This is a genomic window from Clostridium sp. AM54-37XD (genome assembly GCF_003478225.1).
Classification (GTDB): domain Bacteria; phylum Bacillota; class Clostridia; order Lachnospirales; family Lachnospiraceae; genus Coprococcus; species Coprococcus ammoniilyticus.
On the sequence record NZ_QUEV01000002.1, the window covers coordinates 231,282 to 288,952 of the forward strand.

Genomic DNA, 57,671 nt, shown 5'->3' on the forward strand with positions numbered 1-57,671 from the left:
GAAGAAGCCAATCCTGCGAATCAGACAGCATATATTGATATTATCCAGGTACCGGAGAAACTGGCAGAAAATAAATATGAAGGATATTACCTTGTAACAACGGCAGAGGAAAGCTATATTGTAGGGATGCAACCGGAACAGTTTGCAGATTTGAAGCAGAGAGTTGAAGAGAATGGTACGGCAAGAGTGGAAGGCATGACGAAAGTTGTGACTGACGAGAACGTAAAAAAAATAATAAGTGAGTATATCAATTACAAATTTATTTATATATGTATGACGAAGCTTACCTATGGAAAAATACTCAAGGAAGGATATTTTGTGAATCTGGATATCGGAGGCATCTTAATATTGATTGGAATTTCGATGGTATTAACCCAGGTGCGTGCGATTAAAAAATACAGACATCCATTGGCAGAGCAGATTGACGAAGAATGTAATCAGCCGGAAGCTCTCTGGTTTAATGATTTTAGGATATATTTGACAAAGAACTTTCTTGTATCTGTATATGGTGGAAAGCTGACTGCACTGGATCTGGCAAAGGTACGATTGACAAGACTGTTTGAAACAGTGAAGGGAAGCATGAACGTTATCACTTTGGAGGTAACGACAACAGAACAGGAGAAAATAACTGTCAGCGAGAATGAATGGTCATTTTTTACAATGAATGAAGAAGAGATTACTTATCTGACAGATGTATTCGGTAAAAGAAATATTGAATTTGTTTGTGAGATTCAACCAGATGAAGAAATCGATGAAGACGAAGAGTTTTGAAACGGAAATATTCAAAGGATGGAATTGGGATATTGCATACAATATAATAAAAAAGGTACAGATTTGAGTGAAGAAGATGTGGCTTTACATTTAAATGGGATGATTATAAAGAATTTAAGAAACTTTTAGATAAAGAATATAAAGATTATTTAAGTGTATAACCAGTATTATGAGCAAATTATATGAAGGGACAGATTTGATATATGGGTTTATTTAATAAAATGAAAAATTTTTTTTTCGGGCTTTAAGTATAAGCTGGACAGAGAGATTTTAAGGGAATATCTCCAGCATACAATTGATTTTGCTGTCGAGAATAAGTTGCCATTTTGTGATGAATTTTATATTGCCGACAGTCTTGATGCAAAGGATAGATTACATGTCACTATCCTAAATTATGATGTACCGGGAGATGCTGTTTATGAGATTGAGAAGAGTTTTGAGGGAATAGTTATTTTTGCAAATCATGAGAAATGTTATGATCCGGAAAATGATCATAAGTATATTGATGCGGAAGATTTTATAAGCCAAGAGCTTTGCACGTTGCCAGAAGAGTTTTTTGTAGCCATGGATATCGCACCGACTATGCTTGAACAGTATATGATAAAATGAGCATTAGAAGACCGATGGTGTGGAGATTGTTTTGTTCACATAAAATGGAAAAGGTAGGATGGATTGTCGTGATTGTTATCGTGACTATCTTATATTAATTGGAGTAAAAAAGAAATTGAGGGGATATAAGTATCATACGGAAAAATAACTATATTATTTTGAAGAAAAGTACATAGTTTATCCCATTTCTAATATGATTTAATTATGTTACACGTTGATAAATCGGAATTTTAAGAATTGTCTAGGAGATATGATTTATGAAAAAAACACATTTAATAATTGTAAATATAATTCTTTTACTGTGGTATTTTCTTTCAATGATAGGATTGAAGATTGGAGACAAATACTTGGTAACAGGTGCATTTGAGGAAGAATGGCTATTTATGCTTATTCCGACAATTACATTCGTTTTAATGTTAGTTACAAAAAATGTTGGAAGGAATATACATTTGATATGGTTGGCAGGGTGGTTTGTCACTCAGTTCTTAAGTCATGAATGGTATACTTTATTTGGAAGAGGATTTATGGGAGAAATGGACAAGAAGATTGCCTATTTTTCAGAATGCATTCAATTAATAAATGTGGATGGAAGATATGTTCCTGATGTATATCATATTGTATTACATATTTTGATAATTATTGCATTTGTTGTGACCTTGCTTTATAGAGAAGAAAAAACATTAGTTGACGAAGTGTGAAAATTCCAGTTTTTGAAACTGAGAAATCGGAATTTGTGAGGGAAAGAAATGAAGAAAAATACTCCAAGCGATGATGAAATAAAGAATTATAGCCATAAGAAGATGACATTGCCATTGATGGAACATGCTTCTGAAGAAATGAAGGAACCTGTATGGAAGCTTGTTAAAAAGTTAGCGTCTTATGCTCGTGTACCGGGCGCTATGTCAGATTTTAAGAAAATGGCGGTGTTCGCTGAGGATGATGCAATTGTCGATGTAGTTCTGGATACATTACAGGATATGAAATATCCTTTTAAAAACACAGATTTTATACCGGATATCATGGGCTATTATTACTCGATTGCATTGATTTCGCAAAGCATGCATAGAAGGGAAGAAACGATTAAGCTGTTCAATGAGCTTGTTGATTATGCAATCAGTATTAAATCTAACAGCGCATTGCCACTTGCGAGAAATATGGATGTTTTGTCAAAGGAATATCCCGATCTGTCAGATTTATTTGAAAAAGCAAAGACTATCTATAGATTTGATGCAATAGATAGTATAAAAGAAAGGGTGCCTATACAGGTCAATAAGCTTTATCACGATTATACAAATGCAGATAAAATAGAAGCAGAATACATTAATGTTGAAAATCCTGAGGATGGTAAGGTTTTTGTCGAAGTGGATGAAAATGGATATGTCGTAAGAATAGTAGAAAAGGGGAAAAACATTTATACAAAGATATTTAAACATTATAGCTATGACATGATTAATTATGCGATAGTCAGAGATGTTTTGCTGAGAAAACACATGGAAGAAATGCGAATCAATGATATTGCGGATGCAAGAGTTGTCGAAGCTACGAGAACGGATCTTAAGAAACTGTATAGTGATATTGAGATATCTGTAAATAATAAGGAGTTTGCATATATATTAGATGGGCATGAAAAATTCAATAATACTGATTTACCGAAGGATGTCCAAGACTTTCTGGAAGAAATATATAATGATGAAGACTTGAAAGATGCATTTTTCGATTGTGATATTGAAATCTATGATGAGGCATGGGTTAAGGATCTTGAGGAGGATGATTCGTGGTTTGAAGATCTTATGGGATCGGGAGAATCCAGTTATAAGAATATTAAACCGTTTGCACGTGACGGCTTAGGTGGATTATGGGTAGTGTTAGATGATGAAATGATCGGATATATCGGTACAGAGGGCGAATGTGGAATCATAGCCCGCAATATAAATGAGTTCATGAATATTGTTGCGGTACAGAGAGGATATATAGATGATTTCTGTAATGCTGATATATTAAAATCTGTGGATGCATTTATAGAGGAATATGAAGAACCTCGTGATTCAGATTATAATAGGGAATTTAATAGATTTATAAAGAAGCATGGTTTTACTAAAGATTTAAAGAAAATATATGAATATATTATAAAAGGAGTCACAATAAAACCGTTTTTCCAAGTTGTCGCTACAGATGATGAATATGAAGATTCCTACTCAATACTTGGAAGCGATGATGGACAAGAAGCATTGGAGTCTCTTATAGAGATGCTTGAATAAGTTTGGATTATTTCCTGTTTTAGGTGGAAAGTTGTAAAAGAACTCGATAACTTCCAGTTTATGAGGATAAAAGGAGGAGAAAAATGAGATATCCGAAATTTTTAGAAAAAGGTGGAACGATTGGTTTTGTTGCGCCATCTTTTGGTTGTAATATAGAACCATATCGGACAGCATTTGGTCATGCACTTGATACATTCCATGCTAAGGGCTATCAGACGGAGCTTGGTCCGAATTGTTATGAAGGCTGTGGTATCGGTATCAGTAACACGCCGGAGAAATGCGGTCAGGAGATTAATGAAATGTACACATCAAAGAAAAATGATGTTCTGATATCCTGCGGCGGTGGAGAGCTGATGTGTGAGACTCTTGATCATATTGATTTTGAACGCTTAAAGAAAGCAGATCCGAAATGGTTTGTGGGATATTCGGATAATACGAATCTAACCTATCTGCTGACAACGATCTGTGATACAGCTTCTGTTTATGGCCCATGTGCGGCAGCGTTTGGCATGGAGCCGTGGCATGCATCGATAGAAGATACATTTGCGCTGCTTTGTGGTGAGAAGAAAAGCCTGCAGGGATATCGTGGATATGAGAAGGAATCCCTGAAGGATGAAGAACATCCGCTTGCACCGTATAATATCACTGAACAGAAGGAACTTCACCTGTATGAAACAGATGCGACGCATGGATCGACTGCTGTCGATGAAGTATTCATGGCAGGCAGACTGATCGGCGGATGTATGGATTGTCTGGTGAATCTGCTTGGAACGAAATTTGATAAAACAACAGATTTTCTGGAACACTATAAAGAGGATGGCTTCATCTGGTTCTTAGAAGCCTGTGATCTGAATGTGATGGCGATCCGCCGTGCTATGTGGCAGATGGAGCATGCGGGATGGTTCCGATATGTGAAGGGATTCCTGATCGGACGCCCGCTGGTGCATGGACAGGAGATGATGGGGCTTGACCAGTATCATGCGGTACTGGATATTATCGCCCACCACAATGTGCCGGTTATCATGGATGCCGATCTTGGACATATCGCACCGATGCTGCCATTGATCTCCGGCAGCTATGCAAGCATTACCGCCTCCGGAAACAACCTTGTGGTTGACATGAAACTGAAGTAGAATGCCCCCTTTGGGATAACGTTGTGTTGAGATTATCTGTTTGAATGTATTTTAGTCGATTGTCAGTCTGTACTGGACTGGCTCAGAATCAATAATAGAAAAACTCGTATAGCATTCTATTCCATGCATATGCCTGATTCGCTCATGCTTATGTGCAAACTCGCCTTACGGGCTCAGACATGCACTCGCATTCGCTGGCAATATGCATGTCATAACGAATTCTATACGAATGTTTTTGTCTATTATCGATCTGATCCAGACCAATGAAGACTGACAACCAGCTATACTGTTCCAAACAGATAATCTCAATTCAGTTTAGTACCCCAAGGGGGATTTTTTAAGTTTGTTTCATTCTAGTGATAAGGCTGATCACGCGTTTATTGGTTTAGATGATAGGCAACAGTAATCCCATTCGGGGAAGTATTTTTATTGATAAGAATATCTTTTAAGCGCACGACAGCCCATCGTTTAAAAATCGATAGTGCAGTCGGCTGAGTTTCCTATGATATTACAAAACGGCTGAATTGGTTATACTCTGGCACTAACAAAACAATAGCATAGATTTCGTTATATAATGCATATTGCCAGCGAATGCGGGTGCATGTCTGAGCCCGTAGGGCGAGTTTGCACAGGAGCATGAGCGGATAAGGCATATGCATTAAATAGAAATCTATGCTAGTTTTTTATGTGTCAGAGTATAAGCAATCCAGCCACTTGGAAAATCAAGGCTAAATGCAGTATTCGTCGCCGGCTTCAGGTCGGCTGTTGCAGAGGTCTGCGATGGTGGTTGTGTCAACAACGCTGCAGATCGCACTGTAGAGCTGCTTCCACAGATTGTAAGTGGAGCAGATGGATTCACGCTCACATTCAGGCGCATCCTCTTCGACACAGGCAACAGGGGCAAGCGTTCCTTCTGTCAGACGAAGAACTGCACCGACTGTAATGTCTTCCGGTGCTTTTCGTAACAGGTAGCCACCCTGTGGACCGCGGACGCTTCGGACAAGTCCGCCGGAATTTAATATAGAAATGATCTGTTCCAGATATTTATCAGAGATATCCTCGTTTTTTGCTACATCCTTTATGCTGACCGGCTTACCATTAGAGTTGGCTGCTATATAGATCATAAGCCGTAATGCATATCTTCCTTTTGTTGATATTTTCAATGTAATACACCTCCAAATTACACTATCATAATTCATACTAATTATCTATGAATTGATTATACACCAGTTTAAAAGAAAAAGCTACAGAAATATTTCTATTTTCCTATTGATAAAGTAGGAATATAAAAGTAAGAAATAAAAATTGAGTTTTCATCAATAATTGGTATATTGATTTTGTAAAAGGTGGTATATGGGGAATTGGTACTGACTGTTTCTATAAGAAATAGGATAGGATATAGTCAGACCAAACGACAATATAACGAGGGTATGGCAATCAGACAATTTATTGTCAAAGAGCACGTTTTTCAATGGGGTATTAGGAAAATCGTTCAGGATACAGGCAATAGAATACTGCCGTCATCTTGATATTGACGTTTCACATCCAACCGGTCAAGGTCTTCGACCGGATTCAATCCATTCTTTTCTCGGTGTGTCCGCTGCCGTAGGGAAGCATAAGCGGATAATATAAAAACGATATGGAGGAATAAGGAATGAAGAAAAAATTTCTAAGCCTTCTGTTAGTGTTGTGCTTTGTTATGGCATTTGGTTCAATAACAGCACTGGCAGCAGAGGGACAAACAACAGACATATGGGATGGTACAGCAGATACAAGCTGGTACACGGGTCATGAGACAGAGAGTGAGTACCATATAACGACGGCAGAACAGCTTGCCGGACTTGCGCAGCTTATTAACACAGGTACTATAACCTTTGAGGGAAAGACTGTTTATTTGGATAATGATCTTGATCTGGATAAACGTGAATGGATATCCATTGGCAAAGGTAAAGGTGGAAGTCAGGCAGCATATAGTTTTTGTGGTATATTTGACGGACAGGGACATGTAATTTCTAATTTGTATTCCCGTGATTCGCTGATGCCAAAAACGAATGTGGGGGATGATGAGGAAAATTGTTATAGACAGGGCTTATTTGGAAATGTCTATGATGGTGAGGTCAAGAATCTTGGTATTGAAAATGCTGATATTATAGTTGATCTCAATGATGCATCTACATATGGAAAAGGTATATTAGTAGACTGGCTTTGTAATTCCAAAATTACAAATTGCTGGACATCCGGTTCTATTTCGGGTGGTGCATATCTGGAGCATTATGTTGGAGGCATTGCAGGATGTACCTTGAGAAATAGTACTCTTACAGGATGTTATTCAACTGCAACTATTACAGGAAATTATAAGGGAACTTGTTATAAAGAAGAAGATGTAATGACGTATTTTGACTGTCTGGGTGGTATTGCAGGAGGAATGCTAGACGGAAGCCTTACAGTCGAAGATTGTTGGTTTTCTGGAAAAATCAATGTTAATTCTGTACAGGCAACAGTTGGTGGAATGGTTGGATATTCAGACAATGCAAGTGTTACTAATTGTATGGTAACTTCTGCAGACCTTGCTGCAGATGAAGGTGGCAATACCTGCTGGGTTGTCTATAGTGGACTTAGTCTTGGTACGGCAGAAAACAATTACTGGCCGGCAGATGACCGGTATCAGGCAACGCTTCTTAAAGAGCAGGATGGAACCGCTGTGTCAGATTTCACATCTGCGGATGTGCTTTCCGGACTTCAGGCAAAGCAGGGAGCAGGCATTGAATGGGTAGCAGGAATCGATCATCCTACATTTGCATGGGATGACAGAAATATTCCGGCAGATTATACAGCAGTTGATGCGGCTATTGCAAAAGCGGACAAGATAGATGGAACACTGTATTCTAATTATGAAGATGTAAAGGCTGCCATTAATGCTGTTGACCGTAAAAAGAGCAAGTATGAGCAGAAGATAGTAGATGCAATGGCAAAATCTATTGAGGATGCTGTTGCAGGTCTGAAAGAGAAAGACAACGGTAAAGACAACAATAAAGATAATAATACCCCGGTTACCCCACAGATAAAGACATATACAGTAACATTTAAAGCAGCAGGTGGAAGTGCAGTTAAGGCGCAGAAGGTAGTAGAAGGTAAGTTAGTAAGTAAGCCGAAAAATCCAACAAGAAAAGGTTATAAATTTGCAGGCTGGTATACAGGAAAAACTGCATATAAGTTTGATACTCCGGTTAAGAAAAATCTGACTCTGACAGCAAAATGGACTAAAATCAAGGTGAAGAAGATCAAGATCACAGGAATGTCCAAGCAGATTGCAGCAGGTAAGAAGATTAAGCTGAAAGTAACCGTAACTCCAAAGACTGCAGCAAATCGTACAGTAAAATGGAAGAGCAGCAATAAGAAATATGCAACTGTAAATTCCAAGGGTGTTGTAACTGTAAAGAAAGCAGGAATAGGCAAGAAGGTAACGATAACAGCAACCGCAAAGGATGGAAGCGGAAAGAAAGCAACCTATCGTATAAAGATCATGAAGAAAGCTGTTAAGAAAATTACCTTAAAAGCATCAAAAACAAAAGTAACTGCCGGTAAAAAGGTAACAATAAAAGCAACTGTCACTCCTGGAAAGGATGTAAACAAAAAGCTGACATATAAGAGCAGTAACAAGAAGTATGCAACTGTAAATTCCAAGGGCGTTGTTACTACCAGGAAAGCAGGAAAAGGGAAGACTGTAAAGATCATAGCAACTGCAACAGATGGAAGCGGTAAGAAAGCTACTATTAAGATCAAAATTAAATAATGCCTAAAGCAGTTAGATGTAACAAATAAATATAAACCGATAAATTAAAATAAAGGATGCTGAGCCACGGGATAAAACCTGTGGTTTAGCATTTTTTCTATTTTCTGAAAAATATTTCTATTATCCTATTGACAAAGTAGGAATAGAGGTGTAATATACATGCATAAGATAAATCATAGTTTGTTGATAGGAATAAGCGGAAACGAGGTAAAAGGTATGTTGAACAAGTATTATCAACCACAATATTTGAATGAAGACAATCGAATGTGTACTACCAGACAAACGTTATCAGCAGGCGGAATTTACAGATGTTGTCGCTAGAGTAAGTCCGGATAAGAATATCCATGAATGACGAAATGATAAGCTCCGGCATAGGGAGCAAATAACGAATACAGAATAAAATGACAGATAATAAAACGGCAGTACATAATGATAGAAGAAACGGATACGTACATCAGCTGGGAGAAAAGAACAGGAGATTAAAAATTATGGCAAAGAAATCATACAGCGAAAGAAATTTAAAATTTGAAACATTACAGTTACACGTAGGACAGGAAACACCGGATCCTGTAACAGATGCAAGAGCAGTTCCGATCTATCTTACATCATCATATGTATTCCATAACAGCCAGCATGCGGCAGACAGATTTGGTCTCAGAGATGCAGGTAACATTTACGGAAGACTTACAAATCCTACAGAAGACATTTTCGAAAAGAGAATCGCAGCATTAGAGGGTGGCGTAGCAGCACTTGCAGTTGGTTCGGGAGCAGCAGCTCTGACATATGCACTTCAGGCAGTTGCACATAAGGGTGACCACATCGTAGCAGCAAAGAACATCTACGGTGGAACATATAACCTTCTTGCACATACACTTCCGGATTTTGGAATCGAGACAACATTCGTTGATCCATTTGACTATGATGCAATTGAAGCTGCTATTCAGGACAATACAACCGGTATCGAGATCGAGACACTCGGAAATCCTAACTCAGAGGTTGTAGATATCGAGAGAATCGCAAAGATCGCACATGCACATAATATTCCATTGATCGTAGATAATACATTTGCAACACCTTATCTCGTTCGCCCGATCGAGTACGGCGCAGATATTGTTGTACATTCCGCTACCAAGTTCATCGGTGGACACGGAACAACGATCGGTGGTGTCATCATCGACAGTGGTAACTTCGACTGGACATCCAGTGACAAATACCCATGGTTAACAGAGCCGAACGTATCTTACCATGGAGTAAGCTTTGCAAAGGATACAGCACCTGCTGCATTTGTTACTTACATCAGAGCGATCCTGTTAAGAGATATGGGCGCAACTATCTCACCGGTACATTCATTCATCTTCCTTCAGGGACTTGAGACATTATCCTTACGTGTAGAACGTCATGTTGAAAATGCACTTAAGGTTGTACAGTATCTGAAAAATCAGCCACTGGTTGAGAAGGTAAATCATCCATCCATCTCAGAGGATCCTGAACAGCAGGCATTATATAAGAAATATTTCCCAAATGGCGGCGGATCAATCTTTACATTTGAGATCAAGGGCGGAGCAAAAGAGGCACAGGCATTTATCGATCAGCTTGAGTTATTCTCACTCCTTGCAAATGTTGCAGATGTAAAATCCCTTGCTATCCATCCGGCATCAACCACTCATTCAGAGTGCAACGAGGCTGAGCTATTAGATCAGGGTATCAAGCCGAATACAATTCGTCTGTCCATCGGAACAGAGAACATCGACGATATTATCGAAGATCTGGATGAAGCATTTAAGGCAATCGCAGAATAATCAATAATAAAAACAGTAGATAATTGAACATAAAAATAATAAAAAAATATGGGTGATCGAAGATCATCGGTCACCTGCAAAACGAAAAAATAGAATCAGAATAGGAGATTAAAGTTATGAGTAAAATTTATAAAGATGCAACAGAGTTAATCGGAAATACACCATTAGTAGAGTTCAATCACATTGAGAAAAAGGAAGGCTTAAATGCAAAGATCCTTGCAAAGTTAGAGTATTTTAATCCGGCAGGAAGCGTAAAAGACAGAATCGCAAAAGAGATGATCGAAGATGCTGAGAGAAAGGGAACATTAAAGCCGGGCGCTACGATCATTGAGCCTACATCCGGAAATACAGGTATCGGTCTTGCATCTATCGCTACAGCAAAGGGGTATAAGGCAATCATCGTTATGCCGGAGACCATGAGCGTTGAAAGAAGAAATATCATCAAAGCATACGGCGCAGAGATCGTTCTGACTGAAGGTGCAAAGGGTATGAAGGGTGCGATCGCAAAGGCTGAGGAGCTTTCTAAGGAGATCCCTGACAGCTTCGTTGCAGGTCAGTTCGTAAACCCTGCAAATCCGGAAGCACACAGAAAGACAACAGGACCGGAGATTTGGAATGATACAGACGGAAAGGTTGATATCTTTGTAGCAGGTGTTGGTACAGGCGGAACTGTAACAGGTGTCGGTGAATATCTGAAGCAGCAGAATCCGGATGTTAAGGTTGTAGCAGTAGAGCCGGCTACATCACCGGTTCTTTCAAAGGGAACTGCAGGAGCACATAAGATTCAGGGTATCGGTGCAGGATTTGTACCGGATACATTAAATACAAAAATTTACGATGAGATCATCACAATCGACAATGATGCAGCATTTGAAGGCGGCAAAGAGATCGCAAGTATAGAAGGTATTCTCGTTGGTATCTCATCCGGTGCAGCTTTCGTAGCAGCAAAGGAACTTGCAAAGCGTCCTGAAAATGCAGGAAAGACAATCGTAGTTCTCCTTCCGGACAGTGGTGACAGATATTACTCAACTCCGCTCTTTGGATAAAACCAATAAGATTTACATGTGAATATAATATCTTTTCAAAATAATCATTTATCTCAAAACAGACACGCTTCACCATACAGCAATGTGGTGGGGCGTGTTTGTTGTTGTCGGTGAGCGTGTGGATATGGTATAGTGTAATTGTGCGGAAAGTAACGGTTTAGAATAAAGCAGAAAAGAGGAAATATGAAATTTATTTACAATGCTTTTGTTTTAAACCATATTGAATATGCGAAGATTTATAGTGAAATAAATACGAATTACAGTAAATATAAAAATAAACCTTTTGCAGTTCATGCATCATATGGAATTGATAACAGACCATATTGGTATTATTTTGAGAACCATGGCTATAATGAATACAATATTTATATGCGTATTGAGATGTAAGGAGGATGAATATGGAGGAATTAACAGCTTTATTAAATGCTATTGATGATTCTTATTATGATTTTGTTTCAGCAATGATAAATTATGCAGCGAAAAAACCAACAAGACAAAAATTATTAGTTGATTATATTAAAAATACTCCAAATTTAAAATCTTCTGATGTCGTAAGATTCGTTTCGGAGCAAAATGATTTTTTTGAGGATGCTGCATATATGGAAGTTGAGTAACAATAGATAAAAGATACGGAGTAATAAGTTGAGTATGAAGAAATTAACAGAAACACAGAAAAGTATTATAAAATGGGCATTTGTGCTGGTGCTTCTCGGCTTGATCGTATATGTGTTCCGGGATATGGCAGGACCGATCGCAAAGCAGCTTGTGAAGACAAGCCCTTGGATCGTCGTGCTGATCCTTGTGGCGACATTGCTGTATGGTGTGTTTGAGAGTACGATCACGATGTTATTTGCCAGACAGTATAATCCGACGTTTACATTCAGACAGGCGTTTGGAATGACATATTTTGTGTCATTTTACAGAACGGCGACGCTTGGAAGCGGAGCGGGTGTGTCGGCTCTGGTTTACCTGAATGAGTATGGAGTGAAGACATCAGAAGCATTTGGTATGTATATGATTGAATATGCAGTGCACAAATTAGGCATCGGAATCATGGCGGTGATCCTGTATCTGCTGCATTTCCATTATATGAATGAAACCTTTGCGGAATATGAAGCATATATTGGAATTGGATTTGTGGCTACAGTTATTATTACGATATGTTTACTGTTGTTTGTATGTGCCGGATGGTTCCATCAGATCTTAAAGAAGCTGATGAATCTGGTGAATTACAGAGGACGATTTACAGAAAAGTTTGATAAAATCAAAGAACAGTGTGATATCATGGAAACGGAATCAAAGGAATTGCTGCGCCATTGGAAGCTGCTGCTTGGCGTTCTGCTGATCAACATTTGTAAATTTTCCTGCTGGTTTATGATTCCGTATATTGTACTGTACAAGAGCGGTGCATTTTCGCCGGATGTGGCACTGGCGATCACGACGGTATCAGTCATGCTGGCGGCAGTTATTCCTACGCCTGCAGGAATCGGTTCCAGTGAGTTTGTAATGATCGCAATGTTTGGTGCGATCGTGGGAAGTGCGAAAGCAGGAGCTATGGCACTGCTATACCGTTTTGCAACATTTGTATTTCCATGTGCACTGGGCGCGGCCTATGCAGCGAAGTTTGCAGTTATAAAACAGAGAAAGAATAAGAAGAAGGAAGTCTGACCCGTATGAAATGTGGGATGGATGGAAAAATATCCATCAGCTATATGCTCGATATGATATATGATGGACAGAAACAGGGTAAATACAGATATGAAAAAGTTGGTGGTGGGTATTCTTGCCCATGTTGATTCGGGAAAAACTACATTATCGGAAGCCATGTTATATACGGCAGGCAAGATCCGTAAGCTTGGACGGGTGGATCATAAGGATGCTTACCTGGATACGGATGCACAGGAGCGGGAGCGTGGGATCACGATATTTTCCAAGCAGGCGGTATTTACATATGATGGCATGGAGATTACACTGCTTGATACGCCGGGGCATGTTGATTTCTCGGCGGAAATGGAACGAACCTTACAGGTGCTTGACTATGCGATTCTTGTCATTAATGGTGTGGACGGGGTACAGAGCCATACCGATACATTATGGAAGCTGTTGAAGCGGTACGAGATCCCGACATTTATATTTGTAAATAAGATGGACATGGATGGGGCAGATAAAGATGCTGTTTTCCAAAATATACGAAAAAAGCTGGATGGGGATTGCGTTGATTTCTCATCCGGGGACAGAGATGAACAGATCGCGATGGCAGACGAGAGACTGTTAGATACCTATCTGGATAGTGGTATGGTTGAGGTAGAGGATATCATCGAAGCAATTCTTGACAGAAAGATATTTCCTTGTTTCTGGGGATCGGCACTCAAACTCTCCGGTGTGCAGGAATTGTTGGATGCGATGAATACCTATATGGTGATGCCTGCATATAATGCAGAATTTGGCGGACGGATCTTCAAGATATCGAGAGATGCAAAAGGGGAACGTCTTACCTATATGAAGGTGACCGGAGGAAGCTTAAAGTGCAGAGAGCAGATCGAGGGAACCGAAGGAAAAGTCAACCAGATACGGATTTATTCCGGTGCGCGTTACGAGCCGGTAGAGGAGGCTTCTGCCGGAACGGTATGTGCGGTCACCGGGCTTGGTGAGACATCCGCAGGTCAGGGCGTTGGATGTGAACAGGAAAATGTATTTGCCGGACTGGAACCTGTGTTATCTTATAAAGTCAGCTATCCGGAGGACAAGGATGCAGTTGTCGTGCTCCGGGATATCAGGCAGTTAGAGGAAGAAGAACCTGAGTTACATGTGGAGTTTGCACAGGAGACCGGAGAGATCTTTGTGAAGGTTATGGGACAGGTGCAGCTTCAGGTGCTGACGCAGATCGTAAAAGACAGATTTGGCTATCTCATATCATTTGGTATGGGAAGGATCATATATAAAGAGACACTTGCAGAACCGGTAATGGGAGTCGGACATTTTGAGCCGCTTCGTCACTATGCCGAAGTGCATTTGCTGATGGAACCGTTGGAGCCGGGAAGTGGCATGCAGTTTGATACGATATGCAGTGAGGATGTACTCGATAAGAACTGGCAGAGACTGATCCTGACACATCTGGAAGAAAAGGAATACCGAGGCGTGCTGACAGGCGCACCGATCACGGATATGAAGATCACAGTGACCGCAGGACGGGCACATCAGAAGCACACAGAGGGCGGTGATTTCCGTCAGGCGACATATCGTGCAGTAAGGCAGGGGCTTATGATGGGAGAATGCAGGCTGTTAGAACCCGTGTATGCGTTCCGACTGGAGATCCCTACAGAGATGACCGGTCGGGCAATGAACGATATCACACGGATGCATGGACGATTCGCACAGCCGGAGATCGAGGGTGAAATGAGTATCCTGACAGGAACTGCACCGGTTGCTACGATGCAGGAGTACCAGCAGGATGTAACGGCATATACCAGAGGACAGGGTAAGTTATCCTGTACCTTGCAGGGATATGAGCCATGCCACAATGAAGATGAAGTGCTGGCGGCAAGTACCTATGATCCGGAGCTTGATATGGCAAATCCGGCATCATCGGTATTCTGTGCACATGGAGCCGGATATATCGTGGACTGGTACGATGTGTATGATATGATGCATGTAAAAGAAGATCCGGGATTTGCACTTGCAGGAATGGAAGATGTCCTGCGGAATATAACGTCAGAGCCTACTGAGGCAGACGAGGATAACCGAAAACGGATGGCGCGCGAGCGGCAGGACGCAGGTGCTCCGGTGTATGATGAGAAAGAGTTAGAGGATATATTTGTCCGCACCTATGGTTCAAACAGCCGGGAAAATGCAGCTTATAATAAAGCAGGTTTCAATCGGCATAATAAGAGTGTATCGGAAGCGGACTGGTATGTGAAAAAGGCGGCAGAACATGGTAAAAGCAAAACTACCGGTGCGCAGACACTGTCTGCCGGATCAAAGACGGCGGATACCGGAATTGCCAGACCTGGGGCATACAGGAAGCAAAAGGGCGAGAAAGAATATCTGTTAGTTGATGGGTATAACGTGATATTTGCATGGGATGATCTGAAAGCACTGGCGGCGGTGAACATTGACAGTGCCAGAGATAAGCTGATCGATATTATGTCGAATTATCAGGGGTATGTCGGCTGTGAATTGATCCTTGTATTTGATGCTTATAAGGTGAAGCAGAATCCGGGCAGCATCACAAAGCATGGAAATATCCATGTGGTCTATACGAAGGAAGCAGAGACTGCTGATATGTATATAGAAAAGACGACACATGAGCTTGGCAGAAAATATAAGGTGACGGTTGCCTCATCAGATGGACTGGAACAGTTGATCATCATGGGGCAGGGCGCACTTCGGATGTCCTCCAGTGGGCTTCGGGAAGAAGTAGAACGTGTGAACCAGATTTTGAGAAATGATTATCTCAAATAAAACGGACATGTTTCTGGTATGATCCTGAAAAGATATTAGAGGGAATCGATTCCAAAACAGCTATATGTATGAAATTTGTTAAAAATAGAATGTAAAAGTGAGTATTCTTTTCACAAAATTATATTATATAGATAAAAATATTTGGAATGTTTAAATAAATTTGGAAAAAATAACCAAAGAAAACCATATATTCCTTGAAGTTAATAACAAAATCTGCTAAAGTGAATAGTATGAGCGTACGAATTCAGATGAGATATGGAGGAGGAAGTATGGGAAATAAATTATTTGTAAGACAGATGAAGAGAACCGTTGCCTGCGTTGCGGCAGCAGCTACTGTTTTCTCAATGAATCCGGCAGGACTTCCGTATGCAGGGGGACAGGCTGGGGCATTTGTTGTAGATGCAGCGACTGAGAGTACGGCAGTGGAGATCAGTACATATGAACAGTTTGCAGCTTTGCAAAAGCGGTAAATGCAGGTACGGCAGAGTCATATGCAAGTGTAAAGCTGACAGCGGATATTACGATACCGGCAGGAACCACATGGACACCAATCGGTAGTGCTGCTAATCCATATACGGGAGTATTTGACGGGGCGGGACATACAGTGTCAGGACTTACGGCAAGTATAACGGCTGCAGAATATAGTCCTGAAGCTCCGTTTGGTTTATTTGGAAAGACACAGGGAGCAACGATCAAGAATCTGAAGATGAGCAATGTAGTACTTTCCGGAGAATCGAGTTCGGGCAGTGGTATTTTATGCGGTCTGGCTGAGAAGACCGAGATCAGCGGATGTACGATTGATAGCAGTTGTTCAATCGTAAGTGATGGTGCATTGATCGGTGGTCTGGCATGTATGCTTACAGGAAGTACGGTTAAGGATTGTGTGGTTGCTGCGGACATTCAGTTGAATGGACAGGCACCGTCTGGTGGTTATGTTTATCAGGCAAATGGTTCCCAAATTATTAACAGTGTATTTAAGGGAACGATCAAGGGCACTGGTGCAATTGTATATACGGGTGGATTTGTTGGAATTAATAATGGTCTGATTGCAAACTGTATCTATTCAGGTTCAATGACTGCGGTTGCTTTTACAACCTGTAGTGCTTTTGCAGGAGAGGCATCGACTTCAGGAACGATAGTTAACTGCTTTGCAAATGGTAAGTTTTCATTAACAGATGGTTCAACAGGTACTACAACAGGTATTTTCAGAGGAAATGGTAACGGTAATAAAGTTGCAAACTGTATTGCAAATACTGCTATGGAACCGATGAATCTGATAGCTGTAGCAGGCAATGTTACCGATTGTGCATTCATGGAGTCGTCAGAGATCGCAGCCGGTAATGCTTCTTACAAATTGAATGGATATGCAGCTTCTTTGACAGATGCTGAGAAGAAAGAATACCATACATCCGAATGGAAATCTTTTGTAGAAACAGACAATGGTTCACTGACATTCAGTTCAGAAACCAAGGTTACAAGAAAAGTAACATTTTATGATACAGACAATAATGTGATCAGCGGCGGTTCAAACTTCATGGAGGAGGGCGCAAAACTCGTATATCCGGAGGCAGCAGATCCTTCCTATATTGCATGGGTAGACAGCAAGGGAAGAATATATGATAAGAATTCAGTTGTTGGTTCTGAGGATCTGGAGCTGTATCCATTGACAGAAGGTTATGTGGATTCACTGTTGAATATAAAACAGGTATCGATCACACTGGATAGTGATATTTCTCTGGTATATCTGGTAGATCCGGCTGTTCTGGAACGTTATCAGAATGCGACAATTGTGTACCGGGATGCATCCGGAACAGTACAGGGAGCATCGGGCTTGTCAAAAGAACTTACAAAGACTGTAAATGGCAAGACATATCTGTATGGAGAGTTTACAGGAATTGCAGCAAAGGAAATGACGAAAGATATAACAGCAACGCTTGAAGGTACCAGTGATGGTGGAATGACAAATTGCTACAGCAAGGCTTATACAACCAGTGTTGCTGATTATGCAAAACGGCTGATCGCAATGGATGGCACAAGTAAAGTATTAAAGACACTGTTGGTTGATCTGGTAAACTATGGTGCATCCGCTCAGACCTATTTTGGATATAACACTTCAGATCTGGCAAATGCAGATTTTGATGATTATCAGACCTATGCGAGTGCAAAGCATTCATTAACAGGATTTACGAATTCCGGAAGCTCAGTTACAAATTCCGGTGTTGTAAAGATCAGTGGACGAACATTGGTGCTTGAGAACCGTGTTGGTATTGCAGTGATCATTGATACATCTGAATATGAAGGGAATATTGCTGATATTACGATCAATGTCAACGGAACAGGAGTTTCAGATGTTATAGCAGGTCAGAATCTAAAGCCATATGGCACAAACAAATATTATGGTGTTACATATGAGATCCTTCCGACAAAGATGGATGAAACTTATACATTTACAGTTCAGGTAAATGGTGAAGCGTCAGCACGTATGACCTATGGTATATCTGCTTATGCCTATAATATGAGAAACAACAGCAATACAAAGCTGGTTGCATTACTGCAGGATATCATGGAATACGGTAATTCCGCATTAAACTACTGGCTTGCGAATTAAGAACGATAAGATATTAATATAAAGATATTGAAAATATAAGGAGGGTTTAAAAAATGAAAAAACAGTATGAATCCCCAGTTATGGAGATCGTAGAATTTGAGGCAGAGGATATTATTACAACTTCAAGTAATATGCTTCCAACAGATCCAGCAAGCCAGATGTTGGAATAAAAAAAGCTAAATGTATAAAACACAAAATATAGTCACAATATGAAATTGTTTATTATAATATAACAGTTAACACAATAAAATACGGGGGCAGGGAAGTCTTGTACCAAAACCTGCCTCCGTATTTTGTTCATTTGTTATGGTAACGAGGAAAACGCAGCATAAGACAGGCAGAAGTTAGATCAGCCTGAAAAATTGTTATTTATAAAGAGGATATACAATGCAGAAATACATAATGGCGCTGGATCAGGGTACGACCAGTTCAAGAGCAATTTTATTTGGAAAAAATGGAGAGATGGCTGCTGTATCACAGAAGGAATTTACACAGTATTTTCCGGAAAATGGCTGGGTAGAGCAGGATCCGAAGGAAATATGGGCATCTCAGATGAGCGTAATGATGGAAGCAAGAGAGACACTTGGTATTCCAGTAGAAGAGATTGCAGCGATCGGAATTACGAATCAGAGAGAGACAACGATTGTCTGGAATAAAGAAACAGGAGAACCGATTTATCCGGCTATTGTATGGCAGTGCAGAAGAACCGCTGACCGGATCGATGCATTAAAGGCAGAAGGGTATGATACTGTGATCCGGCAAAAGACCGGACTAATCGCAGATCCGTATTTTTCCGCTACGAAGATCGAGTGGATCCTCGATCATGTTGACGGAGCAAGAGAGATGGCAGAGCAGGGCAAGCTGTATTTCGGTACAGTGGATACCTGGCTGATCTATAAGCTTACCGGCGGCAGGGTTCATGCAACGGATTATACAAATGCATCCAGAACGATGCTGTTTAATATTCACACATTAGAGTGGGATAAGGAATTGCTGGAGAAATTCCGGATACCGGAAAGTATGCTGCCGGAGGTGCATAATTCCAGTGAGATCTATGGATACACGGATGAACGGTTATTCGGCGGTTCGATACCGGTTGCAGGTGTTGCCGGAGATCAGCAGGCAGCTTTATTTGGACAGTGCTGTTTTGAACCGGGAGATACGAAGAACACATATGGTACCGGCTGTTTCCTGTTGATGAATACGGGAGACAGGGCTGTTTATTCCGAACATGGACTGCTTACTACGATAGCGATCGGACTGAACGGCAAGGTACAGTATGCACTGGAGGGCAGCGTATTTGTTGCAGGAGCGGCGATCAAATGGCTGCGCGATGAAATGAAGCTGATCGAGAAAGCCGGTGATACAGAGAGAATAGCATTATCCGTTAAGGACAGCAATGGTGTCTATGTGGTTCCGGCATTTACAGGACTTGGCGCACCATATTGGGATGCATATGCCAGGAGGTGCCGATCCTGGGACTGACCAGAGGCACCACAAGGGAACATATTGTCCGGGCGACCGTGGAATCACTGGCATATGAAACCTATGATGTGTTAAAGGCAATGGAGAATGATTCCGGCATGGAGCTGAAACGGCTGCGTGTAGATGGCGGTGCGAGTGCAAATAATTTCCTGATGCAGTTTCAGGCTGACCTGTTAGCAGGGGAAATTGTGCGTCCGGTCGTAACAGAAACGACAGCACTTGGTGCGGCATATCTGGCAGGACTGGCTGTTGGATATTATGACAGTATAGAAGAGATAAAGCAGAACTGGCAGGTGGAGCGGATATTTGAGCCGCAGATTGATGAAGAGATGCGGAGGATGCTGCTTTCCGGCTGGGAAACCGCAGTAAAGCGGGTGCTTTTATAAAATCAGAATTTAGTAGATAGAATTTGTAAGCTGTTTTCAGATGAATAGAAAATAGCTGCAAATAGCAGGAGATAAAAATATGACAGATAAGATCAAGAAAATACTGGAACAAATGACAATAGAAGAAAAGGCTGACATGGTATGCGGTGCAAGTAATTTCTGCACAGCAGATGCTTCCAGATATGGGGTGCCTGCGATCCGTATGCTGGATGGCGGAACCGGGATCAATTATGAACAGTTGATCGCAGATCTGATCCTTTCCTGGCGTACAAATCCACGCGATGAGGAAGAAGCATGGCTGATGAAGAATTTTAGTGCAACAGAAGAAAGAAATGTTATATTTGATTATTTCCGTCCGGACAAGCTGACAGAAAAGGAGACAAAGGTCTGGAAAAAAGTCCGGGAATATCTGAAGGAACAATTTATAAAGCATACAACCAATAATGATACGACGCTTGCATTTGTTGAAATGGCAGGCGATGCGGCGGCTGATATTATGTCCCCGGCATGCTTTCCGTGTGGCATGATGCTGGGAGCAACCTTTAATCCCGATGTTGTCAATCAGACAGGACATGCACTTGGAAGAGAAGCAAGAGCGTATGGCGTGAGTATGCTTCTTGGAACACCGAATATCAATATCCACAGAGATCCACTGGGCGGAAGACTGTTTGAGGGATTTTCTGAGGATCCGTGTCTGGTAGCAAAACTTGCCCCGGAATATGTAAAGGGTGTGCAGGAGGAAGGTGTTGCAGCAAATATCAAGCATTTTGCTGCCAATAATCAGGAGAAGAACCGTCAGGGAATTAATGAAACGATATCAGAACGGGCATTGCAGGAGATTTATTTTCCTGGTTTCCGTGCCTGTGTAGAGCAGGCGCAGCCTGCGACAGTTATGGCAGCCTATAATAAGATCAATGGAACAGCCTGTACGGCAAATGAATGGCTGTTAGACGGTATTCTGCGTAAATACTGGGGCTTTGAAGGTATGGTCGTATCAGACTGGGGGGCAGTATATGATCCGATCGCAGCGTTAAAGGCAGGCAATGATCTGAATATGCCGGGAATCACAGCAGATCCGGAGAAGGTTGTTCAGGCAGTAGAAGCCGGGGAACTGACAGAAGAGGAGCTTGACCGGAATGTGGCGAGAGTGCTGGAGCTGATGGACACCTATGGTTCACCGGAATGCTATGATATGTCAGCACAGTATATTATGGATATGTCGAAGCAGGCAGCATATAAGGCAGCCTGTGAGGGAATTGTATTATTGAAAAATGAAAATGGAATCTTCCCGATCCGGTCGAAAGGAAAGGCGGGCAATGATTCTGTATTTGAAACTGTATCAGACGAGGAGGTAATGTCCGGGGTTGTCCTATGTGGAAGCGGAGCTATCCGTTTATATGACTGTGGTACCGGAAGTGCAGGTATTACGACAGATAAGGACAGCAGCATCTACGAGGGGCTGATCCAGAATGGTGTCGAGGTGAGTATCGGAATACCGGCAGCAGGGAAGCGTGCAGGCATTTCCACCTATATCTGCGTTGCCAGAATACCGGGCATGGAAGGAAATGACCGGAAGAATATGAAGCTGTCCGCGGAGGATGCACAGATTTTGAATCAGATGTTAGATCTGAAACGGGAAAATCCTATGGTCAAATTAGGATTGATCTTAAATGTAAGCGGCCCGGTTGATTTGGCACTCTGGGAGCATGAGCTGGATGGTATTTTCTGTATGTTCCTTCCGGGAATGGAGGGCGGACATGCGATGGCAGATATTTTAACCGGACGTGTTAATCCATCCGGAAAGCTGCCGCTGACCTTCCCGAAGAAGCATAAGGATACACCGACGTATCTGAATTTCCCCGGGGATGGATATCAGGTCAATTATGGAGAAGGGATTTACGTCGGATACAGATATTATGATAAGAAAATGGTAGAGCCGTTGTATCCATTTGGACATGGCTTATCCTATAGTCATTTTGAGATCAGCAATGAGCGTGCAATCGCAGATTCTGTTCCGGTGGAACTGGTTTATCCGGATGGCAAAGTGGATAATAAGAAGATGCCGGTGCTGACGGATTCTCTTCGGATTGCTGTGGATGTGATCAATCAGGGACCGGAAGAGTTTTCAGAGGGTATGGAAGTTGTTCAGCTTTATATCAGTGATCCGTATGCGACGATATCAAAGCCTGTAAAGGAACTGAAAGCTTTTAAGAAGATCCGGCTGGCATATGGTGAGCGTGAAAAGGTGACATTTACATTGACGAAGGAGGATTTTGCATCCTTTGACAGTGACCTGCATCAGTGGGTAGCAGAGGAAGGCGTCTATAATATTCTGATCGGCAACAGCTCCCGAAATATCGTGTGCAGTATGCCTGTTTATCTGGATGCGAAGACAGAGTACAGCTACAGTCTGCAGACACCGATCAAGGTGCTGTATGAGAATTCTGTGACGAAAGCGCATATGAATCATCTGTGGTTCAGACTGGGACTTGATCCGGCGGACATTGATAATAAATACGAATATGAACCACATACCAGACTGATCAATCTGGTTCATCTGAAATGTGAGAATCCGGAGCAGGAAGCATTGGATGAATTCGAGCTTCGGGTTGGTAGCCTGAAGCGGGCGTAATGATATATTATTATTAAAAGCTTCCGGGCACTCCATCCCTGCTGCATACTGCCTATACGAAATAACTTGCTGCGATTTCTGCTCATTGCACATGTCTGATTCGTAAATGCTCCTGCGCAAACTCACCTTCGGTGAGAACCTGCGCCCGCATTTACTGACAATGTGCAGTGAACAACGAAATTCTCGCAATGTTATTTCGTATAGGCAGTATGCAGCAGGGGTGGGATGTCCGGGAGCTTTTTCTATGATAGGACAGTCATCGCGGAACTTTAAAGTGAAAAAGTTTATTGCGTTGAAGTAAAAAAGTGCTTGCATTATTTCAAAAAGCTGTTATACTATACTCACGCCAACGCGTTAAAGTGAGAAAATAAATAGAAAGAGCGTTGGATACCCCTGAGAGTTTGAGCGGCTCATCAGGTGATAAAAAAGATTTAGGAGGAAACAGCGATGATAGGCGGAGATATGATCACGTACAGACCTGATATTCAGGTGCTTGATGCTACAATTCGAGATGGAGGACTTGTCAACGATTTTTATTTTACAGATGAATTTGTAAAAGCACTTTATGAAGCAAATTTGAAGGCTGGTGTTGATTATATGGAATTCGGCTACAAGGCTTCCAAGGAGATGTTCGATGTAGAGAAGTTCGGAAAGTGGAAGTTCTGTGACGAAGAAGCCATTCGCAGTATAGTCGGAGAGAATAATACAGAGATGAAGATATCTGTTATGGCGGATGTCGGAAGATGCGATTACAAGACAGATATTATTGACAGAGCAGACAGTGTTATTGACATGATACGTGTGGCTACATACATCAACACCATGCCTGCTGCGATCGAGATGATAGAGGATGCACATGCAAAGGGATATGAGACGACCTGTAACATTATGGCGATCTCAAAGGATCAGGAGTCAGAGATCGATATCGCCCTTGAGATGTTAGGCAAATCAAATGTAGACGGAATCTACATTGTAGACAGCTACGGCTCTTTATACCCGGAGCAGATCCAGAGACTGACACAGAAATATGTGGCAGTTGGAGAGAAATACGGTAAGAAGATTGGTATTCATGCACATGACAACATGAAGATGGCATATGCAAATACTGTTGAAGCAATGAGACATGGAGCAAGCATGTTAGATGGAACGGTAAGCTCTATGGGACGAGGTGCAGGAAATTGCGCGATGGAATTGCTGCTTGGCTTCCTTCGTAATCCAAAGTACAATCTGTACCATATCCTGAAGTTCATTGAGCGTTACATGGTTCCGTTAAAGGAAAAGGGTGATGCTGTATGGGGCTATGATGTACCTTACATGCTGACCGGTATGCTGAACCAGCATCCAAGAGATGCCATTGATTTCATCAAACAGGGCAAACACGAATACGCTGACATGTACAGCTACTTACTTTATCGTGAGTAAGAAATAAGTCGAAAAGAGATCCGGGAAAAATCCCGGGTCTTTTTTGTCCACCTGAGTGCAAACGGGAGAAAAGACCTGTACAAAGCCGGGGGTTTGTGGTATTTTTTACTATATGTGTTTTGACAGTCGATTAGGTGCTGTCAGGCGGTAAGAAACGAAAAATAGATTTGATATAAGAGGTGGCAGATAAGATGGATTATAACAAATTAGCAGAATTAATATTCCCGGATATAACAGGAACGGTAGACGATCTCGAAGCAAGATTTCCAAAGAGAGACTTGCCGGAGGGTGCGAAGGTAACGAGATTTGCGCCAAGCCCAACCGGATATATGCATATCGGTGGTTTATATGCTGCTATGATATCAAGAAAACTTGCAAAGCAGAGCGGTGGTGTGTTCTATCTTAGAATAGAAGATACAGATAGAAAGAGAGAGCTTGAAAATGGCGTGGAGGAGATCATCAATTCCTTAAACAAGTTTGATCTTGGATTTGACGAGGGACCATTTGAAGGAAGCCCTGTCACATATGCACCATATAAGCAGAGCGAGAGAAAAGAGATCTATCAGATCTGCGTTAAGAAGCTGATGCAGGAGGGATATGCATATCCTGATTTTACAACTGCGGAAGAACTGGATGCGATAAGAGCAAAGCAGGAGGCTGCAAAGGTAGATATCGGATATTATGGAGAGTATGCAGTTGGCAGAAATCTGACATACGAGCAGATCGAGGAGAAACTAGCAGCCGGAGAACCTTATGTTGTCAGACTTAAGAGCCCGGGCGAAGCAGGAAAGACGGTTGTTTACAGTGACCCGATCCGTGGTAAGATCGAGATGCCTGAGAATATGATGGATGTTGTACTGTTAAAATCTGACGGAATTCCAACCTATCATTTTGCACATGCAGTAGACGATCATTTCATGAGAACAAATATGGTCATCCGTGGTGATGAATGGCTTGCATCCTATCCGCTTCATAAGCAGTTATTTGAACTGTGCGGATTTGAACTTCCTGAGTATGCACATATTTCACCAATTATGAAGATGGAAATATCCGTGGATGAGGATGGAAATGAACATCAGCATAAGAGAAAGCTTAGTAAGAGAAAAGACCCGGAGGCAGCCGTTGGCTTCTATCAGGAGCAGGGCTATCCATCCGAGAGTGTACTGGAATATCTGATGACGATCGCCAATTCCAATTATGAGGAATGGCATGCAGCAAATCCTGATAAGACGATCGATGATTTCACATTGTCACTTGCGAAGATGCCGGCATCCGGTGCATTATTTGACATGGTGAAGTTAAATGATGTCAGCAAAGAGATGATCTCCACATTTTCAGAAGAAAAGTGCTATGAGAAGATCATGGCATGGGCAAAAGAATTTGATGAGAAGCTGTATGAATTTGGCACAAATGATAAAGAGAGCTTCTTAAAGACGATTAGCCTTTGGAAGATGTCAGGAAATAAAGTCCGTAAGGATGTTGGTAAGTGGTCGGATCTGGCAGAGATGTTCGGCTATCTCTATGTGCCGGAGGATGAACTGAAGCTTTCCTACGAGATCGACGAGAAGTATAATGCAGATCAGATGGCAGAGATCATCAATGAATATAAGAAGGATCTGTTCTTAGATGCAGAGAACTGGTTTGCCGAGATGAAGGTAATGGGTGATAAGCTTGGCTATTGCCCGAATGTCAAGGAATATAAGAAGAATCCGGATGCTTATAAGGGATCGATCACAGATGTCTGCACGATCGTTCGTGTGGCAGTAACCGGTAAGAAGAATTCACCGGATCTTGCTACGATCATGAACGTAATCGGCAAGGATCGTACGATCGGAAGACTGGACAAGTTCCTGACAGCGATCGGCAAGTAAGATAATAGAAATACAGGCAGAGTTTTATATATCTTAAAAAGGAGGCAGTGGCGAATCGCTGATCGGCAGCAGCGGAATGAAACGTGGAAGTTGACAGGATTTGGCTACGGATAATTATGAAGAAGAAAACATACGAAGGATACACATATGTAGACGGTGGTGTCTGTGCGGCAAAGGGATTTGTGGCAAATGGTATAAACTGCGGACTGAATTCCGATAAGAATAAGAACGATCTGGGTATGGTTTACAGCAGTACAGTATGTAATGCAGCAGCTGTATATACACAGAACAAGGTAAAAGGTGCGCCAATCCTTGTAACTAAGGAGCATCTGAAGGCAACAGGCGGCAAAGCCATGGCAGTTGTCGTTAATTCAAAGAATGCAAATACCTGTAATGCGGATGGCGTGGAAAAGGCAGAGCGGATCTGTGAGCTGGCAGCAGATGCACTGGGAATCGATGCAGATATGATCATCAATGCATCGACCGGTGTGATTGGTCAGATCATTCCGATCGAACCATTTGAAGAGCACATGAAAGAGCTTGCTGGCGGTTTAAGTGCCGATGGCAATGATAAGGCTGCAAATGCGATCATGACGACAGATACAGTTGATAAGCAGGTTGCAGTAGAATTCACACTTGGTGGCAAGACCTGTCGTCTTGGTGGAATGGCAAAGGGAAGCGGTATGATCCATCCGAATATGGCAACCACGCTGAACTTTATCACAACGGATGTTGCAATCTCAGCCGATATGATCCAGAAGGCTCTGAGTGAGATCGTAAAGGTAACCTATAATTGTCTGTCTATAGATGGTGATACATCGACAAATGATACTTTAAGTGTCATGGCAAACGGACTTGCAGGAAATGAAGAGATCGTAACAGAAAATGACGACTATGCAATTTTCAAGAAAGCACTGTACATCGTTATGGAGTGTATGACGATGATGCTCGCAAGTGATGGAGAGGGCGCAAGCAAGATGCTGGAATGTACAGTATCTGGAGCGCCGGATCAGGATACAGCGATCATCGTTGCAAAGAGCATTATCCGTTCCCCACTGACCAAATGTGCGATGTTTGGTGAAGACGCAAACTGGGGACGTATTCTCTGTGCGATCGGATATGCAGAAGCGGATTTCGATATCGATAAAGTAGATGTAGATCTTGAATCTGAGAAGGGTATCGTAGAGGTATGCAGAAACGGTTCCGGTATTCCATTTTCTGAGGAAAAAGCCTCTGAGGTATTATCTGAGGATGATATCTATATCAACGTCAATCTGAATCAGGGCGAAGCATCCGCCAAGGCGTGGGGCTGTGACCTGACTTATGATTACGTTAAGATCAACGGTGATTATCGTTCATAAATAAAGAGTGCCACCGATAGACGGTTAGCCTTGATATGATTGGTTAAAAATAACCGCTCGCAGTTTGCAGGCTGGGCGGTTATTTTTTATACTTATAGTGCGCTGATTAGCGTGTTCCAAATGAATCTGTCCAGAGTGGCATATAGCCGCTTCGGATGGCTACTGCTTGGGAAGCCAGATTTGTAACAGACGCACTATAAAATGGAATCATATTTCGTTCCAGAATTTCGACTGTCAGATTTCTAACCAGCAAACGGGCTAGACCATATCCTCTCCATTTCTTTTTTACATCAATTCCAACTTCCATCAGTTTACCGGTGGGAGCAGCACCCGCAATTGCTATTATTTCGTTATCTTTTATTGCACATAAAACGATGGTTGTATTTGTATTTCCTTCTGCATCAAAAGCCAGTGAATTTTCAAAGCCCTCGATATCACATAATGTTTTAATGTTGTTACCTTCATATAATTTGAACGAAAAGGTATCTGAAAGAGGTAATTTAACCATTTGTTTCAGGTCAGGAATGTAATGAATAGTCTGACCAAAAATCAAGGTACTTTCATATAATTCGTCTCGAGTTTTACCTGATAACAGTTGTTTTCCAAGTTCATATTTTTCTTCAGACAGAGAAATGATATTTGTATCTCTGATGCTGAGAATTTTAACATAATTATTAGCAGCCTTTTCGTTCTTTACGAAATGTGTGCCTTCTTCTTTTAATTGATCTGTTGAACAATTTATGTAGCCGGCAATGTAGTCATATATTTTATTATTTATCTCATCTTTATAAGAATTATTCATAATTTTCTCCCTAAGTATAGTCAAACAGAGAGATAAAAACTTATCTCCCTGAAATGAATGATTTGCATTTGAACTGTGCTTAATACCGTGTATCTACTGAAAAGCCTGTTTGCTGCAGGGAAGATTTCGTTATGGTTCGGAACCAGTGAATGGAGGAGTTGTAGTTTCCCTCTACTACTGTTACCGTTCCCTTTACATTTTTTGTTTTTAACTGGTAAGTTTTGCCCTTCTTCAGCTTTAAAGATGTTTTATTCAGCGCGGCTTTCTTGGCCGTGGTCTTGTTTGCGGTAAGGGTGGCATCATTTGTGGTTGTATTTGTAGTAGAAGTGGCAGTGTTTATAGCTGCGGTCTTACTTGTGGCAAGGGCAGCATTGGTGCCTGTGTATGTACTGACAGCGGAAACTGTGCGCTCATTTAAAGTTGCTGCCTGAACTGCTGCCTGTGCTGGCAATGCAGTTACGATAACCATACCGAGCAGGCTGCATCCGATGATTGTACGTTTCCAGAAAGAATTGGAATGTTTCATAGAAATTACCTCCGAATTATGTAATGAAAATATTTGATCTGTTAACTTAATAAGTCCCCCCATATCAGCTAATGCAGATATTTATATTATATATGTAATTTTAGACAGGAACAACCGGAAATATATGGTGACGTCCCATTTTATATTTTAGAATTTCGTATGCAAAAAAGAACTCTATAATGAGATCCTTTTTGGAAGAGACGCAGCTATGACCCTTTGGCTGATGTCATATATCAATCAGCAGGAAGAAGGTGTTCCGATGCCAGGAAAACTTGCGCTTAGTTCTCCGGGATCGGCATTGACAGCAGAAGAAAGAAAACCGGCAGGTGGTCTTATAACGAGACTGCCTGCTTTCTTTAATTCCGTTTCTTTCATATCTGTTCAAAAAACTTCAAAAAAATGCAAATTAATGATTGATTCTGAACGAAATGTGTGTTAATATAAATCCAAGTTGAACGAATATGATTGATTTTGAATGAAAAATTGGTTATAATGCATATATATGAATTGAATTGCAAATAATAAAATGATTTGTTAATAAGGAGACCTATATATATGCTTACGGAAGAAAGATATAACAAGATACTGGAAGCTTTGAAGAACAAAGGAACGATCACAGTTGCAGAAATGACAGAGTGCACAGGAGCATCAGAATCAACCATACGGCGGGATCTTATCGCTCTCGATGAAATGGGAAAACTGAATAAGGTACACGGAGGAGCTACAGCAGTTGCACACCAGTTTATTGCAGATGAGATTGCGGTCAGTGTAAAAGAGCAGCTCTGTGTGGAAGAAAAGAAAGCAATTGCGCGGTATGCGGTGAATATGATCAATGATGACGATTTTATTTTCATAGATGCAGGAACAAGTACCGGATGGATGATCGAGTATCTGGAATCAACCAGAGCGACATTTGTCACAAATGGAATTGCACATATCAAACGGCTGATGAACAAAGGACTTCGGGCATACATGATCGGAGGACTTGGAAAGCCGGTCACAGAATCTACGGTAGGTGCAGATGCTGTAAATAATATGAAGATGTTCAATTTCTCAAAATGCTTCCTTGGAACCAACGGTGTACATACAGATTACGGTTTCACGACAGTCGATGTAGAAGAAGCACTTGTAAAGATGGAAGCGGTCAACCGATCTTATGCGAGTGTTGTCCTTGCCGATCACACGAAGTTTGACAAGGTTACAGCGGTTACATTTGCAGGAATCAAGAAGGCGTGTATTATCACCGACCGACTTGTAAATGATAAGTATGCAGATGCAACAGTCATAAAGGAGGTAATGAAGGAATGATCTACACAGTAACTTTCAATCCGGCAATCGATTATGTTGTCAGAATGGAAAAACTGGAAATCGGTTCGGTAAACAGAAGCAGAGAAGAAGCCCTGTTCTACGGTGGAAAGGGAATCAATGTTTCAACAGTCCTTAAGAATCTGGGCGTAGATTCTGTAGCACTTGGATTTGTTGCAGGCTTTACCGGAAAAGCGATTGAAGAAGGAGTCGCTGCCCTTGGTGTAAAAGCTGATTTCATCACGGTTTCAGATGGCGTTAGCAGAATCAATGTTAAGCTGAAAGCCGGAGAAGAAACAGAGATCAATGGAAAAGGCCCCAATATCAGCGATGCAGAACTGGAAGAACTTTATAAGAAATTAGATGGTTTAACAGACGGTGACTGTCTGGTTCTGGCAGGAGCGATCCCACCATCTTTACCATCTGATGTGTACGAGAAGATCATGGCAAGACTTGCAGGCAAGAAGGTTGATATCGTAGTCGATGCTACGAAGGATCTCCTGTTAAATGTTCTCAAGTATCATCCGTTTCTTATCAAGCCGAATAACTTCGAGCTTGGAGAAATGTTTGGCGTAACACTTCATTCCGATGAGGAGATTGAAGAATATGCAAAGAGATTACAGGCACTTGGAGCAAGAAACGTAGCGATCTCCATGGCAGGAGACGGATCTATGCTGATCACAGAGACCGGAGAGACATACAGAATGGGCGTTCCAAAAGGAAAAGTTGTTAATTCTGTAGGAGCCGGAGATTCCATGGTGGCAGGATTTATCGCAAGCTATTTTGCAGAGCATGATTACAAGAAAGCATTAAAGTACGGCGCAGCAACAGGCAGTGCAACTGCATTTTCAGAAGGACTTGCAACAAAAGACCAGGTTGAGAAACTTTTAGGACAATTTTAACAGTTGGGGAAAAGGGAGAAGAACCGACTGAACTGACCAGATCCTGATAAACCGGTATTTGAGTAAAGGAGAATGAGTATGAGAATAAGGGAGTTATTAAAAAAAGAAGGAATTGCCCTTGGTGTAAAAGTAGATTCTAAAGACGCAGCGATTGATTATCTGATCGATCTTCATGCAAAATCGGGCAATATAACAGATAAGGCAGAATTCAAGAAAGGAATTCTTGCAAGAGAAGAATCCGGTTCGACCGGAGTTGGAGAGGGAATCGCGATTCCTCATTCCAAGAATGCAGCAGTTAAGCAGCCGGGACTTGCAGCTATGACAGTACCGGACGGTGTAGATTATGATTCATTAGACGGACAGCCTGCAAACCTGTTCTTCATGATCGCAGCACCGGAAAAGGGCGCAGATGTACATCTGGAAGTATTATCAAGACTCAGTATGTTGCTGATGGATGAGAACTTCAGAGCAGAACTTCTTGCAGCAAAGAATGCAGATCAGTTCTTAGATATCTGCAGCAAATATGAGATGGAAAAGTTCGCGGATGAACTTGGAGAAGCAACAGAAGATAAGAAGGAAAACGCACCGGAAAAGACAGGATACAGAGTCCTTGCAGTTACAGCATGTCCGACCGGTATCGCACATACATTTATGGCAGCGGAAGCCCTTGAGAAAAAAGGAAATGAAATGGGCATTTCGATCAAGGTTGAAACAAATGGATCCGGCGGTGTTAAGAACCGTCTGACAGCAAAGGAGATTGAAGAATGTGACGGTATTATCGTAGCAGCCGATAAGAATGTGGAGACTGCAAGATTTGACGGCAAGCCAGTTCTTTTTACAAAGGTAGCAGATGGTATCCACAAACCGGAAGAGCTTATCAATAAAGTAATCGATGGCAAGGTTTCGGTGCATCATGAGAGTGGAAAGAAAGCAGAGGAAGAAAGCGCAGGCGGTGTTGGAAGTCAGATCTACAAGCATCTGATGAGCGGTGTATCCCATATGCTTCCATTCGTTATCGGTGGCGGTATCATGATCGCACTGGCATTCCTGATCGATACAATCTGTGGATATGGTTCAACCGGTGGTTCAAACTTCGGTACCTGTACACCACTTTCCGCATTCTTTAAATATGTCGGAGATCTGTCCATGGGACTGATGGTTCCGGTACTTGCAGGTTATATCGCATATTCGATCGCAGATCGTCCGGGTCTTGCAGTTGGATTTACCGGCGGACTTCTTGCTTCATCCGGTAATGCAGCGATCGCAAAATATGTATGGGCAGGTGCAAGCCTTTCCCCATTCCAGAATTTTATCTCAAAATTCGGTTTTGTAGGCGAAGGCTCCGGTAATACAGTATCCGGTTTCTTAGGTGGTATTCTTGCAGGTTTCCTTGCAGGTTATATCGTACTTTTATTAAAGAAGATGTGTTCAAAGTTCCCTCAGTCATTAGAGGGTATCAAGCCAACATTGATCTATCCGTTAGTTGGTATTTTCCTTGTAGGCGTATTGATGGTATTTATCTTTAATCCATTGATCGGCCTTGTAAATACAGGACTTTCCAATATGCTTACATCACTTGCAGATAAGAATCTGTTAGCTCTCCTTGGTCTGATCCTCGGAGCAATGATGGCGATCGACATGGGCGGTCCTATCAACAAGGCAGCTTATGTATTCGGCTCGGGAATGCTTTCTACAGCAGCAGACCTTGTATCAGCCGGTGCATCCCAGAGTGATGCAGCCGTTCAGGCATGCTACATTTCCATGGCAGCCGTAATGATCGGCGGTATGGTTCCACCAATGGGAATTGCACTTGCATGTAAGCTGTTCCCTAAGAAATTCACAAAGGCAGAAAGAGGATCAGCCGTTTCTAACTTTGTAATGGGTTGTTCCTTCATCACAGAGGGTGCGATTCCATTTGCAGCAGCAGATCCGCTTCATGTTATCCCATGTACCCTGGTTGGTGCAGGTGTAGCAGGAGCATTATCAGCAGCATTCAAATGTACACTGATGGCGCCACACGGAGGAATCTTCGTATTTGCAACAGTAGGACATCCGTTATTCTACATTCTTTCATGGGTGATCGGTTCTGTAGTAACCTGTTTACTGCTCGGTCTGATCAAGAAAAATGTAGCAGAAGAATAAAAACAAAAACCCTATCCTTTTTAACAACGGTGGGAACAGAAAGAATCTGTTCCTGCCGGATATAAATAAAACAGGGATATTTCAAATATTAAATCAAAAGTAACAATGTTGATCATGCGTTTGTCCGAATCGGACAAATGATAAAAGAGATATAAAAAGGAGAAGATAATTATGGTATCACAGACAGTTAAAGTTATTAATGAGCAGGGATTACACATGAGACCGGCAGGAGTATTTGCAAAGGAAATGACAAAGTTCAAATGTAACGTAACAATCGATATTGCCGGTAAGAGAATCAACGCAAAGAGCGTTATGCTGATCATTGCAGCATGTATTAAGTGTGGAACAGAGATGACAATTGAGTGTGACGGTGAAGACGAGCAGGCAGCTCTCGCAAAGGCAGTAGAGTTGGTTGAATCCGGTCTTGGCGAATAGTCAGACAGCATTCTTTCATCTGGAAAGCGGGGTAGAAGATATGTTAAAAGGAATAGGCGGCTCAGCCGGTTATGGCATCGGAAAGGTTGTCATCATCAGTGATGGCAAACCGGAATATAAGCAGCATACAGTAACAGATACAGATGCTGAACTTCAGAGATTTGAGAATGCTATGGAAGTTTTTGTTGAAAAGACTCAGAAAATGGCAGATGCAATGAAAGAAAAGGTTGGAGAACATAATGCAGAGATCCTGGAAGGACATATCGTTTTGATAAGTGATCCATTTATGCAGGATCAGGTCAAGGAGTTGATCGGTAATGGCGAATGTGCAGAAGCAGCCGTTGACAGTGTATGTGATATGTTCGTATCCATGTTCTCCCAGGTAGATGATGAACTGACCAGACAGAGAGCAACTGACGTAGGAGATATCCGTGTCCGTATGCTTAAGATCCTTACCGGTACGCCGGATATTAATATCGGAGATGTTCCGGCAGGTACAGTGATCGTCGCAAAGGATCTGACACCATCCATGACAGCAGGGATCGTAAAGGAAAATGTAGCAGGTATTATCACCGAGATTGGCGGTAAGACTTCTCATTCAGCTATTCTTGCAAGAGCACTTGAGATCCCTGCTGTACTTAGTGTAGATGGTATCGTAGATCAGGTGTCCGATGGTATGATGGCAGTTGTAGACGGATGCGAAGGCGTTTGCATCTTAGAACCTGCGATGGATGAGATCGCAGAATATGAGACAAAGCGTGCAGATTACCTGAAAGAGAAGGAACTGCTTCAGATCTACAGAGGAAAAGATACAGTAACTGCTGATGGAACAAAGGTAGCTTTATATGGCAATATCGGCAATCCGGAGGATGCCAAGGGTGTTGTAGTTGCTGATGGTGAAGGCGTAGGCTTATTCCGTACTGAGTTCCTGTTCATGGGAACAGACAGCCTGCCAACAGAGGACGAGCAGTTTGAAGCTTATAAGGCAGCAGCTGAGACGATGCAGGGTAAAGAAGTTATTATCCGTACACTGGATGTCGGCGGAGACAAGGATATCCCATATCTGGGACTGGAGAAAGAAGACAATCCATTTCTCGGTTTCCGTGCAGTCAGATATTGTCTGAAAAATGAGGACAGCTACAAGGTACAGCTTCGTGCATTGCTTCGTGCGAGTGCATTTGGCGATATTAAGATCATGGTTCCGCTTGTTACCTGTGTGGATGAGATTCGACGGGTAAAAGAACTGGTAGCGGAACTTAAGAAGGAGTTAGATTCAGAGGGAATCGCATATAACAAGGATATTCAGGTCGGCGTTATGATCGAGACTCCTGCAGCCAGCCTGATCGCAGATCTTCTGGCAAAGGAAGCTGATTTCTTCAGTATCGGTACAAATGATCTGACCCAGTACACAATGGCAGTTGACAGAGGAAATGCCAAGGTTGCATATCTGTATTCCGCATACAATCCTGCTGTTCTTCGTTCCATGAAGAATGTTATTGAAGCAGGAAATGCAGCAGGCATCATGGTAGGTATGTGTGGTGAAGCAGCAGCTGATCCATTACTGATCCCACTTCTGATCTCCTTTGGACTGGGAGAGTTCAGTGTATCGGCAACTTCTGTTTTAAGAACCAGAGGCACGATCGCCAAATGGTCAAAGGCAGATGCAGATGCGCTTGCAGCAAAAGCATTGTCCTTATCCACAGAAGCTGAGGTGGCTGAACTGTTAAAAGCCTCCGCAAGATAAGCGAAAATTCCATATTTGTTTTGTTTGGAACAGAATGAAAGATATTAAAAGCAACTAGTACTATAATTACACCTATTATTCCGCAAGTCGTTTGCACTCTATTTCAACGCAGCGGTACTAAGCCCCTTGCCTATGGCAACTCGCTAAGGACCGGCGTTGAAAAAGGCTTGCTACATAATAGTGTAATATATAGTAACTGTTGCTTTTGTAATATATCGGATAGTTCCAAACAAAACAGATATGAAAGTTTCTGCAATTAGCGCAGGCGAGGCTTAAAAAGTGCATTGTTTTCTGAGACGGTTTTCTGCATATTTGAATAGCCGGGTAAATGTCAAGAATAAATTTTTTACAAAATTTGAAAGATTGAGTGTGGGTTTTCACGAATTTCTTACGAAAATTAATTTGCACTGGAATTTTATGGAAAATATTTGGTAATATTAATATAGAAACTTGAAATAAAAAGTTATTTTTTAGCCGTAGCGGCAAGACGAAACAGGGCACATATTGGCAGTTGGAGATGTTTTCAATAGGTAGAGAGGAAGATAGGTTATGTTTGAAAACGAAAAAGTGAAACATGTAAAATTTGGTGAGGGAAACGTAGTTGAATGTGATGGTACACACATCCGTATTTTATTTCAGTGTGAGAATATAGAAAAGACTTTCACTTATCCGACCGTATTTGAGAAATTTGTAAGATTTGACAGTCAGGATGCACAGGACAAGGTCACAGATGATCTGAATACCGCAAAAGAGGAAGCCGCAAAGCTGGAAAATCTCAGAAAATTATTCATGGCTGAGCAGGCAAAGAAACGGAAGCAGGAGAAAGCAGCCAAGGCGGCAAAGAAAAGATAAAGCAAGAGCACCCGGTCGGGTGCTCTTTTTTAAGGTATTATTTCCACTATGTATGGCTTTTTTTACATTTGTTTATAGGCGTTACCCCATTCGACCATAGAGTCAAGGATTGGCTTTAAGGTCTGTCCGAGGTCGCTTAACGCATATTCTACGCGTGGCGGAACTTCCGGGTATACGGTTCGGGTGATCAGCCCGTCTTCTTCCATTGAGCGAAGGCTGTCGGTCAGAACCTTCTGGCTGATGCCGGTCAGATCGCGTTTGAGTTCGTTGAATCGCCATGGACGCTGTAACAGATTTCTTATAATAAGCAGCTTCCATTTACTTCCGATCAGAGCAACGGTCGTTGCAACCGGACATTCTGGTAATTCTTCTTTTGTTAACATAACATTACCTCCATGTATTTGTTTTATATCTAACATTTATTTTGCACCCAATATTCTTTTTTCTTGTTACATCCAATTATAATCTAACATCCCATGTGTGGTCAATTAGTTACAAAAAGGTAACCGGGGTTACTTTTTGTGACCAGGTAATAAAAAAGTGCGTACTTTTTTCGAAAATCAGAATTTGTTATGTTGATAATGCAAGAGGGCAACAGCCCAAAAATAAAATTATCAGGAGGTAACAGAAGATGGCATTATCAAATATTGCAGATTGGGAAGACGATAAGGACAAGCAGGCAGGTGCAGCATGTGGAACAGCATGCGGAGCATCCGACAAACCGGCAGCGTGTGGAACAGCATGTGGAGCATCCGACAAGCCGGAGCAGAAATAAGATGAAGAAATAAGGAGGCATGGACAGGATGAGTCAGTATTTTGCATTTCAATGGCATATCACAGATGAGTGTGATCAGCGGTGTAAGCACTGTTATATATTTTCAGGGACAGGATGTAAGGAATTAAAGAGCATGACCTGGGAGCAGATGCAGGAGGTTGTGGCGAACTGTGAAGATTTCTGTAAGGTCTATCACAGAGTACCGTACTTCTATATTACTGGCGGCGATCCTATCCTGCATCCTGATTTCTGGAAATTGATGGTTCTGTTAAAGAGCAAAAATATTCCATTTACAATCATGGGAAATCCATTCTATCTGAACGATGAGATCTGTAAAATGTTAGCCGTTTGTGGCTGTGAAAAATACCAGATGTCGTTAGATGGAATGAGAGAGACCCATGACTGGTTTCGGAAACCGGGCAGCTTCGATCTGACGCTGGAAAAAGTCGGCTGTCTGAATCGGGCAGGAATCCGGAGCATTATCATGAGTACGGTTTCAAAGACAAATATGCATGAGATACCGGATATTATCGATGCAGTTGTTCAGACTGGCGTGGATGTGTATGCATTTTCAAGATATGTACCGACCGGTGGAGAGGTCGATACCAGCATGACACCGGAGGAGTACCGGGAGCTTTTGTCTGTCTGTGATGCGAAGTATAAGGCATATGAAGCGGCAGGCTGCAAGACGTATTTTAATAAAAAGGATCATCTGTGGACGTTATATGAGTATGAAACAGGAGCGTTTACGCTGCCGGAAAATGCACAGGTAGGCATGATCTATGCGGGTTGTAATTGTGGTAACTGCCATATCACGATCTCATCAAATGGTGACGTGATGGCATGCAGGCGTGTTATGGACAGCAAGGTGGCAAATGTATTTGAGGACCGGCTGGCAGATGTGTGGATCTGTCAGATGGAGAAATACAGAGATTATGAGAAATTCAGCAAATGCAGCAAGTGTGAATTAAAGGCATGGTGTAGAGGGTGTCCGGCTGTTGCAAATGGAACGACCGGGAGCTTTTACGGAGCAGATCCTCAGTGCTGGAAGACAAGAAATGAGATTACTGGGGAGGTGCTTCCATGTTAACAAGAAAACAGGGAAGAATTAAAATTGTAGAGTAAACAAACGCGAACAGGAATGCGGATGTCTGGTTATTTTGTATTGGAGGAACGATAGATGGATTTAAAAACATGCTTAAAGAAGATGCAATTGGTAGGAGTTCTTGCATTTGCAACAGTGGATAAGGATGGTGCGCCGCAGATACGGAATATCAGTGCGATCCATTATGAATCGGATGCCCTGTATTTTTATACGGCAAGGGGGAAGAATTTCTGTCAGGAACTTCTGGAAGATGGACGGGTTCAGATCCTTTGCTATACAAAATATAAAGAGATGATACGACTGTCGGGAAAGGCATATGCGGTGCGCGAGGAAGAACAGGAGAAATGGCGTGATACCATCTTTGAGGAGCAGCCTTATCTGGCAAATGTCTACCCGGGTAATACCAGAAGTATAGGTATTATATTCTGTATTGATCAGGGTGAGGTAGAATATTTTAATCTGGGCGTGAATCCGATATTTCGTGAGACATACAGCCTTGGAAATGCTATAATCCGGGAAAAGGGGTATGTGATAACAGATGCCTGTATCGGCTGTGGTAAATGTGAGAAACTCTGTCCCCAGAGGTGTATCGAGAGAGGAACACCATATAAGATCAATCAGCAGCATTGTCTGCATTGTGGAAATTGTTATGAGAACTGTCCTGTTCAGGCAATCATACGAAAGTGACAGGCGATAATATAAAAGAAGAAAAAACGGATAGTAATAACCAACTGATAGAAATAATGAAATGGATATACAGACAGAAACAGAGCGACAGATTATGAAAAAGATTAAGTATAGAAATGATAAAATAACATTTGACACATTTTTGTCCGGGACACCTGCCAGAGATTATGTGTTCCAGAAGATGCCATATGTGGAACAGATCCGGTTGGCTTCCCGGATGCTGCAGGATGCAGAGTATGTTCTGGTTGGAGCAGGTGCGGGAATGAGTGCAGCCGCAGGTGCACAGTATGGTGGAAGTTTTTTTGAGGAGAATTTTGGAGAGTTCCAGAAGAAATATGGAAAAGGTCCATATATGCAGGATATGTATTCCGCAGGCTTTTACCCGTATCCGGATGAAGAAAGCTACTGGGGCTACTGGTCGAAACAGGCGATCCTTGGCGGTATTGATCTGGATGTGACACCGCTTCATAAAACGTTTTTAAGTATGCTTTCCGGTAAGAAGATATTTGTCTTAAGCACAAATGCAGATGGTCAGTTTGTCAAAGCAGGGTTGCCGGAAGATCAGATCTTCTGCACACAGGGAGATTATTTTCATATTCAGTGCGGAAAGGGCTGCCATGATAAGCTTTATGATGCGGTAGATCTGTTCCGACAGATGGATCAGGCAAGGCAGGATTGCAGGATACCGACCTATATGGTTCCGAAATGTCCGGTGTGCGGCGGGGCTATGGACATGAATCTGCGAAAAGATCAGCATTTCGTTCAGGATGCAGCATGGTATGATGCGGAGCAGAGATTTGGAGATTTCCTGTCTGAGGCAGAGAAAGGCAGATTGGTGCTGCTGGAACTGGGCGTTGGATTTAACACACCAATGATAATTAGATTTCCATTTGAAAAACTGGTCAGAGAGAATAAAAATATCTCGATGATCCGTCTGAATCTGAATGAAGCAGTTGTGCCGGAGAGTCTTGGTGACCGCGCGGTCGGAATTAATGCAGATATGAAAGAAAGCATTATGGATATGGAAGGAAGCAGAAATTGATGAATCACGAGGAACAGAGAAAATGGCTGATCCGGAATTTGCTGGATGAAGATGCATATTATAAGAATTACAGAATTCCGGAAGATGAACAGGAACAGAAGGATCTTCTGCGCTCTCTGATGAATGTACGGATGCCGAAGAAGATCAGTCAGGAATTTTTATGGATTCAGGACGAATATCTGACAGAGGAAAATAAAAAGGCAGGAGTCATAGATTTTACAGAGCTGTCTCCGACAAAATCAGATGACCGGATCTATCTCTGGCAGGGAGATATAACAGTACTAAAGGTGGACGCAATCGTGAATGCCGCAAACAGTCAGATGTGCGGTTGCTTTCGTCCAATGCATAATTGTGTGGACAATATCATTCACTCAAAGGCAGGAATAGAGCTCAGGCTGCGCTGTAATGATATCATGCAGGCGCAGGGACATGAGGAGCCGACCGGACAGGCAAAGATCACACCGGCATTTAACCTTCCATGTAAATATGTACTTCATACAGTAGGTCCGATCGTGCAGGAACGGCTGCGGAAGGAACACGAAGAATTGCTGGCATCCTGTTATCGTTCCTGTCTGGAGCTTGCAGAAGAAAATGGAGTATCAAGTATTGCCTTTTGCTGCATTTCGACAGGCGTATTCATGTTCCCGAATAAACGGGCAGCGGAGATCGCAGTAGAAACCGTGCAGAAGTATCTGGAAGAAACAGGAAGCCGGATGCAGGTGGTATTTAACGTGTTCAAGGATGAGGATTTACATATATACAAAAGGTTACTTGAATACTGAGAATACTTACTTCATAAAAACTTCATACAAAAAAGTTCTTGACTTGGAGTAAAGTTCAAAGAGTATGATAGGAGTGTACGAAAAAGGTATACTCCTTTTTAGTATATAAATACGGAAAGCATCAGAGCATAGGCGCATAAGCGCTGAAACAAGTTTAAGTAAGATGGAGAGTGATAGTATGAAGACTACAAACAGAGAAGAATTTGAGAAGCAGAACGTATTTGGAACAGGAAATGCAAATACAGCATTTGCACAATATTTTATTGGGGATTCCTTTTTGAATCCGCTGACAGACACGAAAACAGGATTGTTTCTTGCAAATGTAACCTTTGAGCCGGGATGCCGGAATAACTGGCATATCCATCACGCAACAAAGGGCGGCGGACAGCTCCTGATCTGCACAGCCGGAGAGGGCTGGTATCAGGAAGAAGGAAAAGAGGCAGTCAGTCTTGTACCGGGAACTGTAATCACGATTCCGGCAGAGGTAAAGCACTGGCATGGTGCAAAGAAGGATAGCTGGTTTTCCCATATCGCAGTAGAAGTACCGGGTGAGAACTGCAGTAATGAATGGTGCGAACCGGTCACGGATGAAGAATATAATAAGTTAGCATAGGAAAGGTGGATCTATCATGGCAGTAAAACAGACAGCAGGAAGAACACAGCTTGGAGAATTTGCTCCAAAATTTGCAGAATTAAATGATGATGTATTATTTGGCGAGGTATGGAGCAGAGAGGATAAGCTGTCCCTCAGAGACCGGTCACTGGTAACTGTAGTTGCATTAATGGCACAGGGGCTTACCGATGAATCCTTCCGTTATCATCTGATGAGTGCAAAGGCAAACGGAATCACACAGGAGGAAATTGCAGAGATCGTTACACATGCAGCATTTTACTGTGGATGGCCGAAGGCATGGGCAGTATTTCGTATGGCAAAAGAAGTCTGGGCAGAAGAAGATAAGTAGTATAGAGTCTCTTGCATTTCTTCTAATCCTGTGGTAGTGTGAAACGAGATATACAGACAGGAGACAGCATGGAAAAGTTAATATTAATACATGTAACAGACAGCGAATACCGTAAAATACAGAATATTGCAAGCCGGATGAAGATCACCGTAGATCGGATACCGGATGAGATAGTGACAACGAATTATAAGTTGGGTGAGCTTGTAAATGGAACCTATAAAAAAGTAGCAGAAATGGCAGATGCAACGGATCAGACTGGGAAAAACGCAGCTAAACATTCTTCGAGTGCAGTGACTGCGGGTATGCAGACAAAGAGCCGGGCAGACAGCCTGATTCTTTTATGTAATTTGAAGGAAAAACGTCTGGACAAGATGCTATTCGAGCTTCGGCATGGTGATGTGAAAGTGGATTACAAGGCGATCCTGACACCGAGCAATCAGAACTGGACAGTGAAGCTTCTTATGCAGGAGCTTCGCAAGGAGCGGTTTGTAATGATGCGAAAGTAGAAAATGGAGCGTACAGAGAGAACTCTGTATGCTCCATTTTTTGTAGTGAATTTCGGTGATGCAATAGCAGATTTGCTATGATAAAGATGGCAGACATCATGTCAGGCTTTCGGCTGCTGCTGGGTGATACAGTGGATATTGCCGCCGCCGTAAGCAATTTCTTCGGTACGGACACCGACAACCTTACGTTCCGGGAACATGGACTGTACCTGACGGATTGCAAGAGCGTCATTTTCATCACCGTACTGTGGCAGGATGATGCCGCCATTTACGATCAGAAAATTCAGATAAGAGGCGATCGCAAGGTCACCGTTTTTTCTTGGAGTGCTTCCGGGAACTGCATCGACTGTTTCCATGCCCTTCAGATAAACCGGAGCTTTGGTTGTACAGAGCTTATGGACGATCAGTTTCCTGCCTTTGGCATCTACAGCATTTGACAGGGTGTGGTAAGCGGCCTGTGCTTCTTTATAGAATGGGTCAGTCGGATCATCCGTATAGATGCAGGCAACTTCACCGGGACGGACGAAGCAGGCGACATCATCGATATGTCCATTTGTCTCGTCGGGATCGATGCCGTCCTTGATCCAGATGATCGTATCGACATTCAGATAATCTTTTAATTTCTGCTCGATCTGAGCTTTTGTGAGATGAGGATTTCTTCCCTTTGACAGCAGGCACATCTCGGTGGTGATCAGTGTACCTTCCCCATCGACATGAAAAGAGCCGCCCTCTAATACGAAATCATCAGTTCGGTAAGAATCAATCTGTTCCAGTTCGCAGATCTTGGATGCGATCTGATCATCCTTATCCCATGGAAAATACAATCCGTCGACCAGTCCGCCCCAGGCATTAAAGGTCCAGTCACAGGCACGGGTTTTGCCTTTATCATTTATCAGAAAAGTTGGTCCCATATCTCTGCACCATGCATCGTTACTGCTCATTTCAACGATCCGTACGCCGGCAGGCAGCATGGTTTTTGCATGTTCATATTGTGCGGCAGATACGCACATTGTAACAGGTTCGAATTCTGAGATCGCAGCAGCTACATTTGCAAATGTTTTTTGTGCCGGTTTCGCACCGGCTCTCCAGTTGTCGGTTCGTTCCGGCCAGATCATAAAGATCTGCTTTTGTTCTTCAAATTCTCCCGGCATACGGAAACCGTCAGCCTTTGGGGTCGAGTTTGTAATAAGTTTCGCCATTCCTGTATCCTCCTTGTATCGCAAATAAAATATCCATATCGTGTTTGAAAAATCATCTCTTGCAGGCAGGAGATTTTTCAGTCTTATATTTGATAAAACAAAAAAAGGAGCAACTCATTTTCTGAATTGCTCCGTTGCATGTGTCTGTATTTATTTCTTATTACGATAGCACAGAGATTATTGAAAATCAATATGGAATTGGATCTTACAGATCATTTACCCGTCCCATGAACAGGATCATTCCGGTATCCTGATCTTCAATGACATAGACAAATGGCTGGTCAACGATGAAGTTATAGGTTTCTTCCGGTGGCATCATAGCAGTTTCCTTTATTATGATATCCGTCTCCGCGGCAGCCTTTGTTCCGTTTTCATCAACGATCACTTTTGCTTTGTGAGAAACGGAAGATACCGCGATGCCATCTGCGATCTTTGAGAAATCAGCAGAAGCATATGCAGACCGGATTCCAAGTCTGTTCAGGATATCATCCAGACCGTTGATACTCTGTTCATCTGTGAATTTTGGAAGCTGAATGGTCTCTATCTCAGGAGAATCAGCATTATCCAGAGAGTCGATAAGTGCCTGTTTCTCATCACTGCTTAAAGCATCGAACAGGTTGGTGATCGTATCGCCTTCTTTAGATGGAAGGAATACTTTCATTACAACAGAATCACCATCGTAAGGAAGTACGATTCCTTTTATCGATCCGCTATCCGCATAAGAGAATCGTTCATCGTACAGATGCATCATTGGTACGGTAGAATCTCCGTTTGTTCCGTGAAAAGTATCATCGTATGTGTTACCCTCTGTAAATGGTGTCTGCCATTTTCCTTCAAAGTAAACCGCATTAATGAGCATCATAACAGTATTTGTCGAAAGTTCATTCATGATGGATGGGATCATCTGATTTGTATGTTCATTTACCCAGTTGTTTACATCCTTCACAACCTGATCGGCATGATCCGTAAAATCGGCTTCATATATCTCACCATGGTAATAGGTCTTGGCCGGAAGCAGAAAATCATCTGAGATATTAGCCGCCCAGTCTTTTCCGGTGGTCATCCAGATGGAATTTGCAGTATTTACATATGTCTGCTTGGACCAGTCTTTGTTCAGATAGCTTTGCATTTCCGTATTCCAGGTTGAAAGATCTTTGATGCCAAGTGTTGATTCCAGTTCCGTTTTCGTTTCGCCCCCGGCACCCTGATCGAGCATGGACAGTGCACTGGAAATACTGTAAGGGGAATAAAAACAGTTGCTGTCTTTTGGAAGTGCATCATACAGGTCAAATGCAAAATTGTTGACACCGTTTTTAAGTTCCTCATAGGAATCGACGGGCGCCGGTTTTGCTCCGACTGCGATGTCACTTCCGAGTTCCTTTGATGCTAAAAGTTTTTGTTTGGTGACGCTGCCGCCATTATTATCTGCGTTTCTGCATCCTGCAAGACTTGTGCACAGACATGCACCAAGTAATAAGCTGATTATCTTTTTATTCATAAATAATCCTCCATTTCTTTCGTGGTCAGATATGAATAATACTAACATATATCAGTGAATAAGAATATTCAAAAAAATATATAGTCTTATCAATGTCCGGTTTATTTGCTTCTTTAATTTACATACGAAAGAAAATGGAGGATTTATGGAATTATTTTAAAAATTTTTATTCTTCGGTCACGGAATAGGTGGCAGCTTCATCCGATAAGGATTCCGCATCTACACCGAGATCTTTTTCCGCATTTACAAACCATGCCGGAGTATCGGAAGATACATTCATGTTGTTGAAGATATAAGTACCATCTGCATCAAACAGATATTCGGCATAGCCATAATCATCGGCAGTTCCGCCTATGACGATCACATGTGTGATATGATCGGCATCCGTGTAATCATATCGGAAGTAGGTATCTGTACTGCATTTGTCTGTGATATCGGTCTGCTGTCCGTTCAGGGTGAAATACAGTCTTCCGGCTTTCGCGGTGACATAGGTTTGATCGGTTGATTCGATACGGAAAGACATGGTAGCGTCTTCTGCATCGTATTCGACCTTCGTACCATTTGCAGTAGAGAATACCTTATGCACCCAGGTGCTTCCGGTTGCTGCCAGACAGATGCCATTTGACAGACAGAAGATGGCTGCCAGTCCGGCAACTGCGTAGGAAAGTCTGCGTGTGATCGTGTGGATCCGCAGCTTCTTTGAGCGTTCCGTGGTGATGTTGATGACTGCATCTGAGTGGATCATGTCAAATGTTTTCTTATAGCGTTCTTTATTCTGATTGTTCATAGTCCCAAGCCTCCTTTAGGGTGTCACGAAGCACGGTACGTCCGCGGTTTAACCGGACCTTTACGTTGCTTTCGCTGATCTTTAGAATGTCTGCAATTTCCTTAATGGAATAGTCTTCATAATAAAACAGATGGATCACTGTCCGGTATTTTTCCGGCAGCTTCATGACTGTTTCAAATAATTCCTGGCTTTCAGTATCAGAAAAATTCAGTTGTTCCATATAATCTTCCAATGATGTCCGGTTCCTGTGCCAGAAGGTGCGAAGCATATTTTTTGACTGATTGATCGTAACCCGGATCAGCCATGCCCGGATATGCATTTCATCGTTAAAATCCACGGCACCTGAATGATAGCGTAGAAATGTTTCCTGAACAACATCTTCGGCATCCTCCCGGTTCTGACAAATGGAAAATGCAATGCGGAACAGATTGTCCTGATACATTTGTATAACAGTTTGTGTTGGTAATCGCATAGTCACATCCTCTTTTCTTGTGTTAAAAGGCCTTTCAATAATAACACAATTCATCCGGTTTAAAGGTTACAAAAATACAAATTATACTTGCATAAAATTTGTATTGTTTTATCATTTGATAGTGTAGGTATGAAATGACAGAAAGAGAGAAAAGATAAAATGGTAAAATGTTTGTTAGTTGGCGTTGGAGGCGGCATAGGTGCAATTCTTCGATATTTGATTGGTTTAATACCGGTGGGAGCACAAAACAACTTTCCGATAAAAACATTATTGATTAATGTAATAGGAGCATTTGTTATTGGCTTAATTTCTGTGTCGGCAGAAAAGTATCAGGTATCACCACTTCTGGTTTTGACATTAAAGACGGGAGTGTGTGGTGGATTTACGACGTTTTCTACATTTGCGTTGGAAACAGATCAATTAATACAGAGCGGGAATTACGGATTTGCGATACTTTATATAGGATTAAGTGTGATATTAAGTGTTGCTGCGGTGTTTGCTGCACAAATACTTATGAAGTAACGATGAAACGATGAAGATTTATGGGAATAGAGGGCTGACGATATGGATAAGAGAGAGCAATATATAGATAAACAGATTATAGAGCAAATAATGGAACTGCGAAAGCAGCTCCACCGGATCCCGGAGCATTCCATGCAGGAAGTAAAGACAAAACAGTTGCTGATGGATTTCTTAAAATCGCATACAGCATTAGAGATCGTAGATTGTGGGGCGTGGTTTTATGCGGTGAAAAGAGCAGATGATCGGGTAACCACAGAAAATGATAAAACATTCCATGTGAGTGAAGTGGCTGCGGAAATACCAGAGCAAATGGAGGAGTATAAGCAGCCGATTGCATTCCGGGCAGATATGGATGCGGTATGTGGCAAAGATGGAAAGCCGGGGCATTTCTGTGGACATGATGGACACAGCAGTGTGCTATGTGGACTTGGCTTGTATCTGGACAGCAGAAAAGATCCGTTGGCACAGGATGTATATCTGATCTTCCAGCCGGCAGAGGAGATTGGAAAGGGTGCAGAGCTTTGCAGAAGCCTGATCAAAGAAAAGCATATCGGAGAAATCTATGGCTTTCATAATATACCGGGGAAGCCGCTTGGAACGGTACTTGTGAAGGATGGAACATTTGCATGTGCTTCAACGGGCTTAGAGATCCACATGACAGGAACGCCGAGCCACGCAGCATATCCGGAAGCTGGCAGAAATCCCGGATATGCACTTGCCGGACTTCTGCTTCAGATTGAAGAACTGACAAAGCAGTTTAATGAGACGAAGGGATTTGTCCGCATGACTTTGATCGGGATGAAACTTGGAAGTGAGAACTACGGTGTAGCGGCATCGGACGGGTATCTGAGACTTACCGTTCGAAGCGAAGGTGAACAGGTATTTCGTGAGTATCTGGCAGAGATCCGTAAGCTGGCAGAGGTTATGGCACAGAAGGAAGCTCTGGAACTTTCGATAAAGGAGATTGAACGGTTTCCATCTACGGATAATCATGCGGAACAGGTGCAGAAGATCCGGGCATGTGCGGCTTCTCACCAGATTCCATATATAGAGCTGCCTGAGCCGATGCACTGGTCGGAGGACTTTGGCTGGTACTTGCAGGAGACAAAGGGCGCATTTTTCGGCATTGGTGATGGAGAGGATTATGCCCAGCTTCATACAGAGCATTTCGAATTTCCCGATTCCATACTTGAAACCGCAGTTACTATGTTTGCCGGGTTGTGTGTTGACATAAAAGAGGGGGAATGTTAATTCTATATGCAATTTTAAATAATTATAAATGTTCACTTGTCAGATAACACAAAGCTGGTATATAATAAAAAAGAACAGAGAGGTTCGACGATGTGCGAATCCTCTTTTTTTTTATTTTATGGGAAAGTCCGTTCTATTCATAAGCTTATTATTGATGATTGAGGAATGGGAAATATGTCTTTAATAATAATTTAAGCCCAATGTGGCTGAAAGGAGAACATAATGAACAGACCAATGAGAAGACAAAAATGTGAAGTTACAGATCCGGTGAAGATTGAGCAGATCATAAAGAAAGCAGGCGTGGTTCACCTTGGTATGGTGGATGAGGGAAAGGCATACATTGTTCCATTGCATTATGGATATATTTATAAGGATGGAGGACTTACGTTATATATGCATGGCGCAACGGAAGGACGCAAATATGACGTGATCGCAGCTAATCCAAATGTATTTATCGAGATTGATACAGATATGGTACTGACCAGTGGTGGTGAAGTTCCATGTGAATATGGGGCATATTATGCTTGCGTGATGGGTGAAGGAACTGCCAGCATTCTGACCGATGTTGATGAGAAGGTTATGGGACTGGAGCTTATAATGAAGAGTCAGCTGGGAAGAGATTTTATCATTACAGAACCAATGACAAAATTAGTGAATGTGATCAAGGTTGTTGTTCCGGAATTATCGGTAAAAATGAATCAAGAAAAATAAATAGTTGGCAGTAGTTGAATGATGTAAGAGACAGAGATTAGGGAATTCAGGAGAATCCAAAATGGAAGCGAATCGTATCGAAGAAAAAATATATAAATATGGTGCGGATATCCTGGCATCAGAGGGTATGCAGAAAGAAAAAACATTTGTGCAACATGGTTCAATAACCTGTTACGATCATTCCCTGCGGGTGGCGGAGAAAAGTCTGGAGCTTGCAGAGAAATGTTCCGCATATATTGATGAACGGTCGCTGGTGCGTGGAGCACTGCTTCATGATTATTTCTTGTATGACTGGCATGAGAAGGATGGCGGACATCGGCTGCATGGTTTTTTTCATGCAGAACGAGCCTTGCATAATGCCAGACGGGATTTCAATTTGAACTTCATTGAGCGGGATATCATCCGAAAGCATATGTTCCCACTCAACATAACACCTCCAAAGTTCCGGGAGAGCTGGATCGTAACCTGGGCAGACAAGCTTTGTGCTGCTGAAGAAACTACCAGAGCCGTCCGACTTGCCTTTACAAAAACTGCCCGTGGCTGATCATAATACAGCATGCTATATATAGCTATAAAATAACATTGCGCTCGATAAAAAAACAATATCATACACATTTTTATAAGCTGTTTGCAGCCCGATAAGTGTATGATGTTGTCTTTTTTTTATTACGTTTTTTGATAGAAATTATTGATTTATGTAAGTACATCCTATAAAATATAAAAGGTTTTGTAAAAAAACGAAGAATTATCACTGGAAATGTTGATATGAATTGACAAATAAATATGAGATTGTACCCAAAAACAGAGATGTAGACATATATATTTTTATGTAACAGACCTTTTTTACGCCGGTCCTTAGCAATCTGCTATTAGCAGAGAGCTTAGTACCGCTGCGTAAAAATAGAACGCAAGTGTTCTGTGAAATAAAGAATATATATGGATACATCTCGTTATGGAAGCATTTGTTGAGGAATGTCACGAGAGTTTTAGAAAAGCGAGGAAAAGGCAATGGGCGGATTTTTTGGCGTAGCATCAAAGCAGGATTGTGTATTTGACTTGTTCTTTGGTATTGACTACCATTCACATCTGGGAACAAGACGAGGTGGAATGGCAGTATATGGAAAAGACGGATTTAATCGTGCGATCCATAATATTGAGAATGCACCATTTCGGACAAAATTTGATAAGGATGTACAGGAAATGAGCGGTCATATGGGAATCGGATGTATCTCCGATTACGAACCGCAGCCATTGATCGTACGTTCGCATCATGGTACTTATGCACTTACAACAGTTAGTAAGATCAATAACACAGGTGAACTTACAAAGATGCTGTTCAAGAATGGACATTCCCATTTCTTAGAAATGAGTGGTGGGGACATCAATGCAACGGAGCTGATCGCGGCGCTGATCAATCAGAAGGAAAATCTGATCGAAGGAATCCAGTTTGCACTTGACTCTGTCGAGGGTTCGGTATCCATTCTGTTGATGAATCAGGCGGGAATCTATGCAGCCCGGGACAAATACGGCAGAACTCCGGTTGTCATCGGTAAGAAAGAAGATGCCTATTGCATCACCTTTGAGAATTTTGCATATAAAAATCTTGGCTATAAGGACTATAAGGAACTTGGACCGGGAGAGATCGCGGTAGTCACAGATAAGAACTGCATCACGCTTGTAAATCCGAATAAAGAAATGAAGATTTGTACCTTCTTATGGGTATATTACGGATATCCGTCTAGCTCCTACGAAGGCACCAGCGTAGAACAGATGCGTTATAACTGTGGCAAGGCGATGGCGAAGCGTGATAACGTAAAGCCGGATATTGTAGCCGGGGTACCAGATTCCGGTATTGCTCATGCAATCGGCTATGCAAATGAATCCGGAATCCCATTTTCCAGACCATTTATCAAATATACACCAACCTGGCCACGTTCCTTCATGCCAACGATCCAGAGTAAGAGAAATCTGATCGCTAAGATGAAGCTGTTAGCAGTGGATGAACTGATCCGTGATAAGAGCCTTCTGCTGATCGATGACTCGATCGTACGAGGAACCCAGCTTCGTGAAACAACTGAGTTCTTATATGAGAGTGGTGCGAAGGAAGTACATATCCGTCCGGCCTGCCCTCCGTTATTATACGGATGTAAATATCTGAATTTCTCCCGTTCATCATCAGAAATGGATCTGATTACCCGTCGTGTGATCGACCGTCTGGAGAATGGAAATGTAACCGATGAGGTGTTACAGGAGTATGCAGATCCGGAATCCGAGAAATACGAAGTAATGGTTGAGGAGATCCGTAAGGAACTGAACTTTACATCGTTGCGTTTCAATCGCTTGGACGATATGCTGGAATCCGTAGGAATCGATAAGTGCAAGCTGTGTACTTATTGTTGGGATGGTAAAGAATAGAGAAAAATCATTCAGAAAAAGTCAAAAAAATTTAAAATCACTCTTGACAACAAAAAAACAGAGTGCTAAATTAGCAGTTAACAAAGAGCAAATGCAACGAACAGAATACGATCATTAAAAAAGGAGTATTTCAGAGAGTCGTCGGGTGGTGTGAGACGGTGTATGTTTTTAGTGATTATCCTCTGCGAGCAGTGCGCTGAATTCCAGATATGGACATTAGGTGTCACCGGTTTTCTACCGTTACAAAGAAACTTATTTCTACAGTGTGAGCTTATGAGATGAGATTGAGTGGCCATTTTTTTCAAATGGCAAATAAAGTGGTAACGCGGAAGTTTAAAGGCTTTCGTCTTTATGGAATTACATGAAGACGAAAGCTTTTTTTAATTTATAGGAAAGGTCGTCCTATAAAAGATATGTTTTTGTATAAACTCTTTGTGAACATACTATAATCAAGTATCTGCCATATGGCGGAAGGAAGGAGAATGATATGAATAGTTTGGTAATTATTCTTATCGCAGTAGTAGTTTTAGGAGCTGGCTATCTGGGTTACGGAAGATGGCTTGCTAAGAAATGGGGCATAGATGCAAATGCAAAGACCCCGGCCGTTGCAAATGAAGATGGAAAGGATTATGTACCATCATCAAAGCTTACAGTATTTGCACATCAGTTCTCATCCATCGCAGGTGCGGGACCTGTACAGGGACCAATCATTGCGGCAATGTTTGGATGGGTACCGGTTTTACTCTGGCTGTTGGTCGGAGGTGTATTCTTTGGTGCAGTTCAGGATTTCGGTTCTCTGTATGCATCCGTTAAAAATGAAGGTAAGTCCATCGGACTTGTCATTGAGAAGTACATAGGAAAGGCAGGAAGAAGATTTTTCTCACTGTTCTGCTGGCTCTTTACACTCCTTGTTATTGCTGCATTCACATCGATGGTTTCATCTACATTTAACGGATTTACTGCAGGTGCTGATGGAGCAGTGACAAAGAACTTCAACGGTGCAGCAGCAGCTACCGTATCGATGCTGTTCATCGTAGTCGCTATGGTACTTGGCGTTGTCATGAAGACCTGCAAGAACATGAAGGAATGGCTGAAGGCGATCGTAGCGATCGTTCTCATCGTTGCAATGTTTGCAGTAGGTATGAAGCTTCCTTGGTACTTAAATGGTGACCAGTGGAACTACGTTATCATGGCTTATCTGTTCCTCGCATCTGTACTTCCGATGTGGTTACTGATGCAGCCAAGAGATTACATGACAACGTTCATGCTCATTGGTATGTTAGTTGGAGCATTTGTCGGTGTTCTGGTCGGACATCCGGACATGAACCTGAATGCATTCAACGGCTTTACCGTTGTATCATCAACAGGTGCCAAGAGTTATCTGTTCCCAACACTGTTCGTAACGATCGCCTGTGGTGCGGTATCCGGTTTCCACAGCCTTGTTTCATCAGGTACATCTTCAAAGACGATCAGAAATGAAAAGGATATGTTATTTGTAGGTTATGGCGCAATGATCCTTGAAACACTCCTCGGTGTTATCTCACTGATCGTAGTCGGTGCAGTAGCAGTTGGAGGAAAAGCACCGGAAGGACTGACACCATTCCAGATCTTTTCACAGGGTATCGCAGGTTTCCTTGAGAAGTTCGGACTTCCAAATTCAGTCGCAAATGTATTCATGACCATGTGCGTGTCAGCGCTTGCTCTTACATCACTGGATTCCGTTGCACGTATCGGTCGTATGTCATTCCAGGAGCTGTTCATGGGAGATACTACAGATTCATCCCAGATGCCTGTATGGCAGAAGATCCTTACAAATAAGTATTTTGCTACAGTTATAACATTGTTCTTTGGTTACCTTCTCTGCAAGGGTGGATATTCAAATGTATGGCCACTCTTCGGATCAGCAAACCAGATGCTTGCAGCACTTGTACTGATCGGTGTAGCAGTATTCCTCAAGGCAACAAACAGAAAGCATGCAATGCTTTATCCACCAATGCTTATAATGCTTGCTGTAACATTTACAGCTATCGTTCTCAACGTAATCGGAAATATCCAGAAGTTCCAGGCCGGAACCGCTACATTCCTTGTTGAAGGACTTCAGCTCATTGTTGCAGTATTCCTTATCGTACTTGGTATCATTGTAGCAATTACATGTATCAGAAAACTTGTTCTTATGAAGCATGAGAAGACTGCTGAAAAGGAAGCATAAAATAATATTCAAATAAAAAACAATAAACGTAAAATAAATAATAATTCTAAATCGTAAAAATAATATTCATTGAAAAAACTGTGGCGTGGAAGATATACAGATATCCTCCCACCACAGTTTTTGCGTTATAGAGAGGTATATAATAAAAACAATATAATAAGGAAATTTTCTATATAATACTGGATAAACATTTTTTATACATAAGAGTTGTCTTTAAAATACCATGGAATTGACAATCTTTATCAAAACGCGTATGTTTAATTAAATGTTAGTTTATAACTGGATAAAATCAGTTCAAGATAAAAGCAAATAAATCGTCTATTTAAGCAGATAGTGTTTATAATAAAACATGGCACGGGAATATAGCGGTTATCAGTGTATTTAGCAGAAGCGTAGCGAGCATTTCGTAAATGAGGAACACACTAGCAGCGAATGCGGTGTGCTGTTTGAGCCCGAAGGGCGAGTTGCACAGAGAGCATGAGCGGATAAGCCGGTGTGACGAATAGAAAGCGGAGCGTATTTGCTAAATGCACTGGTAACCGCTATATAACCGGGGCATGTTTTATCACAAGAGTAGTGGTTAAATAGACGATTCAGCGAAAAAACAGGAGGTATGAAGATGAAGCTGGTAGTATGTTTTCCGGGAATCGGCTATCACTGCGACAAGCCACTGTTATATTATGGCAGGCGCGTAGCAGAATCCGTAGGATATAAAGAATATAAGAACGTAGAATATGTGAATCGGATCGGAAACGTCAAAGGCGATCCGGTAAAAATGCAGGCAGCATTTGAAGACCTGTACGGACAGACGGAGAAAATATTAAAAGATATAGATTTTTCCGGGTATGACAGCATTTTATTCTTATCAAAAAGTGTAGGAACGATCATTGCGACTACTTATGCAGAGCGGCATAAGATACCATGCAGGCATGTTCTGTATACTCCGCTTGAGGCGACATTTGACAATTGCGCATCTGATCTGTCGGGGAGAGCGATAGCATTTACAGGAACGGCAGATCCGTGGGTGGAGAGCACCGCTGCAATTACAGATCGGTGTCAAAAAGCAGGGATTCCGGTTCATGTGATAGAGAAAGCAAATCATTCCTTAGAGACAGCCGATGTATGGAAGAATCTGAATAATCTGGAAAAAATCATGACGGTGACGGCAGAATTTATTAAATAATGTGTATTGTTTATTGTGATATATGCCACTGCCACCTGTATAGCCTGCAGAATCATAGCGAGCATTTCGTAATGAGGAACACGCTGGCAGCGAATGCGGGTGCCTGTCTGAGCCCGAAGGGCGAGTTGCACAGGAGCATGAGCGGATAGGCGCGTGTGACGAGTAGAAAGCGTAGCGTATTCTGCAGGCTATACAGGTGACAGTGGTATATATCACAATAAACATTTCATCTATAGACTGGCAAAAAATATCTTGACTTTGAGTGAACTCCAAGTGCTATAGTAAGGAAAAGTCAAATGAAGGATGGTGGCGCAGATGACGATCAAGGAAGTAAGTGAGAAATTTGGTATCTCACAGGATACCCTTCGGTATTATGAGCGTGTAGGACTGATTCCACCGGTTACAAGAACTCCGAGTGGAAACAGAGATTATCAGGAATCGGATCTTGGCTGGGTAGAAAATGCAGTTTGTATGCGGAATGCCGGCGTTCCGATCGAGGCATTGATTGAATATGTGAAACTGTATCAGATGGGCGATACGACATTTGAAGCAAGACGGCAGCTATTGCAGGAACAGTATGATGCATTACAGGAACAGAAAGAACAGATCGAGGAGACCATGAAGCGGCTTGCCTATAAGGTATCGCGCTATGAGAAAGCGGTACAGACCGGCGTATTGTCATGGGATAAGGAGGATTGTTAGAAATTATGTATATTGAACAGATTAACGGACCTGAAGATGTAAAAAAATTGAATATAGAAGAAATGACGGCGATGGCAGCAGAGATGCGACAGGCATTGCTGGTTCGTGCAAGTAAGCACGGCGGACATTTTGGACCGAATTTTGGTATGGTAGAAGCAACGATTGCGATGCATTATGTATTTGAGTCACCAAAGGACAAGATCGTATATGATGTATCCCACCAGAGCTATCCGCATAAGATGCTGACAGGCAGAAAGGATGCTTATCTCTACGAAGAACATTACGATGATGTATCCGGATATACAAATCCAAAAGAAAGTGAGCATGATTTCTTTGAGATCGGACATACATCTACATCTGTCAGTCTTGCCTGTGGCCTTGCGAAAGCCAGAGATCTGAAAAAGGAAGATGGCAACGTGATCGCTGTGATCGGTGATGGTTCATTAAGCGGTGGCGAGGCATTGGAAGGTCTTGACTATGCGACTGAGCTTGGTGGCAATCTGATCATTGTTGTAAATGATAATGACATGTCGATCGCTGAGAATCATGGTGGTTTGTATCAGAATTTAAAATTGCTTCGTGAGACAAATGGGCAGGCAGAATGTAATCTGTTCCGTGCAATGGGACTTGATTATGTATATGTAGATAAAGGAAATGATATTGCTGCATTGATCGCAGCATTTGAATCTGTAAAAGACAGTAAGAAACCGGTTGTTGTGCATATTAAAACTTTAAAAGGAAAAGGCTATGCACCGGCAGAACAGAATAAGGAACAGTGGCATTGGTGTATGCCATTTGACCTTGAAACAGGAAAGTCTTTGATGGAATTTGACGGAGAAGATTATTCCGACGTAACCAGAGATTATCTCTTAAAGAAAATGAAGGAAGATCCATCTGTAGTTACGATCACATCGGCAACACCTACCGTTATGGGATTTACAGAGGATAAGAGAAAAGAAGCGGGCAGCCAGTTTATTGATGTAGGTATCGCAGAGGAGACAGCGGTTGCACTGGCATCCGGTATTGCGGCAAATGGCGGCAAGCCTGTATATGGTGTATACAGTTCATTTATCCAGCGGACATATGATCAGTTGACACAGGATCTGTGTATCAACAACAACCCTGCAACGATCGTTGTATTTGCGGGATCTGTATATGGAATGAATGATGTAACACATCTTGGCTTACAGGATATTCCGATGCTTACAAGTATTCCGGGGCTTGTATATCTGGCACCGACAACCAAAGAGGAATATCTGGCAATGCTTGACTGGAGCGTGGAGCAGACAGAGCATCCGGTTGCGATCAAGCTTCCGGGAGCTGCGATGGTATCGGACGGAAAGGCTGTAACAAAGGATTTCAGTCAGTTAAATAAATACGAAGTAATTAAAAAGGGAAGCAAGATTGCCGTTATCGGTGCAGGTACTTTCTATCAGCTTGGAACAGATGCGGCAGCATTGATCGAGGAGCAGACAGGAGTTGCGCCAACCATCATTAACCCGCTGTATGTTTCCGGTGTGGATGAAGAACTCTTGAATGGTCTGAAGAAAGATCATGATATCGTAATTACATTAGAGGACGGTTATCTGGAAGGTGGCTTCGGTCAGAGAATCGCCGGCTTCTATGGTGATTCTGATATGAAGGTTCTGAATTACGGTTTAAAGAAATTCTTCTATGACCGCTACGATGTAAATGAAGTATTAAAAGAAAATCATCTGACAGCAGAACAGATTGCAGAAGATGTGAAGAAGGTTTAACAGTATAAAAAATCGCTTACAGGTAATATTAATCAGAAATAATGTTTGATAAAGGAGATTAAACAATGTCGATGATTAACAGAGAAGTAAGCGATTTTTTTGTGCAAGCATATCAAAATGGTGAATTTAAAACGGTAACCAGGGACGACATATTAGGCGGATGGAGTGTATTTTTCTTCTATCCGGCTGATTTTACATTTGTCTGTCCGACGGAGCTGTCAGATCTGCAGGATAAATATGAGGATTTCAAGGCTGCCGGCTGTGAGGTTTATTCCATATCAACAGATACGCATTTTGTGCATAAGGCATGGCATGATACATCGGAAAAGATTGGAAAGATCACATTTCCGATGTTGGCAGATCCAAATCATGAATTATGTGAAGATTTTGAAGTGATGATCGAATCAGATGGGATGGCAGAACGTGGCAGCTTCGTCATCAACCCGGAAGGACGAATTGTTTCCTATGAAGTCAGTGCAGGAAATGTCGGACGAAATGCAGATGAACTGTTTCGTAAATTGCAGGCATGCCAATTTGTTGCGGAGCATGGAGACGAGGTCTGCCCTGCCAAATGGCAGCCGGGAGAAGCTACGCTGCGTCCAAGTCTGGATCTTGTAGGGAGATTGTAAGAATGAAGAATGAAAATATGTATGATGTGGTGATTGCAGGTGCGGGACCGGCGGGGCTTACAGCAGCCATTTATCTGGCGAGAGCCTGTTATCGGGTGCTTGTTGTTGAGAAAGAGAAGATTGGCGGACAGATC

51 protein-coding genes, 1 pseudogene and 1 other annotated feature (2 of these 53 cut by a window edge) are annotated in these 57,671 nt (G+C 42.1%); of the genes and pseudogenes, 44 read left to right on the forward strand and 8 right to left on the reverse strand.

The genetic code is table 11. The features are described 5' to 3' along the window. The 5 genes from DXA07_RS02795 to DXA07_RS02815 all read left to right on the forward strand — a co-directional run. Positions 1 to 771: the 3' portion of a hypothetical protein gene (locus DXA07_RS02795; RefSeq protein ID WP_055145659.1), read on the forward strand. Its footprint begins 165 nt before the window's first position; the window shows 771 of its 936 coding nt (coding positions 166-936); the start codon falls outside the window, past its left edge; it ends in the stop codon at positions 769 to 771. Positions 772 to 1,089: 318 nt separating this feature from the next. After that, on the forward strand, positions 1,090 to 1,380 hold the full coding sequence (locus DXA07_RS02800; RefSeq protein ID WP_243015401.1) for a hypothetical protein: 291 nt from the start codon (positions 1,090 to 1,092) through the stop codon (positions 1,378 to 1,380). A 257-nt stretch (positions 1,381 to 1,637) separates the two neighbouring features. Then, entirely contained in the window at positions 1,638 to 2,078 is a 441-nt protein-coding gene (locus DXA07_RS02805; protein ID WP_015534084.1) for a hypothetical protein, read from the forward strand. Between the two features lie 48 nt (positions 2,079 to 2,126). Further along, positions 2,127 to 3,638, forward strand: coding sequence for an SMI1/KNR4 family protein (locus DXA07_RS02810; protein WP_117551463.1), 1,512 nt, complete (start codon positions 2,127 to 2,129; stop codon positions 3,636 to 3,638). 83 nt (positions 3,639 to 3,721) lie between these two features. After that, positions 3,722 to 4,771: a S66 peptidase family protein gene (locus DXA07_RS02815; RefSeq protein WP_117822223.1), complete on the forward strand. Its 1,050-nt coding sequence runs from the start codon at positions 3,722 to 3,724 to the stop codon at positions 4,769 to 4,771. 728 nt (positions 4,772 to 5,499) lie between these two features. On the opposite strand, the gene DXA07_RS02820 is transcribed toward DXA07_RS02815, so the two are convergent. Further along, positions 5,500 to 5,934, reverse strand: coding sequence for an Rrf2 family transcriptional regulator (locus DXA07_RS02820; protein WP_021944774.1), 435 nt, complete (start codon positions 5,932 to 5,934; stop codon positions 5,500 to 5,502). A gap of 491 nt (positions 5,935 to 6,425) precedes the next feature. Between DXA07_RS02820 and DXA07_RS02825 the strand changes: the two genes are divergently transcribed. From DXA07_RS02825 to argJ, 14 genes and pseudogenes are all read left to right on the forward strand, one after another. Next, a complete protein-coding gene (locus tag DXA07_RS02825) occupies positions 6,426 to 8,564 on the forward strand; it encodes an Ig-like domain-containing protein (protein ID WP_118483295.1) in 2,139 nt (712 codons plus the stop codon). 488 nt (positions 8,565 to 9,052) lie between these two features. Then, a complete protein-coding gene (locus DXA07_RS02830; protein WP_118483372.1) occupies positions 9,053 to 10,363 on the forward strand; it encodes an O-acetylhomoserine aminocarboxypropyltransferase/cysteine synthase family protein in 1,311 nt (436 codons plus the stop codon). Between the two features lie 116 nt (positions 10,364 to 10,479). Next, a complete protein-coding gene (gene cysK, locus DXA07_RS02835; protein ID WP_021944777.1) occupies positions 10,480 to 11,409 on the forward strand; it encodes a cysteine synthase A in 930 nt (309 codons plus the stop codon). Between the two features lie 183 nt (positions 11,410 to 11,592). Then, on the forward strand, positions 11,593 to 11,796 hold the full coding sequence (locus tag DXA07_RS12985) for a hypothetical protein (protein WP_117822218.1): 204 nt from the start codon (positions 11,593 to 11,595) through the stop codon (positions 11,794 to 11,796). An 11-nt stretch (positions 11,797 to 11,807) separates the two neighbouring features. Then, positions 11,808 to 12,023 (forward strand): hypothetical protein, encoded by a 216-nt coding sequence (locus DXA07_RS02845; RefSeq protein WP_117808279.1) that lies wholly within the window; start codon positions 11,808 to 11,810, stop codon positions 12,021 to 12,023. Positions 12,024 to 12,057: 34 nt separating this feature from the next. Beyond that, positions 12,058 to 13,077, forward strand: a complete 1,020-nt coding sequence (locus DXA07_RS02850) for a lysylphosphatidylglycerol synthase transmembrane domain-containing protein (RefSeq protein ID WP_117822217.1) — start codon at positions 12,058 to 12,060, stop codon at positions 13,075 to 13,077. A gap of 90 nt (positions 13,078 to 13,167) precedes the next feature. Then, positions 13,168 to 15,870: a TetM/TetW/TetO/TetS family tetracycline resistance ribosomal protection protein gene (locus DXA07_RS02855; protein ID WP_243013863.1), complete on the forward strand. Its 2,703-nt coding sequence runs from the start codon at positions 13,168 to 13,170 to the stop codon at positions 15,868 to 15,870. A gap of 269 nt (positions 15,871 to 16,139) precedes the next feature. Then, positions 16,140 to 16,340, forward strand: a complete 201-nt coding sequence (locus tag DXA07_RS02860; RefSeq protein WP_118483299.1) for a hypothetical protein — start codon at positions 16,140 to 16,142, stop codon at positions 16,338 to 16,340. Between the two features lie 134 nt (positions 16,341 to 16,474). Then, positions 16,475 to 18,478: a hypothetical protein gene (locus DXA07_RS02865; RefSeq protein ID WP_118483301.1), complete on the forward strand. Its 2,004-nt coding sequence runs from the start codon at positions 16,475 to 16,477 to the stop codon at positions 18,476 to 18,478. Between the two features lie 387 nt (positions 18,479 to 18,865). Continuing rightward, a pseudogene (gene glpK, locus DXA07_RS02870) lies at positions 18,866 to 20,349 on the forward strand (glycerol kinase GlpK). Between the two features lie 79 nt (positions 20,350 to 20,428). Beyond that, a complete protein-coding gene (locus DXA07_RS02875; RefSeq protein ID WP_118483303.1) occupies positions 20,429 to 22,981 on the forward strand; it encodes a glycoside hydrolase family 3 N-terminal domain-containing protein in 2,553 nt (850 codons plus the stop codon). A gap of 447 nt (positions 22,982 to 23,428) precedes the next feature. Continuing rightward, the gene (locus tag DXA07_RS02880; RefSeq protein ID WP_021944785.1) at positions 23,429 to 24,403 is read left to right on the forward strand and encodes an aldolase catalytic domain-containing protein; all 975 of its coding nucleotides are present in this window, start codon (positions 23,429 to 23,431) and stop codon (positions 24,401 to 24,403) included. Positions 24,404 to 24,594: 191 nt separating this feature from the next. Next, positions 24,595 to 26,274, forward strand: a complete 1,680-nt coding sequence (gene gltX, locus DXA07_RS02885) for a glutamate--tRNA ligase (RefSeq protein WP_118483305.1) — start codon at positions 24,595 to 24,597, stop codon at positions 26,272 to 26,274. Between the two features lie 116 nt (positions 26,275 to 26,390). After that, positions 26,391 to 27,635 carry a bifunctional glutamate N-acetyltransferase/amino-acid acetyltransferase ArgJ gene (gene argJ, locus DXA07_RS02890; protein ID WP_044944736.1) on the forward strand — a complete coding sequence of 415 codons (1,245 nt, stop codon included), beginning with the start codon at positions 26,391 to 26,393 and terminating at the stop codon, positions 27,633 to 27,635. Between the two features lie 106 nt (positions 27,636 to 27,741). Here argJ and DXA07_RS02895 read toward each other — a convergent pair whose 3' ends face one another. Together DXA07_RS02895 and DXA07_RS02900 are read right to left on the reverse strand one after the other, a co-directional pair. Then, positions 27,742 to 28,437, reverse strand: coding sequence for a GNAT family N-acetyltransferase (locus DXA07_RS02895; protein WP_117822212.1), 696 nt, complete (start codon positions 28,435 to 28,437; stop codon positions 27,742 to 27,744). Between the two features lie 79 nt (positions 28,438 to 28,516). After that, on the reverse strand, positions 28,517 to 28,963 hold the full coding sequence (locus DXA07_RS02900; RefSeq protein ID WP_117785542.1) for a hypothetical protein: 447 nt from the start codon (positions 28,961 to 28,963) through the stop codon (positions 28,517 to 28,519). Positions 28,964 to 29,518: 555 nt separating this feature from the next. Here DXA07_RS02900 and DXA07_RS02910 point away from each other — a divergent pair. The 6 genes from DXA07_RS02910 to DXA07_RS02935 all read left to right on the forward strand — a co-directional run bounded on the left by DXA07_RS02910 (position 29,519) and on the right by DXA07_RS02935 (position 36,343). Beyond that, complete coding sequence (locus DXA07_RS02910; RefSeq protein ID WP_008400090.1) at positions 29,519 to 30,271, forward strand: DeoR/GlpR family DNA-binding transcription regulator; 753 nt, start codon at positions 29,519 to 29,521, stop codon at positions 30,269 to 30,271. Next, complete coding sequence (gene pfkB / locus DXA07_RS02915; RefSeq protein WP_117822209.1) at positions 30,268 to 31,170, forward strand: 1-phosphofructokinase; 903 nt, start codon at positions 30,268 to 30,270, stop codon at positions 31,168 to 31,170. Before DXA07_RS02910 ends, pfkB begins: the two co-directional genes overlap by 4 nt. Before the next feature lie 78 nt (positions 31,171 to 31,248). Next, positions 31,249 to 33,312, forward strand: a complete 2,064-nt coding sequence (locus DXA07_RS02920) for a fructose-specific PTS transporter subunit EIIC (RefSeq protein WP_118483309.1) — start codon at positions 31,249 to 31,251, stop codon at positions 33,310 to 33,312. Between the two features lie 171 nt (positions 33,313 to 33,483). Further along, positions 33,484 to 33,747 carry an HPr family phosphocarrier protein gene (locus tag DXA07_RS02925; protein WP_008400082.1) on the forward strand — a complete coding sequence of 88 codons (264 nt, stop codon included), beginning with the start codon at positions 33,484 to 33,486 and terminating at the stop codon, positions 33,745 to 33,747. A gap of 40 nt (positions 33,748 to 33,787) precedes the next feature. Next, the gene (gene ptsP, locus DXA07_RS02930; RefSeq protein ID WP_118483374.1) at positions 33,788 to 35,491 is read left to right on the forward strand and encodes a phosphoenolpyruvate--protein phosphotransferase; all 1,704 of its coding nucleotides are present in this window, start codon (positions 33,788 to 33,790) and stop codon (positions 35,489 to 35,491) included. Positions 35,492 to 36,040: 549 nt separating this feature from the next. Further along, on the forward strand, positions 36,041 to 36,343 hold the full coding sequence (locus DXA07_RS02935; RefSeq protein WP_118483311.1) for a hypothetical protein: 303 nt from the start codon (positions 36,041 to 36,043) through the stop codon (positions 36,341 to 36,343). A 62-nt stretch (positions 36,344 to 36,405) separates the two neighbouring features. Here the strand turns inward: DXA07_RS02935 and DXA07_RS02940 are convergent, their stop codons facing one another. After that, entirely contained in the window at positions 36,406 to 36,726 is a 321-nt protein-coding gene (locus DXA07_RS02940; protein WP_117808288.1) for a helix-turn-helix domain-containing protein, read from the reverse strand. 248 nt (positions 36,727 to 36,974) lie between these two features. Here DXA07_RS02940 and acgA point away from each other — a divergent pair, with 248 nt between their 5' ends. The 8 genes from acgA to DXA07_RS02980 all read left to right on the forward strand — a co-directional run bounded on the left by acgA (position 36,975) and on the right by DXA07_RS02980 (position 42,202). Further along, positions 36,975 to 37,118, forward strand: coding sequence for an ACGX-repeat peptide (gene acgA / locus DXA07_RS02945; RefSeq protein WP_118483313.1), 144 nt, complete (start codon positions 36,975 to 36,977; stop codon positions 37,116 to 37,118). A gap of 28 nt (positions 37,119 to 37,146) precedes the next feature. After that, a complete protein-coding gene (gene acgM / locus DXA07_RS02950) occupies positions 37,147 to 38,208 on the forward strand; it encodes a radical SAM/SPASM domain protein, ACGX system (RefSeq protein WP_118483315.1) in 1,062 nt (353 codons plus the stop codon). 90 nt (positions 38,209 to 38,298) lie between these two features. Beyond that, complete coding sequence (locus DXA07_RS02955; RefSeq protein ID WP_117808291.1) at positions 38,299 to 38,910, forward strand: 4Fe-4S binding protein; 612 nt, start codon at positions 38,299 to 38,301, stop codon at positions 38,908 to 38,910. A gap of 94 nt (positions 38,911 to 39,004) precedes the next feature. Beyond that, entirely contained in the window at positions 39,005 to 39,952 is a 948-nt protein-coding gene (locus DXA07_RS02960) for a Sir2 silent information regulator family NAD-dependent deacetylase (RefSeq protein ID WP_118483376.1), read from the forward strand. Continuing rightward, a complete protein-coding gene (locus tag DXA07_RS02965; RefSeq protein WP_118483317.1) occupies positions 39,952 to 40,734 on the forward strand; it encodes a protein-ADP-ribose hydrolase in 783 nt (260 codons plus the stop codon). Before DXA07_RS02960 ends, DXA07_RS02965 begins: the two co-directional genes overlap by 1 nt. 178 nt (positions 40,735 to 40,912) lie before the next feature. Further along, a complete protein-coding gene (locus tag DXA07_RS02970; RefSeq protein ID WP_117808293.1) occupies positions 40,913 to 41,347 on the forward strand; it encodes a cupin domain-containing protein in 435 nt (144 codons plus the stop codon). A gap of 16 nt (positions 41,348 to 41,363) precedes the next feature. After that, a complete protein-coding gene (locus DXA07_RS02975) occupies positions 41,364 to 41,696 on the forward strand; it encodes a carboxymuconolactone decarboxylase family protein (protein WP_021944795.1) in 333 nt (110 codons plus the stop codon). Between the two features lie 68 nt (positions 41,697 to 41,764). Next, positions 41,765 to 42,202: a DUF3783 domain-containing protein gene (locus tag DXA07_RS02980; RefSeq protein WP_118483319.1), complete on the forward strand. Its 438-nt coding sequence runs from the start codon at positions 41,765 to 41,767 to the stop codon at positions 42,200 to 42,202. A gap of 101 nt (positions 42,203 to 42,303) precedes the next feature. Here DXA07_RS02980 and aguA read toward each other — a convergent pair whose 3' ends face one another. The 4 genes from aguA to DXA07_RS03000 form a co-directional block, all read right to left on the reverse strand. Further along, positions 42,304 to 43,401: an agmatine deiminase gene (gene aguA / locus DXA07_RS02985; protein WP_118483321.1), complete on the reverse strand. Its 1,098-nt coding sequence runs from the start codon at positions 43,399 to 43,401 to the stop codon at positions 42,304 to 42,306. A 205-nt stretch (positions 43,402 to 43,606) separates the two neighbouring features. Next, on the reverse strand, positions 43,607 to 44,899 hold the full coding sequence (locus DXA07_RS02990; protein WP_117808296.1) for a serpin family protein: 1,293 nt from the start codon (positions 44,897 to 44,899) through the stop codon (positions 43,607 to 43,609). 166 nt (positions 44,900 to 45,065) lie between these two features. Continuing rightward, positions 45,066 to 45,686 (reverse strand): hypothetical protein, encoded by a 621-nt coding sequence (locus DXA07_RS02995; protein ID WP_118483323.1) that lies wholly within the window; start codon positions 45,684 to 45,686, stop codon positions 45,066 to 45,068. Further along, positions 45,670 to 46,158, reverse strand: a complete 489-nt coding sequence (locus DXA07_RS03000; protein ID WP_021944800.1) for a sigma-70 family RNA polymerase sigma factor — start codon at positions 46,156 to 46,158, stop codon at positions 45,670 to 45,672. Before DXA07_RS03000 ends, DXA07_RS02995 begins: the two co-directional genes overlap by 17 nt. A gap of 159 nt (positions 46,159 to 46,317) precedes the next feature. Here DXA07_RS03000 and crcB point away from each other — a divergent pair, with 159 nt between their 5' ends. From crcB to DXA07_RS03055, 11 genes are all read left to right on the forward strand, one after another. Then, entirely contained in the window at positions 46,318 to 46,680 is a 363-nt protein-coding gene (gene crcB, locus DXA07_RS03005; protein ID WP_117808299.1) for a fluoride efflux transporter CrcB, read from the forward strand. 42 nt (positions 46,681 to 46,722) lie between these two features. Continuing rightward, positions 46,723 to 47,931 (forward strand): amidohydrolase, encoded by a 1,209-nt coding sequence (locus tag DXA07_RS03010; protein WP_117808300.1) that lies wholly within the window; start codon positions 46,723 to 46,725, stop codon positions 47,929 to 47,931. A 222-nt stretch (positions 47,932 to 48,153) separates the two neighbouring features. Further along, positions 48,154 to 48,642 (forward strand): pyridoxamine 5'-phosphate oxidase family protein, encoded by a 489-nt coding sequence (locus DXA07_RS03015; RefSeq protein WP_226801057.1) that lies wholly within the window; start codon positions 48,154 to 48,156, stop codon positions 48,640 to 48,642. Positions 48,643 to 48,703: 61 nt separating this feature from the next. Beyond that, on the forward strand, positions 48,704 to 49,186 hold the full coding sequence (locus DXA07_RS03020; RefSeq protein ID WP_118483325.1) for an HD domain-containing protein: 483 nt from the start codon (positions 48,704 to 48,706) through the stop codon (positions 49,184 to 49,186). Positions 49,187 to 49,650: 464 nt separating this feature from the next. Next, complete coding sequence (locus tag DXA07_RS03025) at positions 49,651 to 51,057, forward strand: amidophosphoribosyltransferase (RefSeq protein ID WP_118483327.1); 1,407 nt, start codon at positions 49,651 to 49,653, stop codon at positions 51,055 to 51,057. Positions 51,058 to 51,144: 87 nt separating this feature from the next. Next, positions 51,145 to 51,411 (forward strand) — a binding site (T-box leader). 133 nt (positions 51,412 to 51,544) lie between these two features. Then, positions 51,545 to 53,266, forward strand: coding sequence for a carbon starvation CstA family protein (locus DXA07_RS03030; protein WP_118483329.1), 1,722 nt, complete (start codon positions 51,545 to 51,547; stop codon positions 53,264 to 53,266). A gap of 619 nt (positions 53,267 to 53,885) precedes the next feature. Next, positions 53,886 to 54,449 carry an alpha/beta hydrolase gene (locus tag DXA07_RS03035; protein WP_118483331.1) on the forward strand — a complete coding sequence of 188 codons (564 nt, stop codon included), beginning with the start codon at positions 53,886 to 53,888 and terminating at the stop codon, positions 54,447 to 54,449. 315 nt (positions 54,450 to 54,764) lie between these two features. Then, on the forward strand, positions 54,765 to 55,151 hold the full coding sequence (locus tag DXA07_RS03040; protein WP_118483333.1) for a MerR family transcriptional regulator: 387 nt from the start codon (positions 54,765 to 54,767) through the stop codon (positions 55,149 to 55,151). A 5-nt stretch (positions 55,152 to 55,156) separates the two neighbouring features. Further along, positions 55,157 to 56,908, forward strand: a complete 1,752-nt coding sequence (locus DXA07_RS03045) for a 1-deoxy-D-xylulose-5-phosphate synthase (RefSeq protein ID WP_118483335.1) — start codon at positions 55,157 to 55,159, stop codon at positions 56,906 to 56,908. 65 nt (positions 56,909 to 56,973) lie between these two features. After that, positions 56,974 to 57,537 (forward strand): alkyl hydroperoxide reductase subunit C, encoded by a 564-nt coding sequence (gene ahpC / locus DXA07_RS03050; RefSeq protein WP_118483337.1) that lies wholly within the window; start codon positions 56,974 to 56,976, stop codon positions 57,535 to 57,537. Positions 57,538 to 57,539: 2 nt separating this feature from the next. Continuing rightward, on the forward strand, positions 57,540 to 57,671 hold the 5' end (the start) of the coding sequence (locus DXA07_RS03055; protein WP_118483339.1) for an FAD-dependent oxidoreductase. 1,614 nt of this gene lie beyond the right edge of the window; the window shows 132 of its 1,746 coding nt (coding positions 1-132); it begins with the start codon at positions 57,540 to 57,542; its stop codon lies beyond the right edge, outside the window.

Bases quoted from the DNA above. Each gene is read 5' to 3' on its own strand.
- DXA07_RS02990 (WP_117808296.1), bottom strand. From the start codon at position 44,899: ATGAATAAAAAGATAATCAGCTTATTACTTGGTGCATGTCTGTGCACA.
- DXA07_RS02935 (WP_118483311.1), top strand. From the start codon at position 36,041: ATGTTTGAAAACGAAAAAGTGAAACATGTAAAATTTGGTGAGGGAAAC.
- DXA07_RS02910 (WP_008400090.1), top strand. From the start codon at position 29,519: ATGCTTACGGAAGAAAGATATAACAAGATACTGGAAGCTTTGAAGAAC.
- DXA07_RS03045 (WP_118483335.1), top strand. From the start codon at position 55,157: ATGTATATTGAACAGATTAACGGACCTGAAGATGTAAAAAAATTGAAT.
- DXA07_RS02955 (WP_117808291.1), top strand. From the start codon at position 38,299: ATGGATTTAAAAACATGCTTAAAGAAGATGCAATTGGTAGGAGTTCTT.
- DXA07_RS03035 (WP_118483331.1), top strand. From the start codon at position 53,886: ATGAAGCTGGTAGTATGTTTTCCGGGAATCGGCTATCACTGCGACAAG.
- DXA07_RS02875 (WP_118483303.1), top strand. From the start codon at position 20,429: ATGACAGATAAGATCAAGAAAATACTGGAACAAATGACAATAGAAGAA.
- ptsP (WP_118483374.1), top strand. From the start codon at position 33,788: ATGTTAAAAGGAATAGGCGGCTCAGCCGGTTATGGCATCGGAAAGGTT.
- DXA07_RS03025 (WP_118483327.1), top strand. From the start codon at position 49,651: ATGGGCGGATTTTTTGGCGTAGCATCAAAGCAGGATTGTGTATTTGAC.
- DXA07_RS02960 (WP_118483376.1), top strand. From the start codon at position 39,005: ATGAAAAAGATTAAGTATAGAAATGATAAAATAACATTTGACACATTT.
- DXA07_RS02860 (WP_118483299.1), top strand. From the start codon at position 16,140: ATGGGAAATAAATTATTTGTAAGACAGATGAAGAGAACCGTTGCCTGC.
- DXA07_RS02845 (WP_117808279.1), top strand. From the start codon at position 11,808: ATGGAGGAATTAACAGCTTTATTAAATGCTATTGATGATTCTTATTAT.
- DXA07_RS02970 (WP_117808293.1), top strand. From the start codon at position 40,913: ATGAAGACTACAAACAGAGAAGAATTTGAGAAGCAGAACGTATTTGGA.
- DXA07_RS02900 (WP_117785542.1), bottom strand. From the start codon at position 28,963: ATGAAACATTCCAATTCTTTCTGGAAACGTACAATCATCGGATGCAGC.
- DXA07_RS02965 (WP_118483317.1), top strand. From the start codon at position 39,952: ATGAATCACGAGGAACAGAGAAAATGGCTGATCCGGAATTTGCTGGAT.
- DXA07_RS03000 (WP_021944800.1), bottom strand. From the start codon at position 46,158: ATGCGATTACCAACACAAACTGTTATACAAATGTATCAGGACAATCTG.
- DXA07_RS02830 (WP_118483372.1), top strand. From the start codon at position 9,053: ATGGCAAAGAAATCATACAGCGAAAGAAATTTAAAATTTGAAACATTA.
- acgM (WP_118483315.1), top strand. From the start codon at position 37,147: ATGAGTCAGTATTTTGCATTTCAATGGCATATCACAGATGAGTGTGAT.
- DXA07_RS02825 (WP_118483295.1), top strand. From the start codon at position 6,426: ATGAAGAAAAAATTTCTAAGCCTTCTGTTAGTGTTGTGCTTTGTTATG.
- DXA07_RS03040 (WP_118483333.1), top strand. From the start codon at position 54,765: ATGACGATCAAGGAAGTAAGTGAGAAATTTGGTATCTCACAGGATACC.
- argJ (WP_044944736.1), top strand. From the start codon at position 26,391: ATGAAGAAGAAAACATACGAAGGATACACATATGTAGACGGTGGTGTC.
- DXA07_RS03020 (WP_118483325.1), top strand. From the start codon at position 48,704: ATGGAAGCGAATCGTATCGAAGAAAAAATATATAAATATGGTGCGGAT.
- DXA07_RS02895 (WP_117822212.1), bottom strand. From the start codon at position 28,437: ATGAATAATTCTTATAAAGATGAGATAAATAATAAAATATATGACTAC.
- aguA (WP_118483321.1), bottom strand. From the start codon at position 43,401: ATGGCGAAACTTATTACAAACTCGACCCCAAAGGCTGACGGTTTCCGT.
- DXA07_RS02920 (WP_118483309.1), top strand. From the start codon at position 31,249: ATGAGAATAAGGGAGTTATTAAAAAAAGAAGGAATTGCCCTTGGTGTA.
- DXA07_RS03015 (WP_226801057.1), top strand. From the start codon at position 48,154: ATGAACAGACCAATGAGAAGACAAAAATGTGAAGTTACAGATCCGGTG.
- cysK (WP_021944777.1), top strand. From the start codon at position 10,480: ATGAGTAAAATTTATAAAGATGCAACAGAGTTAATCGGAAATACACCA.
- DXA07_RS02805 (WP_015534084.1), top strand. From the start codon at position 1,638: ATGAAAAAAACACATTTAATAATTGTAAATATAATTCTTTTACTGTGG.
- pfkB (WP_117822209.1), top strand. From the start codon at position 30,268: ATGATCTACACAGTAACTTTCAATCCGGCAATCGATTATGTTGTCAGA.
- DXA07_RS02980 (WP_118483319.1), top strand. From the start codon at position 41,765: ATGGAAAAGTTAATATTAATACATGTAACAGACAGCGAATACCGTAAA.
- DXA07_RS02925 (WP_008400082.1), top strand. From the start codon at position 33,484: ATGGTATCACAGACAGTTAAAGTTATTAATGAGCAGGGATTACACATG.
- gltX (WP_118483305.1), top strand. From the start codon at position 24,595: ATGGATTATAACAAATTAGCAGAATTAATATTCCCGGATATAACAGGA.
- DXA07_RS03030 (WP_118483329.1), top strand. From the start codon at position 51,545: ATGAATAGTTTGGTAATTATTCTTATCGCAGTAGTAGTTTTAGGAGCT.
- DXA07_RS12985 (WP_117822218.1), top strand. From the start codon at position 11,593: ATGAAATTTATTTACAATGCTTTTGTTTTAAACCATATTGAATATGCG.
- DXA07_RS02850 (WP_117822217.1), top strand. From the start codon at position 12,058: ATGAAGAAATTAACAGAAACACAGAAAAGTATTATAAAATGGGCATTT.
- crcB (WP_117808299.1), top strand. From the start codon at position 46,318: ATGGTAAAATGTTTGTTAGTTGGCGTTGGAGGCGGCATAGGTGCAATT.
- DXA07_RS02940 (WP_117808288.1), bottom strand. From the start codon at position 36,726: ATGTTAACAAAAGAAGAATTACCAGAATGTCCGGTTGCAACGACCGTT.
- DXA07_RS02975 (WP_021944795.1), top strand. From the start codon at position 41,364: ATGGCAGTAAAACAGACAGCAGGAAGAACACAGCTTGGAGAATTTGCT.
- DXA07_RS02995 (WP_118483323.1), bottom strand. From the start codon at position 45,686: ATGAACAATCAGAATAAAGAACGCTATAAGAAAACATTTGACATGATC.
- DXA07_RS02810 (WP_117551463.1), top strand. From the start codon at position 2,127: ATGAAGAAAAATACTCCAAGCGATGATGAAATAAAGAATTATAGCCAT.
- ahpC (WP_118483337.1), top strand. From the start codon at position 56,974: ATGTCGATGATTAACAGAGAAGTAAGCGATTTTTTTGTGCAAGCATAT.
- DXA07_RS03010 (WP_117808300.1), top strand. From the start codon at position 46,723: ATGGATAAGAGAGAGCAATATATAGATAAACAGATTATAGAGCAAATA.
- DXA07_RS02815 (WP_117822223.1), top strand. From the start codon at position 3,722: ATGAGATATCCGAAATTTTTAGAAAAAGGTGGAACGATTGGTTTTGTT.
- DXA07_RS02855 (WP_243013863.1), top strand. From the start codon at position 13,168: ATGAAAAAGTTGGTGGTGGGTATTCTTGCCCATGTTGATTCGGGAAAA.
- acgA (WP_118483313.1), top strand. From the start codon at position 36,975: ATGGCATTATCAAATATTGCAGATTGGGAAGACGATAAGGACAAGCAG.
- DXA07_RS02880 (WP_021944785.1), top strand. From the start codon at position 23,429: ATGATAGGCGGAGATATGATCACGTACAGACCTGATATTCAGGTGCTT.